The sequence below is a fragment of the Fusobacterium perfoetens ATCC 29250 genome, assembly GCF_000622245.1.
Classification (GTDB): domain Bacteria; phylum Fusobacteriota; class Fusobacteriia; order Fusobacteriales; family Fusobacteriaceae; genus Fusobacterium_B; species Fusobacterium_B perfoetens.
Genome location: NZ_JHXW01000004.1, coordinates 173,015 through 215,137, shown reverse-complemented (window position 1 = coordinate 215,137; position 42,123 = coordinate 173,015). Strand labels below are relative to the sequence as shown.

General features: G+C 28.9%; 52 protein-coding genes and 3 tRNA genes (1 of these 55 running past the window's edge). 54 read left to right on the top strand and 1 reads right to left on the bottom strand.

The annotated features are described in order from the left end of the window. The 54 genes from T364_RS0102405 to T364_RS0102140 form a co-directional block, all read left to right on the top strand. On the top strand, positions 1–443 hold a 443-nt coding region (locus tag T364_RS0102405; RefSeq protein WP_027128160.1), incomplete at its 5' end, for a CBS domain-containing protein. A 17-nt stretch (positions 444–460) separates the two neighbouring features. After that, a complete protein-coding gene (locus tag T364_RS0102400; RefSeq protein WP_027128159.1) occupies positions 461–1,741 on the top strand; it encodes an ArsB/NhaD family transporter in 1,281 nt (426 codons plus the stop codon). 11 nt (positions 1,742–1,752) lie between these two features. Beyond that, positions 1,753–2,553: a nitroreductase family protein gene (locus tag T364_RS0102395; protein WP_027128158.1), complete on the top strand. Its 801-nt coding sequence runs from the start codon at positions 1,753–1,755 to the stop codon at positions 2,551–2,553. Next, a complete protein-coding gene (locus T364_RS0102390; protein WP_027128157.1) occupies positions 2,534–3,244 on the top strand; it encodes a biotin--[acetyl-CoA-carboxylase] ligase in 711 nt (236 codons plus the stop codon). Before T364_RS0102395 ends, T364_RS0102390 begins: the two co-directional genes overlap by 20 nt. Positions 3,245–3,595: 351 nt before the next feature. Then, positions 3,596–4,390 carry an ABC transporter ATP-binding protein gene (locus tag T364_RS0102385; RefSeq protein ID WP_027128156.1) on the top strand — a complete coding sequence of 265 codons (795 nt, stop codon included), beginning with the start codon at positions 3,596–3,598 and terminating at the stop codon, positions 4,388–4,390. Between the two features lie 35 nt (positions 4,391–4,425). After that, on the top strand, positions 4,426–5,436 hold the full coding sequence (gene ilvC, locus T364_RS0102380; protein ID WP_027128155.1) for a ketol-acid reductoisomerase: 1,011 nt from the start codon (positions 4,426–4,428) through the stop codon (positions 5,434–5,436). 11 nt (positions 5,437–5,447) lie between these two features. Beyond that, the gene (ilvD, locus tag T364_RS10325) at positions 5,448–7,070 is read left to right on the top strand and encodes a dihydroxy-acid dehydratase (protein ID WP_051532606.1); all 1,623 of its coding nucleotides are present in this window, start codon (positions 5,448–5,450) and stop codon (positions 7,068–7,070) included. A 20-nt stretch (positions 7,071–7,090) separates the two neighbouring features. Continuing rightward, a complete protein-coding gene (ilvB, locus tag T364_RS0102370) occupies positions 7,091–8,737 on the top strand; it encodes a biosynthetic-type acetolactate synthase large subunit (RefSeq protein WP_027128154.1) in 1,647 nt (548 codons plus the stop codon). 17 nt (positions 8,738–8,754) lie between these two features. After that, entirely contained in the window at positions 8,755–8,976 is a 222-nt protein-coding gene (locus T364_RS0102365; protein WP_027128153.1) for an ACT domain-containing protein, read from the top strand. Between the two features lie 112 nt (positions 8,977–9,088). Next, the gene (yaaA, locus tag T364_RS0102360) at positions 9,089–9,295 is read left to right on the top strand and encodes a S4 domain-containing protein YaaA (protein ID WP_027128152.1); all 207 of its coding nucleotides are present in this window, start codon (positions 9,089–9,091) and stop codon (positions 9,293–9,295) included. A 22-nt stretch (positions 9,296–9,317) separates the two neighbouring features. Next, positions 9,318–10,406 (top strand): DNA replication/repair protein RecF, encoded by a 1,089-nt coding sequence (gene recF, locus T364_RS0102355; RefSeq protein WP_027128151.1) that lies wholly within the window; start codon positions 9,318–9,320, stop codon positions 10,404–10,406. Next, positions 10,393–10,947, top strand: a complete 555-nt coding sequence (locus T364_RS0102350; RefSeq protein ID WP_027128150.1) for a DciA family protein — start codon at positions 10,393–10,395, stop codon at positions 10,945–10,947. The genes recF and T364_RS0102350 overlap by 14 nt, the downstream gene beginning before the upstream one ends. Before the next feature lie 28 nt (positions 10,948–10,975). Then, positions 10,976–12,880: a DNA topoisomerase (ATP-hydrolyzing) subunit B gene (gene gyrB / locus T364_RS0102345; protein WP_035945211.1), complete on the top strand. Its 1,905-nt coding sequence runs from the start codon at positions 10,976–10,978 to the stop codon at positions 12,878–12,880. A 20-nt stretch (positions 12,881–12,900) separates the two neighbouring features. Next, positions 12,901–15,447, top strand: a complete 2,547-nt coding sequence (gyrA, locus tag T364_RS0102340) for a DNA gyrase subunit A (protein ID WP_027128148.1) — start codon at positions 12,901–12,903, stop codon at positions 15,445–15,447. Between the two features lie 35 nt (positions 15,448–15,482). Beyond that, positions 15,483–16,277, top strand: coding sequence for a hypothetical protein (locus T364_RS0102335; RefSeq protein WP_027128147.1), 795 nt, complete (start codon positions 15,483–15,485; stop codon positions 16,275–16,277). Positions 16,278–16,296: 19 nt separating this feature from the next. Then, on the top strand, positions 16,297–16,758 hold the full coding sequence (locus T364_RS0102330; RefSeq protein ID WP_027128146.1) for a YfcE family phosphodiesterase: 462 nt from the start codon (positions 16,297–16,299) through the stop codon (positions 16,756–16,758). Between the two features lie 17 nt (positions 16,759–16,775). Then, positions 16,776–17,795, top strand: a complete 1,020-nt coding sequence (gene pheS / locus T364_RS0102325) for a phenylalanine--tRNA ligase subunit alpha (RefSeq protein ID WP_027128145.1) — start codon at positions 16,776–16,778, stop codon at positions 17,793–17,795. A 14-nt stretch (positions 17,796–17,809) separates the two neighbouring features. After that, positions 17,810–20,194, top strand: a complete 2,385-nt coding sequence (gene pheT / locus T364_RS0102320; RefSeq protein WP_027128144.1) for a phenylalanine--tRNA ligase subunit beta — start codon at positions 17,810–17,812, stop codon at positions 20,192–20,194. Positions 20,195–20,210: 16 nt separating this feature from the next. Next, positions 20,211–21,419 (top strand): L-serine ammonia-lyase, encoded by a 1,209-nt coding sequence (locus T364_RS0102315; protein WP_027128143.1) that lies wholly within the window; start codon positions 20,211–20,213, stop codon positions 21,417–21,419. A 94-nt stretch (positions 21,420–21,513) separates the two neighbouring features. Beyond that, entirely contained in the window at positions 21,514–22,080 is a 567-nt protein-coding gene (pth, locus tag T364_RS0102310) for an aminoacyl-tRNA hydrolase (protein ID WP_027128142.1), read from the top strand. Positions 22,081–22,195: 115 nt separating this feature from the next. After that, complete coding sequence (gene rsxC / locus T364_RS0102305; RefSeq protein ID WP_027128141.1) at positions 22,196–23,506, top strand: electron transport complex subunit RsxC; 1,311 nt, start codon at positions 22,196–22,198, stop codon at positions 23,504–23,506. Between the two features lie 41 nt (positions 23,507–23,547). Beyond that, on the top strand, positions 23,548–24,480 hold the full coding sequence (locus tag T364_RS0102300) for an RnfABCDGE type electron transport complex subunit D (protein WP_027128140.1): 933 nt from the start codon (positions 23,548–23,550) through the stop codon (positions 24,478–24,480). Then, positions 24,467–25,000 (top strand): RnfABCDGE type electron transport complex subunit G, encoded by a 534-nt coding sequence (locus tag T364_RS0102295; RefSeq protein ID WP_027128139.1) that lies wholly within the window; start codon positions 24,467–24,469, stop codon positions 24,998–25,000. The genes T364_RS0102300 and T364_RS0102295 overlap by 14 nt, the downstream gene beginning before the upstream one ends. After that, positions 25,000–25,602, top strand: coding sequence for an RnfABCDGE type electron transport complex subunit E (locus tag T364_RS0102290; protein WP_027128138.1), 603 nt, complete (start codon positions 25,000–25,002; stop codon positions 25,600–25,602). Before T364_RS0102295 ends, T364_RS0102290 begins: the two co-directional genes overlap by 1 nt. 3 nt (positions 25,603–25,605) lie before the next feature. Further along, positions 25,606–26,190: an electron transport complex subunit RsxA gene (rsxA, locus tag T364_RS0102285; RefSeq protein WP_027128137.1), complete on the top strand. Its 585-nt coding sequence runs from the start codon at positions 25,606–25,608 to the stop codon at positions 26,188–26,190. Between the two features lie 17 nt (positions 26,191–26,207). Then, positions 26,208–27,101 (top strand): RnfABCDGE type electron transport complex subunit B, encoded by an 894-nt coding sequence (locus T364_RS0102280; RefSeq protein WP_035945210.1) that lies wholly within the window; start codon positions 26,208–26,210, stop codon positions 27,099–27,101. Between the two features lie 242 nt (positions 27,102–27,343). Then, on the top strand, positions 27,344–27,655 hold the full coding sequence (gene rpsJ, locus T364_RS0102275; RefSeq protein WP_027128135.1) for a 30S ribosomal protein S10: 312 nt from the start codon (positions 27,344–27,346) through the stop codon (positions 27,653–27,655). Between the two features lie 158 nt (positions 27,656–27,813). Then, positions 27,814–28,440: a 50S ribosomal protein L3 gene (rplC, locus tag T364_RS0102270; protein WP_027128134.1), complete on the top strand. Its 627-nt coding sequence runs from the start codon at positions 27,814–27,816 to the stop codon at positions 28,438–28,440. A gap of 28 nt (positions 28,441–28,468) precedes the next feature. After that, positions 28,469–29,101 (top strand): 50S ribosomal protein L4, encoded by a 633-nt coding sequence (gene rplD, locus T364_RS0102265; RefSeq protein ID WP_027128133.1) that lies wholly within the window; start codon positions 28,469–28,471, stop codon positions 29,099–29,101. Next, positions 29,102–29,386 carry a 50S ribosomal protein L23 gene (gene rplW, locus T364_RS0102260; protein WP_027128132.1) on the top strand — a complete coding sequence of 95 codons (285 nt, stop codon included), beginning with the start codon at positions 29,102–29,104 and terminating at the stop codon, positions 29,384–29,386. A gap of 53 nt (positions 29,387–29,439) precedes the next feature. Then, the gene (rplB, locus tag T364_RS0102255) at positions 29,440–30,270 is read left to right on the top strand and encodes a 50S ribosomal protein L2 (protein WP_027128131.1); all 831 of its coding nucleotides are present in this window, start codon (positions 29,440–29,442) and stop codon (positions 30,268–30,270) included. Between the two features lie 24 nt (positions 30,271–30,294). Beyond that, a complete protein-coding gene (gene rpsS, locus T364_RS0102250; RefSeq protein ID WP_027128130.1) occupies positions 30,295–30,561 on the top strand; it encodes a 30S ribosomal protein S19 in 267 nt (88 codons plus the stop codon). Positions 30,562–30,615: 54 nt separating this feature from the next. Beyond that, positions 30,616–30,948 (top strand): 50S ribosomal protein L22, encoded by a 333-nt coding sequence (gene rplV, locus T364_RS0102245; RefSeq protein ID WP_027128129.1) that lies wholly within the window; start codon positions 30,616–30,618, stop codon positions 30,946–30,948. A 22-nt stretch (positions 30,949–30,970) separates the two neighbouring features. After that, positions 30,971–31,627 carry a 30S ribosomal protein S3 gene (gene rpsC / locus T364_RS0102240; RefSeq protein WP_027128128.1) on the top strand — a complete coding sequence of 219 codons (657 nt, stop codon included), beginning with the start codon at positions 30,971–30,973 and terminating at the stop codon, positions 31,625–31,627. Positions 31,628–31,629: 2 nt separating this feature from the next. Then, entirely contained in the window at positions 31,630–32,052 is a 423-nt protein-coding gene (gene rplP, locus T364_RS0102235; RefSeq protein ID WP_027128127.1) for a 50S ribosomal protein L16, read from the top strand. Further along, positions 32,052–32,234, top strand: coding sequence for a 50S ribosomal protein L29 (gene rpmC, locus T364_RS0102230; protein WP_027128126.1), 183 nt, complete (start codon positions 32,052–32,054; stop codon positions 32,232–32,234). Before rplP ends, rpmC begins: the two co-directional genes overlap by 1 nt. A 41-nt stretch (positions 32,235–32,275) precedes the next feature. Then, complete coding sequence (gene rpsQ, locus T364_RS0102225; protein WP_027128125.1) at positions 32,276–32,527, top strand: 30S ribosomal protein S17; 252 nt, start codon at positions 32,276–32,278, stop codon at positions 32,525–32,527. 29 nt (positions 32,528–32,556) lie between these two features. Beyond that, complete coding sequence (gene rplN / locus T364_RS0102220) at positions 32,557–32,925, top strand: 50S ribosomal protein L14 (protein WP_027128124.1); 369 nt, start codon at positions 32,557–32,559, stop codon at positions 32,923–32,925. A gap of 16 nt (positions 32,926–32,941) precedes the next feature. Then, a complete protein-coding gene (gene rplX / locus T364_RS0102215) occupies positions 32,942–33,283 on the top strand; it encodes a 50S ribosomal protein L24 (protein WP_027128123.1) in 342 nt (113 codons plus the stop codon). A gap of 18 nt (positions 33,284–33,301) precedes the next feature. Further along, positions 33,302–33,853 carry a 50S ribosomal protein L5 gene (gene rplE, locus T364_RS0102210; protein WP_027128122.1) on the top strand — a complete coding sequence of 184 codons (552 nt, stop codon included), beginning with the start codon at positions 33,302–33,304 and terminating at the stop codon, positions 33,851–33,853. A 19-nt stretch (positions 33,854–33,872) separates the two neighbouring features. Continuing rightward, positions 33,873–34,160, top strand: coding sequence for a 30S ribosomal protein S14 (gene rpsN / locus T364_RS0102205; RefSeq protein ID WP_027128121.1), 288 nt, complete (start codon positions 33,873–33,875; stop codon positions 34,158–34,160). 35 nt (positions 34,161–34,195) lie between these two features. Next, complete coding sequence (gene rpsH / locus T364_RS0102200; RefSeq protein WP_027128120.1) at positions 34,196–34,591, top strand: 30S ribosomal protein S8; 396 nt, start codon at positions 34,196–34,198, stop codon at positions 34,589–34,591. Between the two features lie 22 nt (positions 34,592–34,613). Continuing rightward, the gene (gene rplF, locus T364_RS0102195; protein WP_027128119.1) at positions 34,614–35,147 is read left to right on the top strand and encodes a 50S ribosomal protein L6; all 534 of its coding nucleotides are present in this window, start codon (positions 34,614–34,616) and stop codon (positions 35,145–35,147) included. A 28-nt stretch (positions 35,148–35,175) separates the two neighbouring features. Beyond that, entirely contained in the window at positions 35,176–35,544 is a 369-nt protein-coding gene (gene rplR / locus T364_RS0102190) for a 50S ribosomal protein L18 (RefSeq protein ID WP_027128118.1), read from the top strand. Positions 35,545–35,568: 24 nt separating this feature from the next. Then, a complete protein-coding gene (rpsE, locus tag T364_RS0102185) occupies positions 35,569–36,075 on the top strand; it encodes a 30S ribosomal protein S5 (protein ID WP_027128117.1) in 507 nt (168 codons plus the stop codon). A 15-nt stretch (positions 36,076–36,090) separates the two neighbouring features. Next, positions 36,091–36,273, top strand: coding sequence for a 50S ribosomal protein L30 (gene rpmD, locus T364_RS0102180; protein ID WP_027128116.1), 183 nt, complete (start codon positions 36,091–36,093; stop codon positions 36,271–36,273). Positions 36,274–36,276: 3 nt separating this feature from the next. Beyond that, on the top strand, positions 36,277–36,756 hold the full coding sequence (gene rplO, locus T364_RS0102175; protein WP_027128115.1) for a 50S ribosomal protein L15: 480 nt from the start codon (positions 36,277–36,279) through the stop codon (positions 36,754–36,756). A 29-nt stretch (positions 36,757–36,785) separates the two neighbouring features. Continuing rightward, positions 36,786–38,066, top strand: a complete 1,281-nt coding sequence (gene secY / locus T364_RS0102170) for a preprotein translocase subunit SecY (protein ID WP_027128114.1) — start codon at positions 36,786–36,788, stop codon at positions 38,064–38,066. 99 nt (positions 38,067–38,165) lie between these two features. Continuing rightward, positions 38,166–39,257 carry a tRNA 2-thiouridine(34) synthase MnmA gene (gene mnmA / locus T364_RS0102165; RefSeq protein WP_027128113.1) on the top strand — a complete coding sequence of 364 codons (1,092 nt, stop codon included), beginning with the start codon at positions 38,166–38,168 and terminating at the stop codon, positions 39,255–39,257. Positions 39,258–39,352: 95 nt separating this feature from the next. Further along, positions 39,353–39,436 (top strand) — tRNA-Ser (locus T364_RS0102160). 2 nt (positions 39,437–39,438) lie between these two features. Beyond that, positions 39,439–39,533: transfer RNA gene (locus T364_RS0102155), tRNA-Ser, on the top strand. Positions 39,534–39,575: 42 nt separating this feature from the next. After that, positions 39,576–39,652 (top strand) — tRNA-Arg (locus T364_RS0102150). Between the two features lie 95 nt (positions 39,653–39,747). Continuing rightward, positions 39,748–40,410 carry a response regulator transcription factor gene (locus T364_RS0102145; protein WP_245596516.1) on the top strand — a complete coding sequence of 221 codons (663 nt, stop codon included), beginning with the start codon at positions 39,748–39,750 and terminating at the stop codon, positions 40,408–40,410. Next, positions 40,391–41,716, top strand: coding sequence for a HAMP domain-containing sensor histidine kinase (locus T364_RS0102140; RefSeq protein ID WP_027128111.1), 1,326 nt, complete (start codon positions 40,391–40,393; stop codon positions 41,714–41,716). Before T364_RS0102145 ends, T364_RS0102140 begins: the two co-directional genes overlap by 20 nt. A 24-nt stretch (positions 41,717–41,740) precedes the next feature. Here T364_RS0102140 and T364_RS0102135 read toward each other — a convergent pair whose 3' ends face one another. Further along, a protein-coding gene (locus T364_RS0102135; protein ID WP_027128110.1) for a potassium/proton antiporter crosses the window boundary here: on the bottom strand, positions 41,741–42,123 show its end. Its footprint extends 1,009 nt past the window's final position; the window shows 383 of its 1,392 coding nt (coding positions 1,010–1,392); its start codon lies beyond the right edge, outside the window — the gene reads right to left on this strand; it ends in the stop codon at positions 41,741–41,743.

Here is a 42,123-nt window from a genome sequence, read left to right as displayed (position 1 = left end):
TAACAGCAGATGATGTATTAAGCCCAGATATATCACCAGTAACAGAAGATACAACATTAGAAGTAGTAGCTAAAAGATTAATAAATGAAAAGATAAGTGGAATACCAGTAGTAGATGAAAAAAATAATTTTTTAGGAGAGATAACAGAAAAAGAATTGATAGAATATGGAATGCCAAAATATCTATCATTGATGAAAGATTTAGACTTCTTAACAGTAGGAGAACCTTTTGAAGAATATCTATTAAAAGAGGAAACAGCAACAATAAAAGATTTATATAGAAGAAAAGAAAATCTATATACAATAGATAAGAAAACTCCAATAATGGAGATATGTTTTATAATGGTAAAAAAAGGAATAACAAGAATATATGTAGTAGAAAATGGTAAATTACATGGAGTAATAAGAAGATACGATATAATTAAGAAAGTTTTACATATTTAGTTTATTTTGGAGGTAGAATGTTTTATTTGATCAGTGGAATGTTAATTTTTATACTAACATTTTATTTAATAATTACAGAGAAAGTTCCTAGTGCTTGGGCTACCATGTTAGGTGGTTTAATAATGTCATTAATAGGAATTTTAAATGAGGAGGAAGCTTTAAAAGCAGTTTATGAAAGATTAGAAATACTATTATTGTTAATTGGAATGATGATGATGGTATATATTATTTCAGAGACAGGAGTATTTCAATGGTTTGCAATAAAAGTAGCTCAATTTACAAAAGGAGAACCTTTTAGATTAATAGTTATGTTATCAATAATAACAGCTTTATGTTCAGCCTTTTTAGATAATGTAACAACAATTTTATTAATGTGTCCTATTTCCATATTATTAGCAAATGAGTTGAGAATAGATCCTTTTCCTTTTGTTATGACAGAAATAATGTCAGCTAATATAGGAGGATTATCAACTCTTATAGGAGACCCTACACAATTAATTATTGGGTCAGAAGGAGGATTAGGATTTAATGAATTTTTATTAAATACAGCTCCTATGGCTATTATTTCAATGATTATATTACTTGGAAATGTTTATTTCTTTTATTTTAGAAAAGTACATATTTCGAGAGATTTAAAAGTGAGAATAATGGAAATGGATTCTAGTCGTTCCTTAAAAGATAAAAAAGTTTTAAAAATTTCAATGACTATATTTTTATTGGTTTTAATTGGATTTATTTTAAATAATTTTATCAATAAAGGTTTAGCAATAATTTCTTTATCAGGAGCGATATTTTTAGTTGTTTTAACTAAAAAAGAACCAAAGGAAATATTAGAAAATGTAGAGTGGGAGACTTTATTTTTCTTTATTGGGCTTTTTATGATGATAACAGGAGTCGAAAATTTACATATAATTGATTTTATAGGAAATAAACTTATAAAATTAACAGAGGGGAGTTTTGGATTAGCTCTTATATCAATAACATGGATTTCTGGATTTTTTACATCTATAATTGGAAATGTGGCAAATGCGGCTACTATTTCAAAAATAGTAAATGTTATGTTACCAGCTTTTCAAGATGAAACTAATATAAAAGGTTTGTGGTGGGCATTGTCTTTTGGGTCTTGTTTGGGAGGAAATATGACAATGTTAGCTTCAGCTACAAATGTTGTGGCTGTAACAGCCTCTAAAAAAGCTGGATGTAAAATAGACTTTGTAAAATTTTTAAAGTTTGGAGCCTCAATCTCTGTTCAAACTTTAGTTATAGCAACAATATATTTGTTGGTGAGATATAATTAGGAGGAAAATTAATGAAAATAGAGGAGAATCTGACGAGTGAAATATTAAGAAGAACTTCAAGAAGAAAATTTGTAGATGAAGAAATTACTGTTGAAGAAGAGGTAAAGATAGTAGAAATACTTGATGAAATTAATAATGAAGAAAGAGGACTTAATTTTAAAGTAATTGTAAATGATGGTGATGAAATATTTGATGGACTTGCTTCATATGGATTAATAAGAGGTTGTAATTCTTATATAGCACTAATAGGGGATTCTAAAGAAAAAAAGATAGCAGAAAAAATAGGTTTTTATGGAGAATATTTAGTTTTAAAACTTGTTCAAATGGGATTTGGAACTTGTTGGGTGGGAGCTACTTATGACCATAAAGAAATAAAAGAAGATGTAAGTTTAGATTATGGTGAAAAAATTTATTGCTTAATAGCTTTTGGAAAAATAAATTCAGATACAAAAATAGGATTTGAAAAATTAGTTTCTTTAATAGGAAAAAAAAGAAAGAGTATTCAAGAGATTTTTCCTAATATAAAAAAAGTTAAAAAAGAATCTCAAAAATGGATAATGAAAGGATTAGAATTAGTTAGAAAAGCTCCTTCTGCTAGAAATAAACAACCTTGGATTTTTGATATTATAGAGAACGATACAATTACAATTTCAGCAAAAGAAAATTTTGGATATGAAAAGATAGATATGGGAATAGCAATGCTTCATTTTCAACAAGGAGCTCAACTTTGTGGATGTAAAGGTGAATGGAGAAGAAGAGATGGAATTTGGAGATTTTTATTGGAGGAAAAAGATGAAAATACACAGATTTAAAGAGATAAATTCAACAAATACTTTTTTAAAAGAATTACCTAAGAAGGAAGAATATGAAGTTGTTATTGCTACTACTCAAAATTCTGGAAGAGGAAGAAGAGGGAATCTTTGGACGTCAGAAGAAGGAGGAGCATATTTCAGTTTTGTTTTAAAAGAAAAATCAGATATAGATATTTCTCAATATATGAAACTTCCATTAGTTGTAGGGTATTCTCTTTTAAGAACTTTTGAAAAATTAGAAGAAAACTTAGACTTTAAATTTAAATGGACAAATGATATTTATGTAAATGATAAAAAAATAAGTGGAATTTTAGTTGAAAAAAATAGAGAAGATTTTATTATAGGAATTGGTATAAACTTAAATAATAAAATAACAGGAGAAGTAGCAGCTAAAGGTTGTTCATTAAGTGATATAACTAAAAAAGAATATAATATTGAAGAAGTTATTTTTAAAGTTATAGAAGATTTTAAAGAAAATATAAATTATTATTTAAGTGGTAATTGGAATGAAATTTTAGATTACTTAAATGGAAAAAACTATTTATTAAATAAAGCTATAAAAATAGATTTAAGAAATGGAAATCAAAAAAGTGGAGTAGCTAAAGAAATAGATAATAGTGGAGAAATGATAATAGAGATTGATGGAAAAAGAGAGATGTTTTCAATAGGTGAAATACATATATCTAAATAAATATATAAAAATAATAAAATAAATATATTTTTTATATTTTACTTTATATTAAAATTTTGGTAAACTTATCACAAATAAAAATTATGAAAGGAAGAAAATTATAATGACATTAATGCAAAATACTATAATAATAAGCATAATATCAATAATAATTATTAGTATAATAATTAAGAAAAATCCATTGGATTTACTTAAAACTACTAATAATATTTTTGTGCTACCAAAGAAATTATGCTTAAGTAGGTTTGCATAGATTTATTGATAGAATAAAAATAATTTAGAAGTGATTAAGAGATTCAATGGAAATACATTGAATCTCTTTTTTTTATAAAAATTTTAAAGAGGGAAATTATGGAGAGAAAAGAGATATTAAATTTTAAAGATATAACCTTTGTAAGAGAGGGAAGAAAAATACTCTCTGGGGTAAATTGGGTCATAAAAGAAAAAGAAGTATGGGCTTTACTGGGACTTAATGGAACAGGAAAATCAACACTTCTTAGCATGATACCAGCTTATACATTTCCTACTAAAGGAGATTATTGGGTTTTTGGAAATAAATTTGGGAATTATGCTTGGCCTAAAATAAGAAAAAAATTAGGTTTTGTAAGTTCAAATTTAAAAATCTTTTCAGGAACTTTGAATAATCAAAAAGTTGAAAAAGTTATATTATCAGGAAAATACAATACAATTGGTATATATGATGAAATAAATCAAAATGATATAGAAAAAGGAAAGGAATTATTAAAGGATTTTAATTTAGAACATTTAAAAGATAAAAAATATGAGGTTTTATCTCAAGGGGAACAAAGGAAAGTATTATTAGCAAGAGCTTTTATGACAAATCCAGAATTATTGATTTTAGACGAACCTTGTTCGGGGTTAGATTTAAAATCAAGAGAATATTATTTAAAAACTCTTGGTGAAAAAATAAAAGAAAAAGAGATACCTATTATATATGTTACTCATCAATTAGAGGAACTTATACCAGAAATAACTCATGTAGCTATTTTAGGAAATGATGGAAAAATGTTAGTCACAGGAAAAAAAGAAGAAGTCTTAACAGAAGAAAATTTATTTAAACTTTATGAAGTTAAAGTAAAAGTTATTTGGGAAGAAAACAGACCTTGGTTAATAGTAAAAAATTAAAATAATAAAAATAAAAAAATTTAGGAGGAATAAAGATGGCAGGAAATATTTTAGGAACAACAGTATATTATGATGTGGATTGTAATTTAGATAAATTGGTAGGAAAGAAAATAACAGTAGTAGGATATGGTTCACAAGGACATGCCCACTCATTAAATTTAAAAGAGAATGGAATGGATGTTACAATCGGTTTAAGAAAAGGTTCGAAATCTTGGGCAGTAGCTGAGGAAGCTGGATTTACAGTAAAAGAAACTGGAGAATCTGTAAAAGATGCTGATGTAGTAATGATTCTTACTCCAGACGAAACTCAAGCTGATACATATAAAAATGAGATTGAACCAAATCTAAAAAAAGGGGTATATTTAGGATTTGGACATGGTTTCAATATTCACTTCAATAAAATTCAACCAACAGAAGATGTAAATGTATTTATGGTAGCTCCTAAAGGACCAGGACATTTAGTAAGAAGAACTTTCCAAGAAGGAAGAGGAGTTCCTTGTTTAGTAGCTGTAAAACAAGACCCTAGTGGAGATACAAAAGAAGTAGCTTTAGCTTGGGCTAGTGGAATTGGTGGTGGAAGGTCAGGAATCCTAGAAACTACATTTAAACAAGAAACTGAAACTGATTTATTTGGAGAACAAGCAGTATTATGTGGAGGAGTAACAGCTCTTATTCAAACAGGATTTGAAGTTTTAACAAAAGCTGGATATGACCCAGTAAATGCTTACTTTGAATGTTTACATGAAATGAAGCTAATAGTAGATTTAATCTATGAAGGAGGTTTCACAAAAATGAGACATTCAATCTCTAATACAGCTGAATATGGAGATTTCTTAACAGGACCAAAAATTATTACAGAGGATACAAGAAAAGCTATGGAAGATGTATTAAAAGATATTCAATCTGGAAAATTTGCTGATGAATTTCTAGCTGATTCTAAAGCTGGACAAGTATTTTTAAATAAGAAAAGAGAAGAATCTAGAGAACATGATATAGAAAAAGTAGGAAAAGAACTTAGAAAATTAATGTCTTGGATTGAAAAATAAGGAGAGAATTTATGAGAAGTGATGAGGTTAAATATGGAGCTAAAAGAGCTCCTCATAGATCTTTATTAAGAGCTTTAGGAATTACAGAAGAGGAATCGAGAAAACCAATAATAGGAATTGCTAGTTCTTTTAATGAAATAGTTCCAGGACATATGCATTTAAAAACAATAGTAGAGGCTGTTAAAGCTGGAATTAGGACAGCTGGTGGTTTACCAATGGAATTTAATACAATAGCTGTATGTGATGGATTAGCTATGAATCATGAAGGAATGAAATATTCTTTAGTTACAAGAGAAATAGTGGCTGATTCAATAGAAGCTACAGGAATGGCAATGCCTTTTGATGCTATGGTATTTATTCCAAGCTGTGATAAGGTAGTTCCAGGAATGTTAATGGCAGCAGCTAGATTAAATATTCCATCAATATTTGTAAGTGGTGGACCAATGTTAGCTGGAAAATTTAGAAATAAAAAAATCGGATTAAGTGATTTATTTGAATATATTGGAGAATATGAAAAAGGAATTTTATCAGAAGAGGAATTAATAGAATCTGAAAATAGTGCTTGCCCAACATGTGGTTCATGTTCAGGAATGTATACAGCTAATACAATGAATTGTTTAACAGAAGCTTTAGGAATGGCTTTACCAGGAAATGGAACAGTACCAGCTGTATATTCAAAAAGATTACTTTTAGCAAAACTTTCAGGAATGCAAATTATGAAAGTTTTAGAAAAAGATTTAAGACCTTCAGATATAATGACAAAAGAGGGCTTCTATAATGCTTTAAGAGTTGATATGGCTTTAGGTGGTTCTACAAATACAGCCTTACATCTTTGTGAAATTGCTAAAAATATGAAAGTTGACATAAGTTTAGATGATTTCCAAAAAGCTTCTCAAGAAACTCCACAACTTTGTAAACTTTCTCCATCAGGAAAAGATTTTATAGAAGATTTAGATGAAGCTGGTGGAATTTTAGGAGTTATGAAAAGATTAAATGAATTAAATTTAGTAAATCCAACTCCTACAGTTTCTTTAAAAACTCAAAAAGAATTAGTAGAAAAAGCAGTAGTAAAAGATAATAATGTAATAAGAGAGATAACAAATCCATATAATACTACTGGAGGATTGACAGTTCTTAGAGGAAATATAGCTAAGGAAGGTTCTATTGTAAAATCAGCTGGAGTATTAAAAGAGATGTTAGTTCATTCAGGACCAGCTAGAGTATTTAATTCAGAAGAGGAAGCAGTAGAAGCTATTTATGGAAATAAAATAAAAAGTGGAGATGTAGTTGTAATAAAATATGAAGGAATAAAAGGTGGACCTGGAATGAGAGAAATGCTTACTCCAACTTCAGCAATAGCTGGAATGAGATTAGATAAAGAAGTAGCATTAATAACAGATGGAAGATTTTCTGGGGCTACAAGAGGAGCTTCAATAGGACATGTTAGTCCAGAAGCTGCTTTAGGTGGAGAAATAGGAATAGTAGAAGAGGGAGATATAATAGATATTGATATTCCTAATGGAAAATTAAATGTAAGACTTAGTGATGAAGAGATAGAAGAGAGAAAGAAAAAATTTAAACCAATGTTAAAAGAAAATAATAGTATATGTTTGAAAAGATTTAGAGAAATGTAAAGAGGATTAGAGGTGCTTTTATGAAAATTACAGGAGCTAGAATTTTATTAGAAGTTTTAAAAAGAGAAGGAGTAGATACAATATTTGGATATCCTGGAGGAAAAGTAATTCCAATATATAATGAATTATTTGACTTTGAAGGAATAAGCCATATATTTACAAGACATGAACAAGGGGCTAGTCATAGTGCTGATGGTTATGCTAGAGCTACTGGAAAAGTTGGAGTATGTTTATCTACTTCAGGTCCTGGAGCTACAAATTTAGTAACAGGAATAATGACAGCTTTTATGGATTCTATTCCTCTTTTGGCTATAACAGGACAAGTTGGAACTAAGGAAATAGGAACAGATGGATTCCAAGAGTCTGATATAATGGAAATAACAATGCCTATAACAAAACATAACTTTTTAATAAGAAGTATTGAAGAGATAGTTCCTGTAGTAAAAGAAGCAATCTATTTAACTTTAGAGGGAAGACAAGGACCTGTACTTGTAGATTTCCCTTCAGATATTCAAACATTAACTATGGAAGTAGAAGAATTTGAAAAATTATATAAAAAAGATATAAAAAAATTCCCTAAAGAAGAGTTAGATTCAGTAGATGAAATAGTGGAAATAATAAATTCTAGTAAAAGACCTCTAATTTTAGCTGGTGGAGGATGTAAAAAAAGTAAGGAGAAATTAAAGGCTTTTTCAGAAAAAATAAATTCTCCAATAGCTTTTACTTTAATGGGGTTAGGAATCTTAAATCATAAATTATCTTTAGGAATGTTAGGAATGCATGGAAGTGTACCAGCTAACTTAGCTGTTACAGAGGCTGATGTATTGATAGCTCTAGGAATGAGATTTGATGATAGAGTAACTTGTAATCTAGAAACTTTTGCTCCTAATGCTAAGGTTATACATGTGGATATTGATTATGCTGAGATAAATAAAAATAAACAATGTACTCATCTAGTAGGAGATGTAAAGGAATTTTTGAAAAAGATTACTCCACTTGTAAATAAAAAAGAGTTTTCTTATTGGAATGAAAAAGTAGAAAATTGGAAAGAACAAAATCCTTTTACATATGAAAAAGATTTGAGTATTATAAAACCTCAAGAAGTTATTGAAGAGATAAGTAACTTAATGAAAGATGCTATTGTAGTTACAGATGTAGGTCAACATCAAATGTGGACAGCACAATTTTATGATTTACACAATCCACTTTGTACTTCTGGTGGTGGAGGAACAATGGGATTTGGACTTCCAGCAGCTATAGGGGCAAAAATTGGAAGACCAGATAAAAATGTAGTAGCTATTGTTGGAGATGGAGGAATACAAATGACATCTCAAGAGTTAATGACAGTATTTCAATATAAAGTACCAATTAAGATAGTTATTATTAATAATTCATATTTAGGAATGGTTAGACAATGGCAAGAATTATTTTATGATAAAAGATATTCTTCAGTAGATATGCATTGTAATCCTGATTTTGTTTTATTAGGACAAGCTTATGGAATAAAATCTATAAGAATAGAAAATCCAAAAGATTTAAGAAAGGTTTTAGAAGAAAATTTATTTACAGATGAACCTGTATTATTTGATGTAAGAGTTGCTGAAGAGGAAAATGTATTTCCTATGGTTCCAGCAAAAGGAAATTTAAATGAAATGATTTTGAAATAGATAGAAGGAGGTATATTATGACAACACTTTATATAAAGGCAAGATACACACCATGGACATTGAGTAGATTAATGGGACTTACAAGTAGGTTAGGAATTTTAATAAAAAATATATCTCTTAATGTTGAAGAAAAAAATTCAACAATATCTATTTCTTTTGAAGAAGAATTAAATAAATCTACTCACTTAAAAAAACAAATAGAAAGATTAGTAGATGTGTTTGAAGTAAGAGAAGCATAAAAAAAGGACAGAGTTATCTGTCTTTTTTTATTTATACTATATTCAAAATTTGAAAAAAATAGCAATTTGTGATAAAATATAGAGTAAATTAAAATTTTTTAAGGAGAAAAATATGGAAAAAATAACTATAAATACAGAATTTATAAAATTAGACCAATTTTTAAAATGGGTTGGAATTGCTGAAACAGGTTCTCATGCTAAAGATATGATAGCTGAAGAACAAGTAAAAGTAAATGGAGAAGTAGAAACTAGAAGAGGAAAAAAATTATATCCAGGAGATAAGGTAGAAGCTTTTGGAAAAACATTTGTTATAGAATAATGACAATTTAAGAGGTGAAACTTTGAAAATTCTAGAAATAAATTATATAAATTTTAGAAATTTAATAGATAGAAATGTAAAATTTTCTCCTAAAATAAATTTATTTCTAGGAAAAAATGGTCAAGGAAAAACTTCTTTAATTGAAGCTATATATTTTAGTGCCACAGGAAAAAGTTTTAGAACATCTAAAAATGTAGATATGATAAAACATGGAAAAAATAAAGTCGGTTGCTATATAGAGTATGAAGATAGAATTAGTAAAAAAAATCTTAGTATAAAAATAGATAGTTTAAAAAAAGAATATTCTTCAAATAGAAAAAAAATTCCTTATGATGAATTTTATGGGAAAGTAAATGTCATTTCATTTATTCCAGAAGATATAGAGCTTATAGTTGGTACTCCTGCAGTTAGAAGAAAATTTTTTGATGGAGAAATTTCACAAGGAAGTGAAGAATATTTTAAAAATCTTAAAGAATACAATAAGCTTTTAAAGATTAGAAATAAATATTTAAAAGAGGGAAACTATAAAAATGAAATGTTTTCCATATATCAAGAAGAATTTATAAAATATGGTGCTAGATTAATAAAAAAAAGATTGGAATATATAAAAAATATTTCTATAATTTTAAATTTAAACTACAGGAAACTTTTTGATAACAAAAAAGAATTATCTTTAAAATATAGTTCTTTTTTAGGAGATATAAAAAAAATAGACTTAAAATATATAGAAGATTTATTTAGAGAGAAAATAAAAGAGGAATTTTTTAAAGAAATAAGATATGGATATTCTAATGTTGGACCTCAAAAAGATGATTTTTTATTTTTATTAGATGAAAGAGAAGCTAAATCTTTTTCTTCTCAAGGTGAAAAAAAATCTATAATATTTTCATTAAAGCTTTCTGAAATAGATATGATATTAAAAGAAAAAAAAGAAAATCCAATATTTTTGATAGATGATGTATCTTCTTATTTTGATTCTATTAGAAAAGAAAATATTTTAGAATATTTGAAAAAAAGAGATATACAAGTAATTATAACTTCAACAGATAAAATGGATATAGAAGCTCAAATTTTTTATGTAAAAGCAGGAGAAATTTATGAGAATTGTTGATATGGAAGATATGATAGAAGAAGCTATGAAAAAGAGTAAAACTCTTAGAATAGCTATGCTTGTTGGAAGTTGGGAAGAAATTGTTGGAAAGTTTTATAAGGTATCAGAAATAATTGGTGTTAAAGAAAATACTTTATATGTAAAGGTAGAAAGTTCTTCATATTTACATTATATGAATGGAAAAAAAATAGAATATATAGAAAAGATTAATAAATTTTTAGGAAATGATTATATAAAAAATATTATTTTTAAAATTGGAAAAATAGATATAGAATATAAATTTCAATTAGAAAAAATGAAAAAAGAGTTTCAAGAGAAAAGAGAAGAGAAGATAGTAATACCAGAAAAATTTGAGGTTGAAAATAAATCAATAGAAGATAGTATAAAGTATTTAAAAAGACTATCAAAAAATAGAGAAAAAATACTTCTAGAGAAAGGATATAAAAGATGTATTGTATGTGGAAGTGTTTTTTTAGGAAATACAAAAATTTGTGATAAATGTAGAGGAATTCCTATACAGACAGTAATTAATAAAAATTAAAAGTTTTAATATAAATTTGGAGGGAAAAATGAGTAATTATCAAGCAGAAAATATTACAGTCCTAGAAGGGTTAGAAGCAGTTAGAAAAAGACCAGGAATGTATATAGGAACAACATCAGAAAGAGGACTACATCATCTGGTTTGGGAAATTGTAGATAACTCAATAGATGAAGCTTTGGCAGGATATTGTAATAAAATTATAGTAAATGTTCTTCCAAATAATATAATCGAAGTTATAGATAATGGAAGAGGAATTCCTACAGGGACACATCCTAAGTATGGAAAGTCAGCTTTAGAAATAGTTCTTACAGTACTTCATGCTGGAGGAAAGTTTGAGAATGATAACTATAAAGTATCAGGAGGACTTCATGGAGTTGGAGTTTCAGTAGTTAATGCTTTATCAGAATGGCTTGAAGTAGAAGTAAAAAGAGATGGAAAAATTTGGTTTCAAAGATACGATAGAGGAAAACCAGAAGAAGATGTAAAAATAATTGGAGAAGCTAGTGAAACAGGAACTAAAGTTACTTTTAAAGCAGATGGAGAGATATTTGAAACTTTAGTTTATAGTTATGAAACTTTAGAAACAAGATTAAAAGAGTTAGCATATTTAAATAAAGGTCTTAGAATAGAATTAAACGATATGAGAAAAGAACCTGTAAAAAGTGCTGAATTAGAGTTTCAAGGTGGAATTATTGACTATATAAAAGATGTAGAAAAAGATTCTATAAAACTTATAAAAGAACCTATATATATGTCTGGAGAATCTGATGGAGTTATATTTGAAGCTGTAATGCTTTATAATACAAATCAAAGAGAAACTATCTATTCCTTTGTAAATAATATTCATACTCATGAGGGGGGAACTCATGTAAGTGGATATAAAGTAGCTCTTACAAGAGTTATTAATGATTTAGGAAAAGCAATGGGTTACTTGAAAGATAAAGATGGAAAATTACAAGGTAGCGATATTAGAGAGGGATTAACTGCTATAGTTTCTGTAAAAATTCCTCAACCACAATTTGAAGGACAAACAAAAACTAAATTAGGTAACTCAGAAGTTACAGGAGTAGTATCTTCAATAGTAGGAAATCAATTAAAAATGTATTTAGAAGATAATCCTTCAGATATGAAAGTGATAATTGATAAAGTTTTAAGTTCTAAAAAAGCTAGAGAAGCTGCCCAAAAAGCTAGAGAACTTGTATTAAGAAAATCAGCTTTAGAAGTTGGTTCATTACCAGGAAAATTAGCAGATTGTTCTTCAAAAAATCCTGAAGAATGTGAAATATATATAGTAGAGGGAGATTCAGCTGGAGGTTCAGCAAAACAAGGAAGAGATAGAAGATTCCAAGCTATATTACCTCTTAGAGGAAAAATATTAAATGTTGAAAAAGCAGGACTACATAAGGCTTTAGAAAATAGTGAAATTAGGTCTATGATTACAGCTTTTGGAACAGGAATTGGAGATAATTTTGATATTAGTAAGCTAAGATATGGAAAAATAGTAATAATGACAGACGCTGATGTTGATGGAGCTCATATTAGAACTTTACTTTTAACATTCTTCTATAGATATTTAGTAGATTTATTACATGATGGGCATATTTATATAGCACAACCACCATTATATAAAATTTCATCAGGTAAATCAATTCAATATGCTTATACAGATAAACAATTAAAAGAAATCCAAATAAAAATGGATGGAGAAAATAAAAAATATACATTACAAAGATATAAAGGTCTTGGAGAAATGAACCCAGAACAATTATGGGAAACAACAATGGACCCAGATGTTAGAACTTTCTATCAAGTTAAAGTAGATGATGCTAGAGAAGCTGACTTAATCTTTGACAAACTAATGGGAGATAAAGTAGAACCAAGAAGAGAATTTATAGAAGCTCATGCAGAGTTTGTTAAGAATTTAGATATTTAATTAGGAGGAAATAGGTAGAAATGTCTAATATTATAGATAGATATGTAGAAGAAGAAATGAAACAATGCTACTTAGATTATTCAATGAGTGTAATTGTAAGTAGAGCAATACCAGATGTAAGAGATGGATTAAAACCTGTACATAGAAGAATTCTTTATGCTATGAATGAATTAGGAATGACTCATGATAAACCTTTTAAGAAATGTGCAAGAATCGTTGGAGAGGTTTTAGGTAAATATCATCCTCATGGAGATAGTGCTGTATATGGAGCTATGGTAAGAATGGCTCAAGATTTTAACTATAGATACGAACTTGTAGATGGACATGGAAACTTCGGTTCTATAGATGGTGATGGAGCAGCAGCCATGAGATATACAGAGGCTAGAATGGCTAAAATAAGTGATGAAATTCTAGCTGACATAGATAAAGATACAATAGATTTTAGAAAGAACTTTGACGATTCTTTAGATGAACCAGTAGTTTTACCAGCCAAAATTCCAAATTTATTATTAAATGGAACTGTTGGAATAGCTGTAGGAATGGCTACAAATATTCCTCCTCATAATTTAGGAGAATTAGTTGATGGAACTTTAGCTTTAATAGATAATAGAGATATAACTCCATTAGAGCTTGTAGATTATATTCCAGGACCAGATTTTCCTACAGGTGGAATAATTAATGGAAAAAAAGGGATAATTGATGCTTATACAAAAGGAAGAGGAAAAATACAATTAAGAGCGAAAATTAAAATTGAAGATGCTTCAAATGGAAAACAAGCTATAATTGTAAATGAGATTCCTTATCAAATAAATAAATCAGCTTTAATAGAAAGAATTGCTCTATTAGTTAAAGAGAAAAAATTAACAGGAATTTCTGACTTAAGAGACGAATCAGATAGAGATGGAATAAGAATAGTTATTGAGTTGAAAAAAGGTGAAGAACCAGAAATAGTATTAAATAAATTATATAAATATACAGAACTTCAAACTTCTTTTGGGGTAATAATGTTAGCTTTAGTAAATAATGTACCTAAAGTTTTAAATCTTAAAGAAGTTTTAGAAGAGTACGTAAAACATAGATTTGAAATAATAACTAGAAGAACAAAATTCGAATTAGATAAGGCTGAAAAAAGAGACCATATTTTACAAGGATTTAGAATAGCTTTAGAAAATATAGATAGAATAATAGAACTTATTAAAAATTCATCTGATGGAAATACTGCTAAAGAAGCTTTAATGACTAAATATGCTTTCACAGATATTCAAGCAAGATCTATTATGGATATGAAATTACAAAGATTAACAGGTCTTGAAAGAGAAAAAATAGAACAAGAGTTCCAAGAATTAGAAAGAAAAATTAAGGAATATAAAGAAATTTTAGCAGATGAGCAAAAAATATATGATATAATGAAGCAAGAATTAATTGAAATAAAGGAAAAATACAACGACGATAGAAGAACATTAATAGAAGATGAAAGAAAAGATATTGATGTTGAAGATTTAATAAAAGATGAAAAAGTTTTATTAACTATAACAAATAAAGGTTATGTAAAAAGAATAGGTATAGCTAACTATAAAGCTCAAAAAAGAGGTGGAAGAGGGGTATCTAGTCAAAATACAATAGAAGATGACTTTGTAGAAGATATGTTTGTAATGAATAATCTAGATACAGTAATGATATTCACTGACAAAGGTAGAGTTTATAGAATGAAAGCTTATGAAGTTCCTGAAACTTCAAAACAATCAAGAGGAAAATTAATAAGTAATATAATTAATTTCCAAGAAGATGAAAAACCAGCTTTCATTATAAAAGTAAGAGAGTTTTCAGATAAAAAAGAGGTAATTTTTGTAACAAAAGATGGAACTATTAAGAAAACAAACTTAATGGAATATGCTAATATTAATAGTAATGGAAAAATAGCTATTAACTTTAGAGAAGGAGATGCCTTAGTTTTTGCTGGATTAATAAAAAAAGAAACAGACCAATTATTTATAGCAACAAAATTAGGATATTCAATTAGAATGGACTTAAATGAAGTAAGAAGTATTTCAAGGTCAGCAATAGGAGTAAAAGGTATAAATTTAAGAGAGGGAGATAATGTTGTATCAGCTCTTTTAATAACAGATCCAGAAAATGAAACAATTCTTACAGTAACATCAAATGGTTTTGGAAAAAGATCTAGAGTGATGGAGTATACAACTCAAAATAGAGGTGGAAAAGGAATCATAAACTTTAAACTTACTTCAAAAACAGGAGAGATAATAGGTGTTAAACCTGTAAAAGAAGATGAAGAAATAATGGCAATAAATTCTTCAGGAGTAGTTATCAGAACATCAGTAGAATCTATAGCTGTTCATGGAAGAGCTACTTCAGGAGTTAAAATAATGAAAACTGATGAAGATACAAGAGTTGTTGCAGTTGTTAAAGTAAAAAGTGAAAAAGATGAAGAAAGAATAATTTCAGAAGATGAGCAAGAAAATTTAGAAGATGTAAAAAATAAATTAGAAGAAATAAAATCTGAAGATAATTTATTTAAAACTTTTGACAATGAAGATGAGGAAATGTAATATAATCAGTTTATAGCAAATGAGGAGGTTTTTTTATGATAAGAAATGTACTTTTAGTTTTAGGGAATGGTTATAATAGAAAAAATCTTATAGACAGTGCTATTTATTTAAGAGATAATTTTGGTTTTAAAATAAGACCTTTCCATGTAAGAGATGTAAGAAAAAAAGAGTTTTTACCAAATGCAGTAGATGGAATTATGCTAGAGCCAATGTTAGCTGGAATTAGTAAAGAGTGGAACGCTTTTGAAGAGAGAGAAATAGAAAAAATCAAAGCTGAATTAAAAGAAAATGGTATTGATGCTGAATTAGAAGTTCAATTTGGAATAACTTCAGAAGTTGTTATACAAGAATTAAAAAAATCAGACATGCTATTAATTGAAAAAGAAGAAAGATTTACAGAAGATTTAGTTGTTTTAATGAAAAGATTCTATAAACCTATAATAGTTGTAAGAGATAAACCTCTTAGACTTGAAAAAATAGCAGTAGCTAATGATGATGGAACAAAAGTTAATAAAAGTTTCCAAAGATTTAGCAATATTTTTACACATATAGAAGAAATAAAATCTTTTGAATTAGTAGATTCTTTAGAAGAAGACCCAGAAGAAGAGAAAAAAGAAAATTATCTTAATGCTTTTATGGAAGGTAAAGGAATAAAGGTAGAATCTGTAAAACTATTAAAGTCAGATTCTGATGCCTTTTTACAAATTTGTAAAGAAGAGGATATTTTAATAATGGGTAATTTAAGTAACTCATATTTATATGAAAAACTAACTAAAAGAGTTGGAATAAAAATAATGGAACAAGCTGAAACAACATTGTTTATAGCTTAATTTAGTAAGGAAGAAAAAAATGAAAATACTAGCAATATCAGATGTTCATGGTTGTTTTGAGAGATTATACAAAATAATAAAAATGGAAAATCCTGAAATAATTTTATTTTCAGGAGATGGTTATGAAGATGTAACAGATATGCAATATGCTTTCCCTGAGATAAAATTTGTTTGTGCAAGGGGAAATTGTGACTATAATAGCTCTTTTAATGATGAAGAAATTATAGAAATTTTTGATAAAAAATTTTTTATAACTCATGGACATATTTATGGAGTAAAAAGAAACTATTTTCAAATAGAAATGAGAGCAAAAGAGCTAGATGCCAATGTAGTTGTTTTTGGTCATACTCATTTTCCTTATTTAAAAAATAAAGAGCAAACAATATATTTTAACCCTGGAGCTGTCTTATGTGGCAGCTATGGGGTTATTACTATAAATGAAGACAAAAATATAAAATTAATTCATAAAGAAGTTAAATAATCTTTAGGGGAGGAAAAATGAAAGAAAAATTATCTTTGCTTAAAACTCAAGCAAAAGAAGAAATTTTAAAATTAAATACTTTACAAGAAGTAGAAGACTTTAGAATAAAGTATTTAGGAAAAAAAGGACTTATAACAGAAATTTCTAAAGGAATGAAAAATCTTTCTTCTGAAGAAAGACCTGTAATAGGACAATTATTAAATGAAATTAGAGAAGAGATTACTAATTTTATAGAATCTAAAAAAGAAGAAATAACAAAAGCATTAAAAGAAAAACAATTAAAAGAAGAAGTTATAGATATAACTCTTTCAGGAAAAAAAGTTGAATTAGGAAGATTACATCCATTGACAGAAACAGCTAATTTATTAAAGAAAATAGCTATGGATATGGGATTTGATGTAGCAGATGGACCAGAAATAGAACTTGTAAAATATAACTTTGATGCTTTAAATATTCCAGAATCACATCCTTCAAGAGATATAACTGATACTTTCTATATATCTGATGAAGTTTGTTTAAGAACTCAAACTTCTCCAGTACAAGTAAGATATATGTTAGAGAAAAAACCACCATTTAGAATGGTTTGTGTTGGAAAAGTTTATAGACCAGATTATGATGTATCTCATACACCAATGTTCCATCAAATGGAAGGATTAATGGTTGGAAAAGATATATCTTTTGCTAATTTAAAGGCTATACTTACTACTTTTATGGAAAAAGTATTTGGAGAAAATACTAAAGTAAGATTTAGACCTCACTTTTTCCCATTTACAGAACCAAGTGCTGAAATGGATGTTGAATGTGTAATCTGTAAAGGAAAAGGATGTAGAGTTTGTAAAAATAGTGGTTGGTTAGAAATTATGGGTTGTGGAATGGTTGACCCAGAAGTTTTAAAAGCTGTTGGTTATAATCCAGATGAAGTTTCAGGGTTTGCGTTTGGTATGGGAATAGAAAGAATAACTATGTTAAGACATGGTATAGATGACTTAAGAGCATTCTTTGAAAACGATACAAGATTTTTAAAACAATTTAAATAAGGGAGTGAGAAAGAATGTTAATTTCATTAGAATGGCTTAAGCAATATGTTGATATAAATGAAAATATAGAAGAGCTTGAAAAAGCTTTAACAATGATAGGACAAGAAGTAGAAGCTATAGATGTTCAAGGAAAAGATTTAGACAATGTTGTTATTGGACATATAGTAGAATATGGAAGACATCCAGAAGCTGATAAACTATCTTTATTAAAAGTAAATGTTGGAGAAGAAGAACCATTACAAATAGTTTGTGGAGCTCCAAATCATAAATTAGGAGATAAAGTAGTAGTAGCTAAAATAGGAGCTGTTTTACCAGGAGATTTCAAAATTAAGAAAAGTAAAATAAGAGGAATTGAATCTTGTGGAATGTGTTGTTCTAAGGCTGAGCTTGGACTTGGAAAAGACCATTCTGGAATTATTATACTGCCAGAAGATGCTCCTATAGGAATGGAATATAGAGAATATGTTGGTTTAAATGATGTTGTATTTGAATTAGAAATAACACCTAATAGACCTGATTGTCTTTCACATATAGGTATAGCTAGAGAAATAGCTGCTTACTATGGAAGAGAAGTTAAATATCCAAAAATTGAAAAATTAAATGATGTAACTTTTACAGATGATTCAATAGAAATTTCAATTGAAGATAGAGAAAGATGTAAGAGATTCGCTGGTAGAGTTATTCGTGGAGTAAAAGTAGCTGAATCTCCAGAATGGTTAAAGAAAAGAATAATTGCTATGGGATTAAATCCTATTAATAATATAGTAGATATTTCAAATTTTGTAATGTTTGAATATAATCAACCTATTCACATCTATGATTTAAAAGAGATAGCTGGTGGAAAAGTTATTGCTAGAAGAGGAAAAGAGGGAGAAAAATTAGTTACTCTTATGGAACAAGAAATAGATGTTAATGGAGAGTTAGTAATTGCTGATGGAGAAAAACCTTCTGGATTAGCAGGAATAATGGGAGGTTTAGGAAGTGGAATAAAAGAGGATACACAAGATATCTTTATAGAAGTTGCTTACTTTACTCCTGAAGATATAAGAAAAGCTGGAAGAAAATTTGGAATAGTAAGTGATGCAGGATATAGAAATGAAAGAGGAACTGATATGGAAAATGTTCCAACTGTATTAGATAGAGTTACAGACCTTATATTACAATTAGTAAATCCTCAATCAGTAGGAAAAATGATAGATGTTTATCCTGAAAAATATCAATCAACAGAAATAGAATTAAATATAGAAAAATTAAGAAGATTTGCTGGAAAAGAAATTCCAAAAGAGAGAATTATAGAAATATTAACAAATCTTAACTTAAAAGTAGAAGATAATGGAGAAACTTTAAAAGTTGTTCCTCCAAGTTATAGAGGAGATTTATACAGACCAGCTGACTTATATGAAGAAGTTATAAGAATGTATGGATTTGAAAATATAGAAGATAAAATGCCAATAGAAGATATAACTGCTGGGGTTAAAAATGAAGTTATAAGACTTATGGACGAATCTAAAGATGCTCTTGCTAAAATAGGATTACAAGAAGTTATAAATTATAGCTTTATTCCTAGAGAAGTAAAAGATATGTTACATATAGAAAAAGAAGAAATAATGATATTAAATCCAATAGTTGAAACTATGGCAATGATGAGACCTACATTAATTTATAGTATCTTAAATAACATAAAAGAAAACTTAAATAGAAATCAAGATTCTATAAAAATATTTGAAGTAGCAAAAGTTTTTGAAAAAACAGATGATTTATTAGCAAAAGAAGATATTCATATGGCTATTGGAATTTGTGGAAGAGACGAAAAAACTTTATGGAATCCAAAACCAGAAGCATATGATTTTTATGTATTAAAAGGGTATGTAGAAGAGTATCTTCAAGAAATAGGAATTAAAGGATATAAAATAGTAAGAACAACTAATAAAAATTTCCATCCTGGAAGAGCAGCAGATATAATGATAGGAAAATTAGTTGTTGGAACATTTGGAGAAATCCATCCAGAAATTTCTGAAAAAATGGATATATTAAAAGAAAGAGCTTATATAGCTGAAATGAATGTTTCTTTATTAAAACAATATATGAATAAGAAAATAAAATATGAAAGAGTAGTAAAATATCCAGAAGTTACAAGAGACTTTGCAATTGTATTAGATGAAAATGTACTTGTAGGAGATATGATAGAAGCTATTAAGAAAAGTTCTGACTTTATAGAATCAGTTGGACTATTTGATATCTATAGAGGAGAACATATAGAAACAGGTAAAAAATCAGTTGCAATAAGTGTTGTAATGAGAGATAAAAAAGGCACTTTAAATGAAGAAGAAATTAATAAAGTACAAGATAAAATATTAGGAATTGTAAAAACTAAATATTTAGGAGAAATTAGACAATAGAATTTGTGGAGGAAAAATGGATTCTTTGAGAGAATTATTCAAAATAGGAAATGGTCCTTCTAGTTCTCATACAATGGGACCAGAAAGAGCAGCTAGAAAATTTAAAACTGAAAATCCAGATGCAGACCACTATAAAGTGGAATTATACGGTTCCTTAGCATTGACAGGAAAGGGACATTTAACAGATTGGATAATAGAAAAGACTTTAGAACCTAAGCAAGTTGAAATAATTTGGAAACCTGAAATAGTTCATCCTTTTCATACTAATGGTATGAAATTTATTTCTTGTGACAAAGAAGATAATGTTTTAAAAGAATGGATAGTATTTTCTGTTGGTGGAGGTACTATTGTAGAAGAAGGACAACCAAGAAATAATGGTGCAAATATATATCCTTTAACTAAAATGACTGATATTATGGAATGGTGTAAAAAAAATAAAAAAGAGTTATGGGAATATGTATTTGAATATGAAGGCGATGATATAAAAGATTATCTTTTAGAAATATGGAATGCCATGAAAGAAGCTGTAGAAAGAGGAGTAAATACAGAAGGAATTTTACCAGGAAGTATTCAACTTAAGAGAAGAGCTTCTACTTTCTATAAAAAATCTAGAGGAGAAGGAAAAGTAAGAGCTTTTAGAGGAAAATTATTTGCTTATACTTTAGCTGTTTCAGAAGAAAATGCAAGTGGTGGAAGAGTGGTTACAGCTCCAACATGTGGGGCTTCAGGAGTAATCCCAGGAGCTTTATATACTTTAAGAGAAGCTTATGAATTAAAAGATGATGAAGTTATAAAAGCTTTAGCCATAGCTGGATTAATAGGAAATATAGTAAAAGAAAATGCTAGTATTTCTGGAGCTGAAGCTGGTTGTCAAGCTGAAGTAGGTACGGCTTGTGCAATGGCAGCTGGAATGGGAGCTTTTTTAATGGGAGGAAGTATAGAGCAAATAGAATATGCAGCAGAGATGGCTTTAGAACATAGTTTAGGACTTACTTGTGATCCAGTAGGTGGTTATGTTCAAATTCCTTGTATAGAGAGAAATGCTTCAGCAGCAGCAAGAGCTTTAGATACATCAAATTATTCTATATATACTGATGGGTCTCACTCTGTATCTTTTGATGATGTTGTTATTACAATGAAAGAAACAGGAAAAGATTTAAAAGAAGAATATAGAGAAACTTCTTTAGGTGGACTTGCAAAAAATTATTGTAAAGGATGTTGTTAATAGTATGTAAAAAAAGCTGATATATATCAGCTTTTTTTATAAAATTCTTGAATTTTTATTATTAAGTAGTATAATTGAGAAAGAAAGGAAAAAAATGAAATTAATAGTAGGATTAGGGAATCCTGGAAAAGAATATGAAAAGACAAGACATAATATAGGATTTATGGTAATAGATGAATTAGCAGAAAAATTAAAAGTATATGATTTTAAAGAAAAATTTAGTGGATTAATAGGGGAAACAATATACAAAGGAGAAAAAATTATTTTATTAAAACCACAAACATACATGAACTTAAGTGGGAACTCTATAATTCAAGTTGTTAATTTTTATAAATTAAATCCAGAGAAAGATATTGTTATAGTGTATGATGATATGTCACTTCCGTTGGGTAAATTAAGAGTTAGAGAAAAGGGAAGTTCTGGTGGGCATAATGGAATAAAATCAATAATATCTCATATAGGAGAGAAATTTTTAAGAATAAAATTTGGAATAGGACAAAGTCAAGAGAAAAATAAAGTAGTAGATTTTGTTATTGGAAAATTTTCAAAAGAGGAAGAAAAAGAAATTAGTGAAGTATTAGTTCACGCAAGTGAGGCCTTAGTATCCATAATAGAAGGAACACCAATTGAAAAAATTATGCAAAGTTATAATAAAAAGTAGATTTTTAGAACGAAAAAAATAAAAAAAATATTGTTAAAAAAGTTAAATTGTGGTAAACTTTATTTGACAAAATTTTTAAATAAATTTTATATAAGTTTAAGGAAGGAGAATTTGTATGAAGTTTTTTGGATTTAGAGGTGGTGTACATCCACCTGATAACAAAGCCCAAACAGCAACAAAAGCAACAGAAAAAATGCCATCACCTAAAATGGTGTATGTACCATTACAACAACACATAGGAGCTCCTTTAGATCCTCTTGTGAAAGTAGGAGATACAGTTCTTAAAGGACAAAAAATAGCAGACTCAACTGCTTTTATGTCTACAACAATTCACTCTCCCGTTAGTGGAATTGTTAAGAAAATAGAACAACGTGTATTTCCATTAATGGGAAAAGCTAATACTATCATTATAGAAAATGATGGAAAAGATGAATGGTGTGAACTTGAGAAAATTGAAAATTGGCAAGAAGCATCAAAAGAAGACTTACTAAAACTTATTAGAGAAAAAGGAATTGTAGGAATAGGAGGAGCTAGTTTTCCTACACACATTAAATTAAATCCTCCAAAAGATACTCCAATAGATACTTTAGTATTAAATGGAGCAGAGTGTGAGCCTTATTTAAATTCTGATAACAGACTTATGTTAGAAGACCCTAATTCTATAGTAGAAGGAATTAAAATTATTAAAAAAATATTAGGAGTAAATACAGCTGTAATAGGAATAGAGGAAAATAAACCTCTAGCTATAGCTAGTATGAGAAAAGCTTGTGAAGGAACTGGAATAGAAGTTATGCCTCTTCACACAAAATATCCTCAAGGAGGAGAAAAACAACTTATAAAAGCTGTTTTAGATAGAGAGGTACCATCTGGAAAATTACCAGCTTCAGTAGGTGTTGTTGTTCAAAATACAGGAACAGCTGCTGCTATTTATAGAGGAGTTGTTTTAGGAGAGCCATTAATAGAAAAAATAGTTACAGTTTCAGGAAAAGCTATAAAAGAACCTAAAAACTTAAAAGTTGTAATAGGAACACCTTTCTCTGAATTATTAGAGTATTGCGGTGTTGATAGAGAAAAAGTAGATAAACTTGTCATGGGAGGACCTATGATGGGTATGGCCCAATTCACAGAAGAAGTTCCTGTAATAAAAGGAACAGGAGGGCTATTAGCTTTAACAAAAGAAGAAACAAATTATACAAAACCTCAGGCTTGTATTAGTTGCGGAAAATGTGTAGATGTTTGTCCTATGCATTTAGTACCTTTTATGTATGCTAGATTAGCTAAAAAGGAAGAATGGGAAAATTTAGGACAATATAATTTAATGGATTGTATTGAATGTGGTTCATGTGCTTATATTTGTCCAGCAAATAGACCATTAACAGAGGCTATAAAAATAGGAAAAGCTAAATTAAGAGCAATTAAGAAATAGGAAGCAAGGAGGGAAATAAAGTGTCAACAAGAATGTATAATATGGGGCCTTCGCCTCACATAAGAACATCTGAAACAGTTGATAAAGTAATGTTAGATGTTATAATTGCATTAATTCCAGCTTTATTGATGGCTATTTATGTATTTAAACTAAGAGCATTAATAGTAACTGCTGTTTCAGTAGTGTGTTGTATGTTAACAGAATTTTTATTCAATAAAATAAGAAAAAAAGAATGTACTTTACATGATAAAAGTGCTATAGTAACAGGACTTTTATTTGCATTTGTAATACCAGTAGGAATGTCATTACCTTTTGTTGCTATAGGGGCTTTTGTTTGTATAGCATTAGGAAAAATGATATTTGGAGGATTAGGATGTAATATATTCAATCCTGCATTAGTAGGTAGAGCATTTGTTCAAGCTTCATGGCCAGTAGCTATAACTACATTTACATTAGATGGTGTAGCTGGTCCAACAATGTTAGATGCAATGAAAAGAGGATTACCTATGTCTGATGTTTTAATTGGAGAAGGAAATATGTATGTTCAAGCTCTAATTGGAAAAATAGGAGGATGTATAGGAGAAACTTCAGCTATTGCTTTAATAATTGGAGGAATTTATCTAGTTTATAAGAAACAAATTGACTGGAAAATGCCAGTAATAATAGTTTTAACTGTAGCTGTATTTACAACATTATTAGGAGCAAAAGATCCTATAATGCAAGTTATTTCAGGGGGATTATTATTAGGAGCTATATTTATGGCTACTGATATGGTTACAAGTCCTGTAACACCAAAAGGAAAATTAATTTATGCTTTTGGTATTGGATTCTTAATTTCAATGATAAGAATGAAAGGTGGATATCCAGAAGGTACAGCTTTCTCTATATTAATAATGAATGGTGTTACTCCATTAATCAATAGATATACTATGCCTAAAAAATTTGGGGAGGTGAAAGCTGATGGAAAGAAATAGATTTATACATTTTGGAGCTGTATTGTTAATAATAGCAGCCATTTCAGCTGGAACCCTAGCATTTGTAAATGGAATGACTAAAGGAGTAATTGCTCAAAATAATATTAATGCAGCAAATAATGCTAGAAAAGAAGTACTTCCTGTTGCTGAAAAATTTGATGAAACTCAAAAAATAGAAAAGGAAGGGTTAGAATTCATTCCAGGATTTGATGGAACAAATCAAAAAGTTGGATATGTTGTAATAGTAACACAAGGAGGATATGGAGGAAATATTGTATTCTCTTTAGGTGTTGATTTAAATGGAAAAATAACAGGATTAAAAGTAATGAATCATCAAGAAACTCCAGGATTAGGAGCAAAAATAACTGGTAGTGAATGGCAAGCTTTATGGATAGGAAGAGATAAAGATTATCAATTTAATAAATCTGTAGATGCTTTTGCTGGAGCAACTGTTTCACCAAGTTCTGTTTATGCAGGGATTCAAAGAGCTTTATCAGTTTATGCGGAGGTGAATAAATAATGAGTAAAAGTAAATTAGGAATAGTAATAAATAGTATGATAAAGGAAAACCCAGTATTAGTATTACTATTAGGATTATGTCCAACATTAGGAACTTCAACTTCAGCAATAAACGGAATGTCAATGGGACTTGCAACAACAGCAGTTTTGATATTTTCAAATATAATTATTTCTTTGATAAAAAAAGCAATACCAGATAAAGTTAGAATACCAGCTTTTATTATGGTTATTGCCTCTCTAGTAACAGTTGTTCAAATGTTAATGGAAGCTTATACTCCAGATGTATATAAAGTTTTAGGACTTTATATTCCATTAATTGTTGTTAACTGTATTGTATTAGGAAGAGCTGAAAGTTTTGCTTCTAAAAATAGTGTTATAGATTCTATGTTTGATGGAATAGGTTCTGGATTAGGATTTACTTTAGCACTAACAATATTAGGAATAATTAGAGAAATTTTAGGTAATGGAACTATCTTTAATATGACTATAGTTCCTGCTTCTTGGCAACCAGCTTTAATTTTCATATTACCTCCTGGAGGATTTATGACAATAGCTTGTGTTATCGCTTATCAAAATTATCTAAAACAAAAGAAGGGGGCATAGTAAATGGATTTTGGAAAATTATTTAGTATAATTATAACTTCTATCTTTATCCAAAACTATGTTTTCGGTAAAGTATTAGGAATTTGTCCATATATGGGAGTTTCTAAAAAAGTAGAATCTTCTATTGGAATGGGAATGGCAATAATATTTGTCATAACAATATCTTCAGGTATAACTTGGACTATATATCAATATATGTTAGTTCCATTTGGATTAGAATATTTACAAACAATAATGTTCATATTAATAATAGCATCATTGGTTCAATTTGTTGAAATGGCTATTCAAAAGTTATCACCTAATTTATACAATGCTTTAGGAGTGTATTTACCATTAATAACTACTAACTGTGTTGTTTTAGGAGTTGCTATTTTAAATATTCAAGAAGGATATAACTTTATAGAAACAATTTTCAATGGATTTGGTGCAGCTGTAGGATTCTCTTTAGCTTTATTATTACTAGCAGGAATAAGAGAAAGAATAGAATATTCTGATATCCCAGAACCATTTAAAGGAGTGCCAATTGCATTTTTAACAGCAAGTTGTTTAGCTATGGCATTTATGGGATTTAGTGGAATGCAAATATAAGTTTTTTGGAGGTTATTATGAATAATGAAATTTTAATGGCCGTAGTAATCTTAGGAATAACAGGATTAGCTATGGGATTATTTTTAGCTTTTGCCTCTAAAAAATTTGAGGTTAAAGTAGATGAGAGAGTTGAAAAAATATCTGCATGTTTACCAGGAGCAAACTGTGGAGGATGTGGATTCCCAGGATGTGGAGGATATGCAGATGCTATTGTAAATAAAGGAGCTAAACTTAATATGTGTGCACCTGGAGGTCCTGCTGTAGCAGAAAAAATAGGTGAGATAATGGGTGTTAAAGTAGAAGCTTCTACAGGAGATAAAGTAGTAGCAAAAGTACTTTGTCAAGGAAATCATGATAATGTTTCTATGAAATATAATTTTAGAGGAGATATTAAAACATGTGCTGCAGCTAATATATATGCTGGTGGTGAAAAATCATGTCAATATGCATGTTTAGGACTAGGTGATTGTGTAAAAGTATGTCCAGTTAATGCTATTAAAGTAGTAAATGGAGTGGCTACAATAGATCCTAAAATATGTGTTTCATGTGGAGCATGTAAAAATGTATGTCCTAAAAATGTTATAGCAATGTTACCAGAAAAAAATATAGTAACAGTAACATGTTCTTCAAAAGATAAAGGAGTAGATGCTAAGAAAAATTGTAAAGTTGCTTGTATAGGATGTGGAATGTGTGCTAAAGCTTGTCCAAAAGAAGCTATTACAGTAGAAAATAATTTAGCAAAAATTGATCCTTCAAAATGTGTAAATTGTGGTTTATGTGAATTAAAATGTCCTACTTTGGCAATACTTAACTTAAGACATCCAAATGGACATGGAGTTAGAAAACCAAATCCAGCTCCAGCAACACCTAAACCAGAAATAAAAAAAGAAACAAAAGAAGAAGTTAAATAAGAAAAATTAATAATAAAAAATAAAGAGGTTATATATAACCTCTTTATTTTTGAAAATATTAATAAAGGCAAAGAAATATGTAAAGAAATATCACATAATTAGCATAAAAAAAGCAAAAAAAATTTTTAAAAAAAGTTTGAAAAAAATAAAAAAAAAGCTTTGCAAAATCAGGAAAATATGATATAATTTTTCAGGTGTACAAAAGAGATCATCTTTTAAATTTTAAAACTTAAAGGAGGTGTATAATGGCTAACAAATTAAGAATCTATTTAAAAGCTTATGATCATATGTTATTAGATCAATCAGCTAAGAAAATAGCAGAAGTTGCAGAAAAGTCTGGTGCTGAAATAGTAGGACCTATGCCACTACCAACAAAAATAAAAAAATACACTGTATTAAGATCAGTACATGTAAACAAAGATTCAAGAGAGCAGTTTGAGATGAGAATTCACAGAAGAATGGTTGAAATCAAAAACTCTACTCAAAAAACAATATCATCATTAACAGCGGTTAACTTACCAGCTGGTGTTGGAATTGAAATTAAACAAGCGTAATAAAACACAAATGGCTGATTCTCGGGTAATTTGAAAATATAAATGCATCAAATTATCCTTACAGAATAATACAAGTTGACGCTTTTTTTAAAGCGAGGTCGTGGAACCACGAGGTCAAGTTGTCAACCAATATATTATTTGATGGAGGTATGAAACAAATGTCAGGAATTTTAGGAAAAAAAATCGGAATGACTCAAATCTTTGAAGATGGTAAGTTCGTTCCAGTAACAGTTGTAGAAGCTGGACCAAACTTTGTTCTACAAAAGAAAACAGTTGAAAATGATGGATATACAGCATTACAACTTGGTTTTGATGAGAAGAAAGAAAAAAATTCTACTAAACCTATGATGGGAATCTTCAATAAAGTTGGAGTAAAACCATTAAGATTCGTAAAAGAAGTTAAAGTTGATACTGTTGAAGGTTACGAATTAGGACAAGAAATTAAAGTAGATGTTTTAAATGGTGTCGAATATGTAGATATCACTGGAACATCAAAAGGAAAAGGAACTTCAGGTGTTATGAAGAGACATGGTTTTGGTGGAAACAGAGCATCTCACGGGGTTTCAAGAAACCATAGACTAGGAGGGTCAATAGGACAATCATCATGGCCTGGAAAAGTTCTTAAAGGATTAAGAATGGCTGGACAATATGGAAATACTACAGTTACAGTTCAAAACTTAAAAGTAGTTAAATTAGATGTTGAAAACAATGTAATCTTAATAAAAGGTGCAGTACCAGGTGCTAAAAATGGTTACCTTGTAGTAAGACCAGCTATAAAGAAATAAGGTTAGTAGAAGTGAAAGGAGGAAAAAAATGGCAGTTTTAAACATATATAACTTAGCAGGAGCACAAACTGGAACTGTTGAAGTTAAGGATTCTATATTTGGAATAGAGCCAAATAAAGTAGTTCTTCACGAAGTTCTTACTGCAGAACTAGCAGCTGCTAGACAAGGAAGTGCTTGTACTAAGACAAGAGCTATGGTTAGAGGAGGAGGAAGAAAGCCATTTAAACAAAAAGGTACTGGTAGAGCTAGACAAGGTACAATCAGAGCTCCACATATGGTAGGTGGAGGAGTTGTTTTTGGACCAACACCTAGAAGCTATGAGAAAAAAGTTAACAAAAAAGTTAGAGTTTTAGCTCTTAAATCAGCACTTTCTGTAAAATGTGCAAATGGAGACATCGTTGTATTAGATGGTGTTGTAGAAACTCCAAAAACTAAAACAATAGTTGCTTTAACAAAAGAATTAAATGCAACAACAAAACAAATGTTTGTAGTAAACGATTTAACTACAGCTAATGATTACAATTTATTCTTAGCTGCTAGAAACTTAGAAAATGCAGTTGTTTTCCAACCAAGTGAATTAGGAATTTATTGGTTATTAAAACAAAATAAAGTAATTATTACAAAAGAAGCATTAGCTACAATTGAGGAGGTGCTTGGATAGATGACAGCTTATGATATCATAAGAAAACCTCTAATCACTGAAAAAACTGAGCTTCTAAGAAGAGAGCATAATAAATATACTTTTGAAGTGAATAGAAAAGCAAATAAAATTGAAATAAAAAAAGCTGTAGAAGAAATATTCAACGTTAAAGTTGCTGAAGTTGCTACAGTAAATATAAAACCTGTAACAAAAAGACATGGTATGAAATTATATAAAACTCAAGCTAAAAAGAAAGCAATAGTAAAATTAGCTTCTGGAACAATTTCTTACTTTAAAGAAGCATAATAACGGCTAAAGATAGTTATAGGTCTCATAATAAAATTTTGGAGGATTAAGAAATGGCTATTAAAAAGATGAAACCAACAAGTGATGGAGTTAGACACATGTCTAGACTTGTTGTGCCTGAATTAAGTAAAGCAAGACCTGAAAAGTCTTTAACTGTGCCTTTAAAATCTGCATATGGAATAGATAACTTTGGACACAGAACAAATGTTAATAGACAAAAAGGTCATAAAAGATTATATAGAATAATTGATTTTAAAAGAAATAAATTAGATGTTCCTGCAACTGTTAAATCAATAGAATACGATCCAAACAGAACAGCAAATATCGCATTATTATATTATGCAGATGGAGCTAAAGCATATATATTAGCACCTAAAGGTTTAAAAGTAGGAGACGTTGTAATGAACGGATCAAATGCTGAAATAAAACCTGGAAATGCATTAAAATTAAAAGATATGCCAGTTGGAGCACAAATTCATAATATTGAATTACAAGTAGGAAAAGGTGGACAATTAGTAAGATCTGCTGGAACAGCTGCAAGACTTGTTGCTAAAGAAGGAACTTATTGCCACGTTGAGTTACCATCAGGAGAACTTAGATTAATACATGGAGAATGTACAGCTACTATTGGAGAAGTAGGAAATGCTGAACATAACCTAGTTTCAATCGGAAAAGCAGGAAGAAATAGACTTATGGGAAGAAGACCTCATGTTAGAGGATCTGCAATGAACCCTTGTGACCACCCTCATGGAGGAGGAGAAGGAAAAGCTACTGTAGGTAGAAAATCACCATTAACTCCTTGGGGTAAACCAGCTCTTGGTGTTAAAACAAGAGGAAGAAAAGTATCTGATAAGTTTATCGTAAGAAGAAGAAACGATAAGTAATTTCGAGAGGAGGTAATATAGGTTATGGCAAGATCACTTAGAAAAGGACCTTTTTGTGATCATCATCTAATGAAAAAGGTTGAAGATGCTAAGGCAAACAATAACTTAAAAGCAGTTATAAAAACTTGGTCAAGAAGATCAACAATATTCCCTAACTTCATAGGATTAACTTTTGGAGTTTATAATGGAAAAAAACATATACCAGTATATGTAACTGAACAAATGGTTGGACATAAATTAGGAGAATTTGCACCTACAAGAACTTATCATGGACATACAAAAGGTAAATAAAAAGTAGGAAAAAATATATATTTGAGTTAAAAAATAAAAAAGGAGGAGAAACTAGTGGAAGTAAAAGCAAGTACTAGATTCGTGAGAATGTCTCCAAGAAAAGCTAGATTAGTAGCTGACTTAGTGAGAGGAAAATCAGCTCTAGAAGCACTAGATATATTAGAATTTACAAATAAAAAAGCAGCTAGAATTATAAAGAAAACTTTAGCATCAGCAATAGCTAATGCTACACATAATGCAAAACTAGATGATGAAAAATTAGTTATATCTACAATAATGATCAATGATGGACCAGCTCTTAAGAGAATGAGTCCTAGAGCAATGGGAAGAGCAGATATAATAAGAAAACCAACAGCTCATGTTATCGTTGGAGTATCTGAGAAGTAGTTTATTAAGGAGGTTAACAACTGTGGGACAAAAAGTAGACCCTAGAGGATTAAGACTTGGAATAACAAGAACTTGGGACTCTAACTGGTATGCAGATAAAAAGGAATATGTAAAATATTTCCATGAAGATGTAAAAATCAGAGAGTTCGTAAAGAAAAATTATTTCCATGCTGGGATATCAAAAGTTAATATAGAAAGAACATCACCTTCACAAGTAGTTGTAATAATTCATGCAGCTAAAGCTGGAATTGTTATTGGTAGAAAAGGTGCTGAAATAGAAGAATTAAGAGTAAAATTAGAAGCTTTAACTGGAAAAAAAGTATTAGTTAAAGTATTAGAAGTTAAAAACTTTAATAGAGATGCTGTATTAGTAGCAGAAAATATAGCTGGATCAATTGAAAAAAGGGTAGCATACAAAAGAGCTGCTAATCAAGCTATAATGAGAGCTATGAAATCAGGAGCAAAAGGAATTAAAGTTATGATTTCAGGAAGATTAAATGGAGCAGAAATAGCAAGAGCTGAATGGATGGTAGAAGGAAAAGTACCTTTACATACATTAAGAGCTGATATAGATTATGCTACTGCAACAGCTCATACAACATATGGAGCATTAGGAATAAAAGTATGGATATTTAACGGAGAAGTACTTCCAACTAAGAAAGAAGGAGGGGAAGCGTAATCATGTTAATGCCTAAAAGAACAAAACATAGAAAAATGTTTAGAGGAAGAATGAAAGGTTCTGCTCAAAGAGGAAATACTGTAGCATTTGGAGATTATGGATTACAAGCTTTAGAACCAGCTTGGATAACAAATAGACAAATAGAAGCATGTAGAGTTGGAATAAATAGAACATTTAAGAGAGAAGGAAAAACATTTATAAGAATATTCCCTGATAAACCAATTACAGCTAGACCAGCTGGAGTGAGAATGGGAAAAGGTAAAGGAGCAGTTGAAGGTTGGGTTTGCGTAGTAAAACCTGGAAGAATGATGTTTGAAGTTTCTGGTGTAAGTGAGGAATTAGCATTAGCAGCTTTAAGAAAAGCTTCTATGAAATTACCTATTAAATGTAAAATAGTAAAAAAAGAGAATGGCGGTGAGAATTAATGAAAGCTAAGGATATAAGAGAAATGTCTACTGAAGACTTAGTGGTTAAGTGTAAAGAACTTAAAGAAGAATTATTCAATCTAAAATTTCAACTTTCATTAGGACAATTAACTAACACTGCTAGAATCAGAGAAGTTAGAAGAGAAATTGCTAGAATGAATACAATATTAAATGAAAGATAAGATTTTTTATAGATAATTCTTGGAAATAGGAGGTCAAAACCTTGAGAAACGATAGAAAAGTAAGAGAAGGTGTAGTTGTTTCTGATAAAATGGATAAAACAATAGTTGTTGCAATAGCTACAATGGTTTTACATCCAATTTATAAAAAAAGAGTTAAGAAAACAACTAAGTTTAAAGCCCACGATGAGAATAATGTAGCTCAAGTTGGTGATAGAGTAAGAATAATGGAAACTAGACCATTATCAAGAGACAAAAGATGGAGATTAGTTGAAGTTTTAGAAAGAGCAAAATAATCCAATAATTTTGGAAGGAGGATATTTTAATGGTACAACAACAAACTATCCTTAATGTTGCAGACAACTCAGGTGCTAAAAAGATAATGGTTATCAGAGTACTTGGTGGAACTAAAAAAAGATTTGGAAAAATCGGAGACATAGTTGTAGCATCAGTAAAGGAAGCAATACCTGGTGGTAACGTTAAAAAAGGTGACGTAGTTAAAGCTGTCATCGTTAGAACAAGAAAAGAATTAAGAAGAGAAGATGGATCATATATAAAATTTGATGATAACGCAGGTGTTATAATCAACAATAATAATGAACCTAAAGCAACAAGAATTTTTGGACCTGTTGCAAGAGAATTAAGAGCTAAAAACTTTATGAAAATAGTATCTCTTGCTCCAGAAGTAATATAGAGAGGAGGCTAATACTGTGGCTAAACCTAAAGTAAAATTTGTTCCAGCATCATTACATGTAAAAACTGGAGATACAGTTTATGTAATATCTGGTAAAGATAAAGGAAAAACAGGAAAAGTATTAAAAGTATTCCCTAAAAAAGGAAAAGTAGTAGTTGAGGGAGTAAATGTAGTAACTAAGAACTTAAAACCATCTCAAGTGAACCCACAAGGTGGAGTTGTTACTAAACCAGCTCCAATGTTCTCATCAAAAGTAATGTTATTTGATGCAAAAGCAGGAAAACCAACAAGAGTTGGATATAAAGTTGTAGATGGAAAAAAAGTTAGATACTCAAAAGTGTCTGGTGAAGTTCTATAAGAAGGGAGGATAACGTAAGTGTCTAAATATATTTCTAGATATCATAAATTATTTGATGAAGTAATCAAAGAAAATTTAATGAAAGAGTTAGACTTAAAAAATGTAATGGAATGTCCAACTCTAGAAAAAATAATAGTAAATATGGGAGTTGGAGAAGCAACTCAAAATGCTAAATTAATGGAAGCAGCAATGAATGATTTAGCAATAATAACTGGACAAAAACCAGTAGAAAGAAGAGCTAAAAAATCAGAAGCTGGATTTAAATTAAGAGAAAATCAAGCAATCGGTGCAAAAGTTACTTTAAGAAAGGAAAGAATGTATGATTTCCTTGATAGATTAATAAATGTTGTACTTCCAAGAGTTAGAGACTTTGAAGGAGTTCCAACAAATTCATTTGATGGAAGAGGAAACTATTCTTTAGGATTAAGAGATCAATTAGTTTTCCCTGAAATAGAATTTGATAAAGTTGAGAAATTACAAGGTATGTCTATCACAATAGTATCTTCTGCTAAAACTGATGAAGAAGGAAGAGCTTTACTTAAGGCTTTCGGAATGCCTTTTAAAAAGTAATTGGTAAGGAGGATAAGGAATGGCTAAAAAGTCAATGATCGCTAGAGATGTTAAAAGAGCGGCACTTTGTGATAAATATGCAGCTAAAAGAGCTGAATTAAAGAAAAGAGTGTTAGAGGGAGATACTGAAGCAATGTTTGAATTAAACAAATTACCAGTAAACTCTTCAGCTGTTAGACAAAAAAATAGATGTCAAATTGATGGAAGACCAAGAGGATTCATGAGAGAATTTGGAATTTCAAGAGTTAAATTTAGACAATTAGCAGGTGCAGGATTAATTCCTGGAGTAAAAAAATCATCTTGGTAAAATATACCATTGATTAAGGAAGGAGGATTAACTAAATGTTTTTAACAGATCCAATCGCAGATATGTTAACAAGAATCAGAAACGCTAACGCAGTTATGCATGAGAAAGTTGATGTTCCATATTCTAACTTAAAACTTACATTAGCTAAGATTTTAAAAGATGAAGGATATATAGCTAACTATAAAGTAATAACTGATGAAAATATAAAAAATATAAGAATATATTTAAAATACGAAGGAAAAGAAAGAGTAATTAAGGGATTAAAAAGAATTTCTAAACCAGGTAGAAGAGTTTATGCTCAAGTTGATGAGTTACCAAGAGTTCTTTCAGGTTTAGGAATAGCAATTGTATCTACTTCAAAAGGAATTGTTACAGATAGAGTAGCAAGAAAAGAGAATGTAGGTGGAGAAATCCTTGCATTCGTATGGTAATTAAACTAGGAGGTGTCCATTAATGTCAAGAATAGGTAAAAAACCTATAGTGGTACCTGCTGGGGTTACAGTTACAGTAGATGGAAATGTTGCTACTGTAAAAGGACCTAAAGGTACTTTAACAAAAGAATTTAATAAAAATATAACTATAAAAGTAGAAGGAAATCACATCATTGTTGAAAGACCAAATGATGAAATAGAAATGAGAGCTTTACATGGAACAACTAGAGCATTACTTCACAATATGGTTGTTGGAGTAAGTGAAGGATTTAAAAAAGTTTTAAATCTAGTAGGGGTTGGATATAGAGCAGCAGTTCAAGGAAAAGGATTAGAATTATCTTTAGGATATTCACATCCTGTAAAAATTGATCCAGTAGATAATATCACTTTTACAGTTGAAAAAAATACAACTATAATAGTTGAAGGAATAGAGAAAGATTTAGTTGGACAAATAGCAGCTAACATCAGATCTAAGAGAGCTCCAGAGCCTTATAAAGGAAAAGGAGTTAAATACGCTGATGAAGTAATCAGAAGAAAAGAAGGTAAAAAATCATAGGATATAGCTCAAAAAGGAGGTAAGTGAGTTGTTTAAGAAAGTAGATAGACAAGCTGTTAGAGAAAGAAAACACTTATCAATTAGAAATAAAATTTCTGGTACAGCAGAAAGACCAAGACTTTCTATATATAGATCAAACACTAATATGTTTGCACAATTAGTAGATGATGTTAATGGAGTAACTTTAGTTTCTGCATCAACTATAGATAAAGAACTAAAAGGAACTTTAGCAAACGGTGGAAACGTAGAAGCAGCTAAAGCAGTTGGAAAATTATTAGCTGAAAGAGCTGTAGCAAAAAATATAAAAGATGTAGTATTCGATAGATCAGGATACATTTATACAGGAAGAGTATCTGCTCTTGCAGAAGCAGCAAGAGAAAATGGATTAAACTTCTAATTTTATAAGAGAGGAGGACTTCACTTGTCTAAGTTAATTGAAAATAGAGAAGAAAAAGAATTTGAAGAAAAACTATTAAAAATTTCTAGAGTTTCTAAGACAACTAAAGGAGGAAGAACTATATCTTTCTCAGTTTTAGCTGCTGTAGGAAATAAAGAAGGAAAAATAGGAATTGGATTAGGAAAAGCAAATGGTGTACCAGATGCTATAAGAAAGGCTGTAGCTGCTGCTAAGAAAAACATGATAGATGTTTCTCTTAAAGGTAGAACTATACCTCATGAAATAGAAGGAAAATGGGGAGCAACTACTGTATGGATGTCACCTGCATATGAAGGAACTGGAGTTATTTCTGGATCTTCATGTAGAGAAATCCTTGAATTAGTAGGAGTTCATAACATATTAACAAAAATTAAAGGTTCTAAAAATAAACACAATGTTGCTAGAGCAACAATAGAAGGTTTAAGATTATTAAGAACTGCTGAAGAAGTAGCTGCTTTAAGAGGAAAAACTGTTAAGGAAATCTTAAGCTAGGAGGTTTAGAGGAAAATGGCAAAGGTTAGAATAAGACTTGCAAAAAGTATAATAGGAAGAAAGCCTAACCATATAGCAACTGTAAAGTCGCTAGGGCTTAAGAAAATGAATAGTGTAGTAGAACACGAACTTACTCCTGAAATTAAGGGTAAAATAGAATTAGTTTCTTACTTATTAGATGTAGAGGAGGTGCAATAATCAATGAATTTAAACGAATTACAACCTTCTGTACCTAGAAAAAACAGAAAAAGAGTAGGAAGAGGAGAATCTTCTGGTTGGGGAAAAACAGCTGGAAAAGGAAGTAATGGACAAAAATCTAGATCTGGAGCAGGATTAAAACCTGGTTTTGAAGGTGGACAAATGCCTGTAATTAGAAGAACTCCAAAAAGAGGATTTAGTAACTATCCATTTAAGAAAGAATATACAATAATTAATTTAGATACATTAAATAGATTTGAGGAAGGAACAGTAGTAACTCCTGAAATCTTATTAGAAGCTGGATTAATTAAAAAATTAAATGATGGAGTTAAAGTTTTAGGAAACGGAGTTTTAGAAAGAAAAGTTTCTGTAGAGGCTCATAAAGTTTCTAAATCTGCTCAAAAAGCTATTGAAGAAAAAGGTGGAACAGTAGAAATCATCGAAGTTAAAACTTTTGCTGATGTAGCAAAAAACAATAAATAATTGTTTAATAAAAAGCGAGGTGAAAAACTTTGACTTTAATGGAAAGCTTTAACAATAAGTTAAGAGGAGTTGTAAAAATTCCGGAGCTAAGATCGAGAATTATTTTTACCTTGTTGATGTTTTTAGTTGCTAGAGTAGGGACATTTATCCCTGCTCCAGGAATTGATATTGATAGATTATCAGCAATGACAGCTCAAAATGATTTATTAGGTTTTATTAACATGTTTTCAGGTGGAGCTTTTCAAAGAATTTCTATTTTTGCTTTAGGAATTGTGCCATATATCAATGCTTCCATTGTATTTAGCTTACTTGCTGTTATTATCCCTAAAATTGATGAAATTCAAAAAGAAGGAGAATCAGGAAGAAATAAAATAAATCAATGGACAAGATATGTCACAATCTTTATTGCTATAATGCAAGGAATAGGAGTTTGTGTTTGGTTGACATCTGCTGGATTAGTAATTGAACCTGGATTTAGATTTATGCTAGTAACTATTACTATACTTACAGCTGGAACTGTGTTCTTGATGTGGGTAGGGGAACAAATTTCTGTTAATGGAATAGGAAATGGAGTTTCTTTATTAATTTTTTTAAATATAATATCAAGAGGTCCTTCTAGTATAGTTCAGACTATACAATTAATGAAAGGAAGTAAATTTATAATACCTGTACTGATAGCAGTAGCTATTGCAGCTATTTTATCAGTGTCTGTGATTATTTTATTTCAATTAGGACAAAGAAAAATACCAGTTCATTATGTAGGAAAAGGATTTGGAGTAAGGGGAGGAGTTGCACAAAACTCATATATTCCTTTAAAATTAAATACATCTGGAGTTATGCCAGTTATTTTTGCTTCTGTAATGATGATGATACCATCATTATTAATAAGATCATTACCAACAACTTTTCCATATAGAGATTATTTAGTATTATTCTTTGATCAAAAACATCCAGTATATATGATATTATATGCATTAATAATAATATTCTTTTCTTTCTTTTATACAGCAATTATGTTTGACCCTGAGAGAGTAGCAGACAATTTAAAACAAGGTGGAGGGACTATTCCTGGAATAAGACCTGGTGAAGAAACAGTTGAGTATTTAGAAGGAGTTGTAACTAGAATTACTTGGGGAGGGGCTATCTTTTTAGCCGCTATAGCTATTTTACCAATGGCTATATTTACAGCATTAGGATTACCAGTCTTCTTTGGTGGAACTGGAATAATAATCGTTGTTGGAGTAGCTTTAGATACAGTTCAACAAATAGATGCTCATTTAGTAATGAAAGAATATAAAGGATTTCTATAAAAATAACACAGCTTTTCTGTGTTATTTTTATTTATAAAGATATATGACTACTCTTTGAAAGTATGTTTATATATAAATATATTATTTATGGAGGAATAAATGGAAAATTTAGAGTTAAAAAATAAATTTGATAATTTAATCAAATATAATGGAGGGAATACAAAAGTAACAGTAGCAGTAGCTATGAGTGGTGGAGTAGATAGTTCAGTAACAGCCTATCTATTAAAGAAACAGGGATATAATATTTTTGGTGTTACAATGAAAACAACAGATCAAAGTATAGATGATGATGCTAAAAAAGTATGTGATGATTTAGGAATAGAACATTATATTTTGGATGTTCGTGAAAAATTTAAAAAAGAAGTTATTGATTATTTTGTAAGTGAATATGAAAATGGAAGAACTCCTAATCCATGTGTTGTATGTAATAAGCATATAAAAATGGGAGAATTAATAGATTTTTCTATAGAAAAAGGTGCTGATTATATGGCCACAGGACATTATAGTAATATAGAAAATGGATTATTAAAAATAGGAGATGACCTAACAAAAGACCAAGTATATTTTTTATCTCAAGCAAAAGAGGAAAAAGTTAAAAAATTAATGTTTCCTTTAGGGAGATTAACAAAAACAGAGGTAAGAGAATTAGGAAAATATTTAGGAGTAAGGGTATTTGCAAAAAAAGATTCTCAAGAAATTTGCTTTATAGAAGATGGAAAATTAGAAGAATTTTTATTTGCAAGTACAAATGGAAAGATTGCTAAAAAAGGAAATTTTGTAGATAAAAATGGAAAAATTTTAGGAAAACATATGGGATTAGGTTTTTATACTATTGGTCAAAGAAAAGGTCTAGGAATATCTGGAAGTTCTCCTTATTATGTAATAGGTTTTAATAAAGAGAAAAATGAAATTATATTAGGAAATAATGAAGATTTATTTAAAGAAAATCTAATAGCAACTGATATAAATCTTTTTAAATATAAAAAATTAGATGAAATTAGTGATAAAACTTTTTTAGCTAAGACTAGATCAAGAGATAAGTTTCATCTTTGTAAAGTAATAATTTTATCAGAAAATGAGGTAAAAATAGAATTTTTAAATGAGAAAGTAAGAGCGATTACCCCAGGACAATTATTGACTCTTTATGATGAAGAATATAGAGTTATTTTGAGTGGATTTATAAAAAAATAAAAATTTCTTTTATTTTCAATAGTTTTGTAAAAAAATCTAACTTTAACTTAAAAAATATTGACAAAATAGAAAGAATATGATAAAATTTTTGAAGTGGAGAGCTATCCTAATTGGTAAGGAATCGGTCTTGAAAACCGACGCCGTAAGGCTTTAGAGTTCGAGTCTCTAGTTCTCCGCCAGTGGTGAAGTGGCAGAGCTGGCCGAATGCGCTCCCCTGCTAAGGGAGTGTACCAATTAAAAATGGTACCGAGAGTTCAAATCTCTCCTTCACCGCCATTTAGGATATAAGGGTAGTCTAACTACCTTTTTTTATTATAAGTACTCGTAGCTCAATTGGATAGAGCACTTGACTACGGATCAGGGTGTTGGGGGTTCGATTCCTCTCGAGTACGCCATTCAAAAAATAAAACTGTTAATTAGGTTTACTAATTGACAGTTTTTTTATTATATGTTAAATTTTTATTATAAAAATTTAAGATGAGAGGTTATTATGAAAAAAATTTTAATAATAGAAGATGAAAAAGAGTTAGCTTATTCTATAGAACTTTTTTTAAGAAAAGAAAATTTTGAAACCTTTGTAATTTTTGATGGTGATAAAGCTTTGGAAAAATTTTATAATCTTACTCCAGACTTAGTATTATTAGATATTAATTTACCAAATAAAAATGGATGGGAAATTTGTAAAGAAATAAGAGAGAATTCAACACTTCCAATTATAATGATGACAGCTAGGGATAGTGAATTTGATGAATTATATGGATTAGAATTGGGAGCTGATGACTATGTGACAAAACCAATAAATTTAAAAATTTTACTTGCTAGAATAAAAAGAATATTGAAAATAGATGGTAAAAGTAATTATTATTTTGAAGGAATGGGGTTTGATATAAGAACTTTGGAGTTATCAATTGATGATGAAAAAATAGAATTATCTCCTAAAGAAGCACAACTTTTAGAATATTTTATAAAAAATAAAAATTTTATTTTGAGCAGAGAAAAATTAATAAATGAAATTTGGGGATTTGATTATGAAGGTGGAGATAGAGCTGTAGATACTTTAGTGAAAAGACTTAGAAAAAAATTAGGTAAGTATTCTGATAGAATTAAAACATTGAGAGGAATGGGATATTCTTATGAAGAAAAGAAAATTTAATTTTTCTAAAAAATTATTAATTTTTTCGATAACTATAAGTATAATAGGAATTTTGATTACTCAATTTTTAAATTTAACTTTTTTAGATAGATTTTATATTTATAGAAAAAAAATAGAAATACCTTATATTGCAAATAATGTAAAAAAATTAAAAAATGATGAAGAAAAATTATTAGAATATATAATAGAAGAAAACTCAGAAAATGGGGTTCAAATAATTTTAGGAAAAAAGATGGTTCCAAATTATAAGAAAATAAAGAAAGAACATTATCATAAATTGAAAAAAGATTTACCTGAAAAACAAGTGATAGTAAGAACTATGAAAAATGGAGGAAGATATTTAGCATATTATGATACAATTGATGGAAAAACACCATTAACAATATTTATTCCTTTGGTAGCTTTTGATAATTATAGATTTGAAGTTTTTATAATACAAGGAATTTCCATTTTTATAGCATTGATTATCAGTTTTATTTTTGCTAATTTCTTTTCAAAAAAACTTACTAAAAATATTAAAAAATTAAGAGATGCTTCTCAAAAAATATCAAATCAAGATTTTATAGATAAAATTGGTATACATACAAATGATGAAATAGAAGAGTTAGCTATTTCTATAGAAAAAATGTCAAATAATTTAAAAATTTCAATTAATGATTTAAGAAATTTTGTTGGAAATGCATCTCATCAATTAAAAACGCCAGTATCAGTAGTTAATATGATTTCTCAAAATCTAGAATCAAATACGAATTTGTCAGAAAAAGAGAAGAAAAAATTATATGCTGCTCTTATAAAAGAAACAGGAGAGATGTCAGAACTTATAAATAATCTTCTTTTTTTATCTAAAATTTCGTATTCAAAAAATAATTTGATTAAAAAGGATTTTATTTTAAGAGAAGTTATACAAGAAAGTTTGAGTAAGTATGAATTAATTGAGTTAGAAAAAGATTTAACAATAAATATTGATATAGAGAAAGATATAAAAATTAATACAGATTATAGATTTTTTAAAGTTGTAATTGATAATCTAATTGAAAATTCTTTTAAATATTCACCTGAAAACTCAGAAATAAATATTTTTTATAAAAATAATATGCTTATAATTAAAAATAAAATAAAAAATATTATAAAAGAAAAATCTGAAGAACTTTTTTTTCCTTTTAAAAGAGGAAGTAACTCATTAAATGAAAGTGTAGATGGGTCAGGACTAGGATTATCTATAATAAAAAATGTATTGGAATTATTGGAGATAGCTTTTGATTTAGAGATTGAGAATGATATTTTTACTTTTAAAATAAAAATTTAAAAAAAGGGATGTATAATCCCTTTTTTAATTTTGAGAGAATAAAACTTCATCTCCTGATTCAAATTTTAAAGAACCATTAGGAGTCAAATAATTTTTACCTCTTTTTACAGATATTATATGTATTCCTTTTTCACCTAAATTTAAATCTTTTATTTGTTTATTCAAATAATCAGAATATTGAGTAATATACAATTTTTTTATTGCTAGTTCCTCTATTTCATCTAAAGATATCTCATTGTTTTCTTCATCTTTTTCTAATAGACCAAGATATTTAGCAATAAATTTTAAACTTGTTCCTTGAATTAAGACAGAAAATACTACCATATAAAATATCATATTAAACATCATTTGAGAATTTTCTAAATCATGTGTTACAGCCATTATTGAAAATATTATAGGAACTGCCC

Coding starts and splice junctions, on each gene's coding strand:
- rpmD (WP_027128116.1), top strand. CDS start 36,091: ATGGCAAAGGTTAGAATAAGACTTGCAAAAAGTATAATAGGAAGAAAG.
- T364_RS0102395 (WP_027128158.1), top strand. CDS start 1,753: ATGAAAATAGAGGAGAATCTGACGAGTGAAATATTAAGAAGAACTTCA.
- rpsH (WP_027128120.1), top strand. CDS start 34,196: ATGTTTTTAACAGATCCAATCGCAGATATGTTAACAAGAATCAGAAAC.
- pth (WP_027128142.1), top strand. CDS start 21,514: ATGAAATTAATAGTAGGATTAGGGAATCCTGGAAAAGAATATGAAAAG.
- T364_RS0102335 (WP_027128147.1), top strand. CDS start 15,483: ATGATAAGAAATGTACTTTTAGTTTTAGGGAATGGTTATAATAGAAAA.
- T364_RS0102290 (WP_027128138.1), top strand. CDS start 25,000: ATGAGTAAAAGTAAATTAGGAATAGTAATAAATAGTATGATAAAGGAA.
- rpsS (WP_027128130.1), top strand. CDS start 30,295: ATGGCAAGATCACTTAGAAAAGGACCTTTTTGTGATCATCATCTAATG.
- T364_RS0102390 (WP_027128157.1), top strand. CDS start 2,534: ATGAAAATACACAGATTTAAAGAGATAAATTCAACAAATACTTTTTTA.
- rplN (WP_027128124.1), top strand. CDS start 32,557: ATGGTACAACAACAAACTATCCTTAATGTTGCAGACAACTCAGGTGCT.
- T364_RS0102315 (WP_027128143.1), top strand. CDS start 20,211: ATGGATTCTTTGAGAGAATTATTCAAAATAGGAAATGGTCCTTCTAGT.
- rplC (WP_027128134.1), top strand. CDS start 27,814: ATGTCAGGAATTTTAGGAAAAAAAATCGGAATGACTCAAATCTTTGAA.
- T364_RS0102140 (WP_027128111.1), top strand. CDS start 40,391: ATGAAGAAAAGAAAATTTAATTTTTCTAAAAAATTATTAATTTTTTCG.
- T364_RS0102365 (WP_027128153.1), top strand. CDS start 8,755: ATGACAACACTTTATATAAAGGCAAGATACACACCATGGACATTGAGT.
- gyrB (WP_035945211.1), top strand. CDS start 10,976: ATGAGTAATTATCAAGCAGAAAATATTACAGTCCTAGAAGGGTTAGAA.
- rpmC (WP_027128126.1), top strand. CDS start 32,052: ATGAAAGCTAAGGATATAAGAGAAATGTCTACTGAAGACTTAGTGGTT.
- rplP (WP_027128127.1), top strand. CDS start 31,630: ATGTTAATGCCTAAAAGAACAAAACATAGAAAAATGTTTAGAGGAAGA.
- mnmA (WP_027128113.1), top strand. CDS start 38,166: ATGGAAAATTTAGAGTTAAAAAATAAATTTGATAATTTAATCAAATAT.
- pheS (WP_027128145.1), top strand. CDS start 16,776: ATGAAAGAAAAATTATCTTTGCTTAAAACTCAAGCAAAAGAAGAAATT.
- ilvC (WP_027128155.1), top strand. CDS start 4,426: ATGGCAGGAAATATTTTAGGAACAACAGTATATTATGATGTGGATTGT.
- rplW (WP_027128132.1), top strand. CDS start 29,102: ATGACAGCTTATGATATCATAAGAAAACCTCTAATCACTGAAAAAACT.
- rsxC (WP_027128141.1), top strand. CDS start 22,196: ATGAAGTTTTTTGGATTTAGAGGTGGTGTACATCCACCTGATAACAAA.
- T364_RS0102350 (WP_027128150.1), top strand. CDS start 10,393: ATGAGAATTGTTGATATGGAAGATATGATAGAAGAAGCTATGAAAAAG.
- ilvD (WP_051532606.1), top strand. CDS start 5,448: ATGAGAAGTGATGAGGTTAAATATGGAGCTAAAAGAGCTCCTCATAGA.
- rsxA (WP_027128137.1), top strand. CDS start 25,606: ATGGATTTTGGAAAATTATTTAGTATAATTATAACTTCTATCTTTATC.
- T364_RS0102330 (WP_027128146.1), top strand. CDS start 16,297: ATGAAAATACTAGCAATATCAGATGTTCATGGTTGTTTTGAGAGATTA.
- gyrA (WP_027128148.1), top strand. CDS start 12,901: ATGTCTAATATTATAGATAGATATGTAGAAGAAGAAATGAAACAATGC.
- T364_RS0102295 (WP_027128139.1), top strand. CDS start 24,467: ATGGAAAGAAATAGATTTATACATTTTGGAGCTGTATTGTTAATAATA.
- yaaA (WP_027128152.1), top strand. CDS start 9,089: ATGGAAAAAATAACTATAAATACAGAATTTATAAAATTAGACCAATTT.
- ilvB (WP_027128154.1), top strand. CDS start 7,091: ATGAAAATTACAGGAGCTAGAATTTTATTAGAAGTTTTAAAAAGAGAA.
- rplO (WP_027128115.1), top strand. CDS start 36,277: ATGAATTTAAACGAATTACAACCTTCTGTACCTAGAAAAAACAGAAAA.
- T364_RS0102400 (WP_027128159.1), top strand. CDS start 461: ATGTTTTATTTGATCAGTGGAATGTTAATTTTTATACTAACATTTTAT.
- T364_RS0102300 (WP_027128140.1), top strand. CDS start 23,548: ATGGGGCCTTCGCCTCACATAAGAACATCTGAAACAGTTGATAAAGTA.
- rplF (WP_027128119.1), top strand. CDS start 34,614: ATGTCAAGAATAGGTAAAAAACCTATAGTGGTACCTGCTGGGGTTACA.
- rplD (WP_027128133.1), top strand. CDS start 28,469: ATGGCAGTTTTAAACATATATAACTTAGCAGGAGCACAAACTGGAACT.
- T364_RS0102280 (WP_035945210.1), top strand. CDS start 26,208: ATGAATAATGAAATTTTAATGGCCGTAGTAATCTTAGGAATAACAGGA.
- pheT (WP_027128144.1), top strand. CDS start 17,810: ATGTTAATTTCATTAGAATGGCTTAAGCAATATGTTGATATAAATGAA.
- T364_RS0102145 (WP_245596516.1), top strand. CDS start 39,748: ATGAAAAAAATTTTAATAATAGAAGATGAAAAAGAGTTAGCTTATTCT.
- rpsN (WP_027128121.1), top strand. CDS start 33,873: ATGGCTAAAAAGTCAATGATCGCTAGAGATGTTAAAAGAGCGGCACTT.
- T364_RS0102385 (WP_027128156.1), top strand. CDS start 3,596: ATGGAGAGAAAAGAGATATTAAATTTTAAAGATATAACCTTTGTAAGA.
- rplB (WP_027128131.1), top strand. CDS start 29,440: ATGGCTATTAAAAAGATGAAACCAACAAGTGATGGAGTTAGACACATG.